The organism is Streptomyces coeruleofuscus, assembly GCF_039532725.1.
GTDB classification, from domain to species: domain Bacteria; phylum Actinomycetota; class Actinomycetes; order Streptomycetales; family Streptomycetaceae; genus Streptomyces; species Streptomyces coeruleofuscus.
The window spans coordinates 232,757-289,305 of record NZ_BAAASE010000007.1 but is presented as its reverse complement, the minus strand read 5'-3'; the positions used below and the strand labels follow the sequence as shown (position 1 = coordinate 289,305).

Below are 56,549 nucleotides of genomic sequence, written 5' to 3'. Positions count from 1 at the left end.
CGGCGTGAGGAAGAGCAGGACGACGGAGGCCGTCATCGCGTTCTCCAGCAGCTCCGTGAAGTCGAAGCCGCCCTCGATGAAGGTGTAGACCCCGAGGGACGCGACCGCCCCGGCGATGACCCGGAATTTCTTCAGCCGCTCCACGGACGGATCGAGCGGCTGCGGTATCCACGCGGGGTGGAACACCGCCCGCGCCACGTCCTGGGGCTTCAGGACGGACCGGACCGTCAGCGCGCCGCCTGTCCAACTACCGCGTGTGCGTGCCACTTCGCGCTCCCCCGAGCACTCGCCATGATGATCGTCCGGGAGTCTACGGGAAGCGGAGGGCGGGCCGCCGGGGTGGGCGGAATCAGCACGCCGCCGGGCGGTGGGCGGACAGCACGCTGCCGTCCGCCTCCCGCCCGGTGCTCGTCACTGCCGGCCGCGCAGCTCCCGGTACGTGGCGACCAGGGCCCTGGTCGAGGCATCCAGACCCTCGACCTCGGCGCCCTCGGTCAGCGCGGGCTCGACGCGCCTGGCGAGGACCTTGCCCAGCTCCACGCCCCACTGGTCGAAAGAGTCGATGTCCCACACCGCGCCCTGCACGAACACCTTGTGCTCGTAGAGGGCGACCAACTGGCCGAGGACCGACGGCGTCAGCTCGGGCGCCAGGATCGTGGTCGTCGGGTGATTGCCCTTGAACGTCTTGTGCGGGACCAGCTCCTCCGGCACACCCTCGGCCCGCACCTCCTCCGGGGTCTTGCCGAAGGCGAGCGCCTGCGTCTGGGCGAAGAAGTTGGCCATCAGCAGGTCGTGCTGCGCCTTCAGTTCGCCGCTCAGCTCGGCGACCGGCCGCGCGAAGCCGATGAAGTCCGCCGGAATGAGCTTCGTGCCCTGGTGGATGAGCTGGTAGTAGGCGTGCTGCCCGTTGGTGCCGGGCGTGCCCCACACCACCGGCCCGGTCTGCCACTCCACCTCACGCCCGTCCCGGCCGACGTACTTGCCGTTGGACTCCATGTCGAGCTGCTGGAGGTAGGCGGTGAACTTGGACAGGTAGTGGCTGTAGGGCAGCACCGCGTGCGACTGGGCGTCGTGGAAGTTGCCGTACCAGATGCCCAGCAGGCCCAGCAGCAGCGGCACGTTGGACTCGGCGGGCGCGGTCCGGAAGTGCTCGTCGACGATCCGGAAGCCGTCGAGCATCTCCCGGAAATTGTCCGGTCCGATGGCGATCATCAGGGCCAGACCGATCGCGGAGTCGTACGAGTAGCGGCCGCCGACCCAGTCCCAGAACTCGAACATGTTGGCCGTGTCGATACCGAACTCGGCGACCTTCTCGGCGTTCGTGGACAGGGCGACGAAGTGCTTGGCGACGGCGGCCTCGTCACCGAGCGCGTCCAGCAGCCAGCCGCGCGCGGACGTGGCGTTGGTGACCGTCTCGATGGTGGTGAAGGTCTTGGAGGCGATGACGAACAGCGTCTGGGCCGGGTCCAGGTCCCGCACCGCCTCGTGCAGGTCGGCGCCGTCCACGTTCGACACGAAGCGGACCGTCAGGTCGCGGTCGGTGAAGGCGCGCAGCACCTCGTACGCCATCGCGGGACCCAGGTCGGAGCCGCCGATGCCGACGTTGACCACGTTCCTGATGCGCTCGCCGGTGTGGCCGGTCCACGCGCCGGAGCGGACACGCTCGGCGAAGTCGGCCATCTTGTCGAGCACCGCGTGCACACCCGGCACCACGTTCTCACCGTCGACCTCGACCACCGCGTCCCGCGGCGCCCGCAGCGCGGTGTGCAGCACGGCCCGGTTCTCGGTGCTGTTGATCTTCTCGCCGCGGAACATGGCGTCCCGCAGCCCGAACACATCGGTGGCGGCGGCCAGTTCACGCAGCAGCCGCAGGGTGTCGTCGGTGACGAGGTGCTTGGAGTAGTCGACGTACAGGTCGCCGACCCGGAGGGTGTACGCGGTGCCGCGGCCGGAGTCGGCGGCGAACAGCTCGCGCATCTGGACGTCGCCCAGTTCCTCGCGGTGCTTGGCCAGTGCCGTCCACTCGGGCGTCTGGTTGAGCCTGGTACGGCCGTCTGCGTTCATCTCGGAGTTCAGCCTTCTTTCCTGTCCTGCCTGCGTACCTTGCCCCGCTGCCGGTCCCAACTTAATTGATCAGCGCGTGACATCGGATGCCGTGGCGCCGTCGCCCGGCTCGACAACTTCTACGTTCACGTTGAGCGCGGGTATCAGCGCGATGACGGAGAGGACGAAGAAGGCGGCCGTGAGCAGGGGCGGGGTGTTCGGCCCCCAGGCGGTGGCGACGGCCCCGCCCAGCAGGGCGCCGAGGGGCACCCCGGCGAAGGCCAGGGTCCGGAAGGCCGAGCTGACCCGGCCCAGGAGTGCGGCGGGGCTGCGCTCCTGCATCAGTGTCGTCGTGTTGACGTTCCACACCATGCCCATGAGCCCGAAGACGGCCAGCGCGCCCACCAGCACGGCGAAGCTGCGCACGGTGCCCATGACGACGAGGGCGGCGGTCTGCACCGAGCCGGCGAGCAGCACGGACCGCAGCCGGCCGAGACGCGCGACCACCCGGCCGTTCACCACTCCCCCGGCCAGGCTGCCCAGGGTGAAGGCCGCGCCCGCCGCCGCGTATCCCGCGGGGCCCGCGTCGAGCCAGTCGGTGACGAGGACGACCAGCATGGCGAGCTGGGTGCCCATGCCGATGTTGCACAGGGCGGTCGCGGCGCACAGACCGCGCAGGGCGCCGTCGCGCCACAAGGTGCGCAGCCCCTGAGCGATCTCGCGGCGCAGGGTGCTCCCCGACGACCTGGGCTTCCGGTCGGACTCGGCGGCCGGCAGTGAGGCGATCAGCGCGGCGGCCACCAGGAAGGTCACGGCGTCGGCCGCGAAGGGGACAGCGGCCCCGGCGGCCAGCAGCAGCGGGACTACGGGCCCGCCCAGCAGGCCGCCCGCGATGCGCTGGCCGGTCATCAGCCGGGCATTGGCACTGCCGAGGGCGTCCCGGTCGACCAGGGCGGGCAGCAGCGCCGTGGCGGCGTTGTCGAAGAGGGTCTGGAGGGTGGTCAGAGCGAAGGCCAGCACGATGAGCAGGCCGATCGACGCGTGACCGAGGGCGACGGCCACCGCGAAGGCGGCGACCAGCAGCCCGCGTAAGGCGTCGACCGTCCACATGGCGCGCCGCTGGTCCACGCGGTCGGCGACGGCCCCGCCGAGCAGGCCGAAGACGATCCAGGGCAGGTAGCCGCAGGCCGTGACGGAGGCGATGAGCAGCGGCTCGTCGGTCAGCGTGACGGCGAGCAGAGGCAGTCCGGCCGTGCGCAGCGCGTCACCGAAACTGGACAGCACGGCGGCGCTCCACAGCCGCCCGAAGCCCCCGCGCCACGCGGGCGCGCGCCTGCTCGCCACCTCGACCGTCGCCACTGCTCCCCCTCACGGTTCGCCCGATGCAACAAACCGTAGAGGGCACCACTGACAATCGGTCCGCGAGCGGCCGTCCGCCGGTGCGGAAAGCAGCTCCGGCCGGGCACCTGCTGGTGCCCGGCCGGTCTCGACTCCTAGATCTCGCCCCGCAGTTTGGCGAGCGCCTCGGCGAGGATCGCCTCGCCGTCCGCGTCGCTGCGCCGCTCCCGCACATACGCCAGGTGCGTCTTGTAGGGCTCGGTGCGCGGCGGGTCCGGCGGGTTGTCCCGGTCCTGGCCGGCCGGGAATCCGCAGCGGGGACAGTCCCAGGTTTCGGGCACCTGCGCGTCGCTGGCGAAGCTCGGCTGGGTCTCGTGTCCGTTGGAGCACCAGAAGGAGATGCGCAGCCGCGGCGCGGACTCGCCGCGCTCGGCCTCGCCCATCGGCCCCGCCCCGACCCGGCTTCCCCGGATCGCGTTGCCACTTGCCACGGTCGTAACTCCCTGCGTGATGGTGCCGCGAAGCGAGTCGGCGTTCCGCTTCGCTGCGAGCGCCTCAGTCTACGTAAGGCCCAACGCGCGTCCAGTGATTGGAGTTACAACCCTCACACCTAGACGCAAGCCCCATGATAGGCCGCGCTTTGCCGCGCGTACCGAACATGGGGCCTTACGTACGTATCGCGTGGTTACGTCTTGCGTGCGTACGTATTGCGTGCGGAATGCGGGCCGGTCAGTTGTTCACCTTCATCAGGATGCCGAGCACGATAATGCACGCGAACCAGAGCAGACCGACCACGACGGTGATCCGGTCGAGGTTGCGTTCGGCGACCGAGGAGCCGCCGACGGAGGACTGCATGCCGCCACCGAACATGTCGGAGAGGCCGCCGCCCTTGCCCTTGTGCATCAGCACCAGCAGCATCATCAGCAGGCTGAAGACGATCAGGGCGATCGAGAACCCCAAAACCACGGCTGGACCAACTTCCTCGGATTCGGATGGACGACGCGGGGCCCAGCACAGTGCTGGACCCCGCAAGGGTACGACGGATCGCGCCTACCGCATACTCACTGGTCGCGGAAGCGCACGATCTTGACGAACTCGTCGGCGTCCAGCGAGGCGCCGCCGACCAGGGCGCCGTCGATGTCGGCCTGCGCCATGATCTCGGCGACGTTGCCGGACTTCACGGAGCCGCCGTACTGGATGCGGACCTTGTCGGCCACGTCCTGCGAGTACAGCTCGGCGATCTTGCCGCGGATCGCCGCGCAGACCTCCTGGGCGTCCTCGGCACCGCAGACCTTGCCGGTGCCGATGGCCCAGACCGGCTCGTAGGCGATCACGACGGTCTCGGCCTGCTCGGCGGGGAGGTCCTTCAGACCGCCCTCGACCTGGGCGAGGGTGTGGGAGACGTGGTTGCCCGCCTCGCGGACCTCCAGCTCCTCGCCGACGCACAGGATGGGGGTCAGGCCGTGCTTGTAGGCGGCCTTGACCTTGGCGTTCACCAGCTCGTCGGTCTCGGCGTGGTACTGGCGGCGCTCGCTGTGGCCGATGGCGACGAACGTGCACTTCAGTTTGGCCAGCATGGGGCCGGAGATCTCACCGGTGAAGGCACCGCCGTCGTGGGCCGAGATGTCCTGGGCACCGTACTTGATCTTGAGCTTGTCGCCGTCGACCAGGGTCTGCACGGAGCGCAGGTCGGTGAAGGGCGGCAGGACGGCGACCTCGACGGCCTCGTAGTCCTTGTCGGCCAGGGCGAAGGCGAGCTTCTGGACGTGGGCGATGGCCTCGAGGTGGTTGAGGTTCATCTTCCAGTTGCCCGCCATCAGCGGCGTGCGCGTGCTCATAAGGGTCAGTCCTCCAGTGCGGCGAGGCCGGGGAGCGTCTTGCCCTCGAGGTATTCGAGGGAGGCGCCGCCACCGGTCGAGATGTGGCCGAATGCCGTCTCGTCGAAGCCGAGGGTGCGCACGGCGGCGGCGGAGTCGCCGCCGCCGACCACGGTGAAGCCCTTGGATTCGACGAGGGCCTGGGCGACCGCCTTGGTGCCCTCGGCGTAGTCGGGGTGCTCGAAGACGCCCATGGGCCCGTTCCAGAAGACGGTGGCGGCGTCGGCGAGCTTGGACGCGTACAGCTTGCAGGTCTCGGGCCCGATGTCGAGGCCCATCTGGTCGGCCGGGATGGCGTCCGCGGCGACGGTCGTGGGGTGGGCGGGAGCCTTGGTCTTCAGGTCCGGGAACTCGGTCGCGGTCAGGGCGTCGACGGGCACGACCAGCTCGACGCCGGTCTTCTCGGCCCGCTCGAGGTACTCCTGGACGGCCGGGATCTGGTCCTCCTGGAGGAGGGACTTGCCGACCTCGTAGCCCTTGGCCTTGAGGAAGGTGTAGGCCATGCCGCCGCCGATGAGGATGCGGTCGGCCTTGCCGAGCAGCTGGTCGATGACGGCGAGCTTGTCGGAGACCTTGGCGCCGCCGAGGGCGACGACGTAGGGCCGCTGGAGGTCCTCCGTCAGCTTCTTCAGGACGGCGACCTCCTTGGCGATGAGGTAGCCGGCGGCGTGCGGCAGCCGGGCCGGGAGGTCGTAGACGGAGGCGTGCTTGCGGTGCACGGCCCCGAACCCGTCGCCGATGTAGAGGTCCGCGAGGGCGGCGAGCTGGTCGGCGAAGGCGCCGCGCTCGGCGTCGTCCTTGCTGGTCTCACCGGCGTTGAAGCGCAGGTTCTCGACGACCGCGACCTGGCCGTCGGCGAGGGCGGCGACGGTGGACCGGGCGGACTCGCCGACCGTGTCGGTGGCGAACGGTACGTCCGTGCCGAGGAGTTCACCGAGGCGCGTGGCGGCCGGGGCGAGGGAGAAGGCCGGGTCCGGGGCGCCCTTGGGGCGGCCCAGGTGCGAGGCGACGATCACCCGGGCGCCCGCGTCGGCGAGGGCCTTGACCGTGGGCAGCACGGCGCGGATCCGGCCGTCGTCGGTGATGGTCGTACCGTCCAGCGGCACGTTCAGGTCGGCGCGGACGAAGACCCGCTTGCCGGATACCCCTTCGGAGAGGAGTTCGTCGATCGTCTTCATGAGGGGACTCCTGGAAGAGCTCGTGATCGCTCGAAAGCGCTCGTGATCGAACAGCTCTGATCTGTACGTGAGTCAGGGCTCGGACAGCGCATTCTCGCGCTGCCCGAGCCCTGTTCTCACATGGACGTGCCTGCTCCGGGGATCAGAGCTGGTTGCCGACGAAGACCGTCAGGTCGACGAGGCGGTTGGAGTAGCCCCACTCGTTGTCGTACCAGCCGATGACCTTCACGTTCTTGCCCTCCTGGACCATGGTCAGGGAGGAGTCGAAGGTGCAGGACGCCGGGGCGTTGACGATGTCGGACGAGACGATCGCGTCCTCGGTGTATTCGAGGATGCCCTTCAGCTCGCCCTCGGCGGCCTTCTGGAAGGCGGCGTTGACCTCTTCCTTCGTGACCTCGCGGCTCAGCTCGATGACCAGGTCGGTGACCGAACCGGTCGGGACCGGAACGCGCATGGCCATGCCGTCCAGCTTGCCCTTGAGCTGCGGGAGGACCAGCGCGGTGGCCTTGGCGGCACCCGTGGTGGTCGGGATGATGTTCTCGGCGGCGGCACGGGCGCGGCGCAGGTCCTTGTGCGGGAAGTCCAGGATGCGCTGGTCGTTCGTGTACGCGTGCACCGTCGTCATCAGGCCCTTGACGATGCCGAAGTTCTCGTCGAGGACCTTGGCCATCGGCGCCACGCAGTTGGTGGTGCAGGAGGCGTTGGAGATGACGTGGTGGTTCGCCGGGTCGTACGTGTCCTGGTTGACGCCCATCACGATGGTGACGTCCTCGTCCTTGGCCGGAGCCGAGATGAGGACCTTCTTGGCGCCGCCGGCGATGTGCTTCTCGGCGTCGGCCTTCTTGGTGAAGATGCCGGTCGACTCGATGACGATGTCGACGCCCAGCTCGCCCCAGGGGATGTCGGCGGGGTTGCGCTCGGCGAGGACCTTGATGGTCTTGTCGCCGACGGTGATGGTGTCCTCGGTGTGCGAGACCTCCTGCTTGAGGCGGCCGAGGATGGTGTCGTACTTCAGCAGGTGAGCGGTGGTCGCGGTGTCACCCAGGTCGTTGACAGCCACGATCTCGATGTCTGCACCCTGCTCCAGCAGCGCGCGGAAGTAGTTACGACCGATGCGGCCGAAGCCGTTGATGCCTACGCGGATCGTCACGAACCGATCTCCTCGTTGGTACGCCGGCCATGAAGAGCCGGCGAGCTCTGTTTGGGATGTCCCCGACCGCCTACGACCCTACCTCCCTGAGGCTGCGGTGGTGACATCCAGATGCCCCATACACGGCAGGGCGGTCCGTACCGGCCAGTAGGGGTACGGACCGCCCGACGCCGAGAGCGAGATCACTCGATTTCGCTACTCGGTGTGGTGCCAGTTGACGGGGAGTTCCCGGCTCCCGCGGGGTCACACGTCGAGGGAGGCGAGTGCCTTTCTCATCAGGGCCACCCGGTCGGCCGCGGTGGCGACGTGCTCCAGGCCGAAGCCCAGCAGCACGGTGTCGTCCGTGGTGACCGCTCCATACGTCTGGAACAGGGCCCCGGTGCGGGTCCAGTCCTTCAGGACGGCCGGGCTGCCCGCGGGCGGTCCGGCCGCCTTCCAGGCGCCGAGCGAGGTCTCGAAGCCCTCGGTCTCCTTCGCCGTGCCGCCGACGACGAGCGACGCGTCGTCGGCGAGGACGCCGCGCCCGCCGGTGCCCGGGTCGGTGACATAGCTGATCGAGACCTCGACCGTCTTGCCGGCGTACGCGCTCAGGTCGAATTCCAGCTGGCGCCAGCCGCCGGAGGTGCCGGTGAGGCTGTTCCACGACCCGGTGCCGCCGGTCGCGGTGCAGCCGTCGCCCGACAGGGTCAGGTAGTGCTTCAGCCAGGGATGCTCACGGAGGTAGAAGCCGCCGCCGCACTCGGCCGGGACGGTGGCCTTGGTGGCGCCTCCCTTCTCGGGCAGGGTCGTCCAGTCGTCGGCGCCCGTGGTGTGGGCCTCGACGAGGACGTTGTCGTAGCCGGGCTCGGTGTCCCACATCAGCTGGGTGCGCAGGGTGGGCTTGTCGGCCGCGGCGACGCCGGTGAGGTCCACGGTGCGGGTGAGGCGCTTGTAGGCGTCGTCGGTGTGGACGGCGGCGGCCATCGAGGAGCCCGCGTACGGGCCGTACGGGTTGACCGCGCCGGCGAACTGTCCGGCGCCCCTGCTCGCGAACTGCGGGAACTCGTCGGCGGGCAGTTCGTCGGAGGTGACGCCGTACCGGCCCGCCTTGTCCAGGGGGTTGCCGGGCGCCGCCGTGAGCGGGCCCGTGAAGCCGCCCAGCTCTCCGGAGCCGGTGAAGCCGGTGGCTCCGTCGGCCGAGGCACGGCTGTAGGCGCCCAGGTAGTACTGGCTGAAGTCGTTCGACAGGGTGCCGCCGCCGAGGTCGACGCTGCCGCCGGCCTGCTCGCCGGCCTCGATCAGCCTGCCGCCCTCGTTGAGGTAGGCGCGCAGCTGGAGCTGGGTGGCGTTGCCCGGGACACTCGCTCCCGTGTAGTGGACGACGGTGTCGAAGTGGCTCAGCACGCCCAGTGCGTCCGGCGCGCCGCGCTCGGCGACGTCCCAGACGAGCGCCTTGCGGCCGTTGGCCTTGAGGGCGTCCACGTACTTCTGTGCCTGCGTGGCGGTCGCGCCCTCCTCGGCGACGACGAGGGTGTTCGCCTTGGGCCGTTCGGCGACGGTGTAGGTGAAGCGCTCGCTGGAGACCTTCTTCCCGTTCCTCGTCTCCGCGGTGAACCACACCTCGACCTTGTCGCCGGGATCGCCGTCCTTGACCTTCGCCCGGTACTCGTCGAAGTAGAGGTTGTCCTCACCGCCGTAGGTCTCGCCGCCCTTCCAGGGCTTGAGCGCCATGTCCTCGGTGCGGCCGCCGTTGACGCGGTACTTCAGCTCCTTGTCGCGCAGCGACTTGCGTGCGACGACGGAGACCTCCTGGTCGGCGCCGCGGGAGTGCGACACAGGGAACGCGGCCGGGGTGAAGTCGGCGGCGCTCAGTCCGACCGCCGAGGACGGCCGGTCGGGGTGGGAGGCGGACTCGGCGACGGAGAGCGCGAACGGGACGTTCTTGGCGAACTCCTGCTGGATCAGCTTCTCGTCGTCCGGGAAGGTGAAGATCGACCGGCAGTCGGACGCCTTCCACTCGTCGTTCGGGTCGGCGTTGGAGGCCGACTGACAGGTCGACATCTCCGGGGTGAACATCGCCAGGCCGTTGACGTTCGCCGCGTGGCCGTCGGCCTCGCCGTTGGTGGTGTACAGCTCGGAGGAGACCTGCGGGTGGTAGCCGGGGATCGCGGGGTTCTCGGGCGTACCGGCGAGCGCTTCGTACACGACGTCGTCGGGGGTGTGCGTGGCCACCTGCCAGCCGACTCCGTAGAGGATCAGTTCGGCGGCGGAGTGGTAGTTGACGCCGTACGTGAAGCCGATCCGCTTCTGGAAGGCGTCCAGCGCCTGGGTCTCCGGTTCGGAGTTCGGGCCCGCGCCGCGGTAGGTTTCGCTGGTGGGGTTGGGGGACGAGCCCTCGTCGTCGTAGCCCCACTTGTAGGCGAAGTTGCGGTTGAGGTCGACGCCGTCGCCGGTGCCGATGACGCCGTCGCCGTTGACGTCCCGCAGGTTCTTGCGCCACAGGCGGTTGTCGTCACCGGCGTGGGTGTGGTCGTAGCCGTCGGGGTTGGCCGAGATGACGAACCACAGTTCGGTGGAGTCGACGATCTTCTTGACGCGCCGGTCCTTCTTGTAGTTGTCCAGGTAGTGGTGCATCAGGCGCCGGGTCATCTCCGGCGTGATCCACTCTCGGGCGTGCTGGTTGGACAGGTAGAGGACCGAAGGCCTGGAGCCGTCCTTCGTCTTCTTCGCGCCCTTGGTGAGCTTCAGCGCGAGGATGTCCTGGCCCTTGACCGTCTTGCCGATGGAGACGACCTTGGTGAGGCCGGGGTTCTCCTGCGCGGTCCTGAGGATCTCCTCCTTGATGCCGCCCTTGCCGCCGTACGGGCGGAACACGCCCTCGGCGGCGTTCCCGACGCGGGCCTTCGCCCTGTGGGAGAGGTCGTGCTCGGTGAGGTCGACGCCCTGCTGCCCCAGCTTCTTCGCCTGCTGGTCGGTCAGGAAGACCTCGATGGTGGCCGTGCCCTTCTCGGGCACCTGCTCGCTGAGTTCGTGGCCGTCCTGGCCGGCCGCGAGCAGCAGGGGTACCTGCTCGCGGGTGACGTCGGCGCGGAAGACCTTGACTTCGTCCGGGTCGGACGGGCGTGAACTGTCCGGTTGTGCCTGGGCGATGGGTGCGATGCTCGCTCCGCCGATCAGGAGCGCGCCGACAGCGAGGATCGATCTCGCTCTTCGTCTCATGAACCCCCCTAGCGTGGGTCCGCCACAGCAGCGAACAGATGCCAGGCTCATGACAGTCCATGATCCAGTCAAGGGCGCCTCAGCGACACGCAAAAGCCGGTGCCGGTCACCCAAGTGGGTTCCCGTACCGGCTTTTGACGCTGTGTGGGATCAGCCCACGAGGTTGTCGGCCAGCTCCTCGCTGAGGTTGGCCTCCGTGCCCGGGATGCCCAGGTCGGAGGCGCGCTTGTCGGCCATGGCCAGCAGGCGGCGGATCCGGCCGGCGACGGCGTCCTTGGTCAGCGGCGGGTCGGCGAGCGCGCCCAGCTCCTCCAGGGAGGCCTGCTTGTGCTCCATGCGCAGCCGGCCGGCCGCGGCGAGGTGCTCGGGCACGTCCTCGCCGAGGATCTCCAGCGCGCGCTGCACACGGGCGCCGGCGGCGACGGCCGCGCGGGCCGAGCGGCGCAGGTTGGCGTCGTCGAAGTTGGCGAGCCGGTTCGCCGTGGCCCGCACCTCGCGGCGCATCCGGCGCTCCTCCCAGGCCAGCACCGACTCGTGGGCGCCGAGCCGGGTGAGCAGGGCGCCGATCGCGTCGCCGTCGCGGACGACGACCCGGTCCACGCCGCGCACCTCGCGGGCCTTGGCGGCGATCGACAGGCGGCGGGCGGCGCCGACCAGGGCGAGCGCCGCCTCGGGGCCCGGGCAGGTCACCTCCAGGGAGGAGGAGCGGCCGGGCTCGGTGAGCGAGCCGTGCGCCAGGAAGGCGCCCCGCCAGGCGGCCTCGGCGTCGCAGGTGGCCCCCGAGACCACCTGCGGGGGCAGGCCGCGGATCGGGCGGCCCCGCCCGTCGACCAGGCCGGTCTGGCGGGCCAGCTGGTCACCGCCCGCGACGACGCGCACCACGTAGCGCGAGCCGCGGCGCAGTCCGCCCGGAGCCATCACGATCAGCTCCGAGCTGTGGCCGAAGATCTCCAGGATGTCCCGCTTGAGGCGGCGGGCCGCCATCGCCGTGTCCAGCTCCGCCTCGATCACGATCCGACCGCTCACCAGGTGAAGGCCGCCGGCGAACCGCAGAATGGCGGAGACCTCCGCCTTTCTGCAGCAGGTCCGGGTGACGGGGAGCCGGGAGATCTCGTCCTTCACCGCTGCCGTCATCGCCATGGGCCGATCCTTCCATGCATCCGAAAAATACGGTCGTACGCGGCGGCCAACAGCTCCGGGTCATGCCTCGGGGTCCCGTCGGGCCGGGCCACCGGCGCCAGCTCGACCGCGGCCCCGAACCGTTTGGCGGCATCGGTCAGGGAGGCGCGGTCGGGCACGGCGGCCTCGTCGGCCAGCACCACGTCCAGGGCGAGTTTAGGGGCGTGTCGTCCCAAAACCTCCAAATGACGCTGCGGGGAGAAGCCCTCGGTTTCTCCGGGCTGCGGGGCGAGGTTCAGGGAGAGTACCCGGCGGGCCTTGGTCTGCGTGAGCGCGTCCAGCAGGTCGGGCACCAGCAGGTGCGGGATGACCGAGGAGAACCAGGAGCCGGGGCCGAGCACCACCCAGTCCGCGTCCAGGACGGCCTCGACCGCCTCGGGCACGGCCGGCGGGTCGTGCGGTACGACGTGGACGGACTGCACCTCGCCGGGGGTGAGGGCGACGGTGGCCTGGCCGCGGACCGTGTCCACCTCGTCCGGGCGCGCCGGGTCGTGGCCCTTGACCAGGGCCTGGAGCTCCAGCGGGACGGCGGACATGGGCAGCACGCGCCCCTGCGCGCCGAGCAGCCGCCCGACCAGGTCGAGGGCCTGGACGTGGTCGCCCAGCTGTTCCCACAGGGCGACGATCAGCAGGTTGCCGACCGCGTGTTCGTGCAGGTCACCCTTGGACTGGAAGCGGTGCTGGATGACGCGCGCCCAGGTCTGGCCCCAGTCGTCGTCACCGCACAGCGCGGCCAGTGCCTTGCGCAGGTCGCCGGGCGGCAGCACACCCAGTTCGTCGCGCAGCCGGCCGCTGGAGCCGCCGTCGTCGGCCACGGTGACGACGGCGGTGAGGTCGCCGGTGATCCGGCGCAGCGCGGCGAGCGAGGCGGACAGGCCCATGCCGCCGCCGAGGGCGACGACCTTGGGCTGGGTGCCCCGGCGGCGGGGTCTGCCGCCGCGGGCCTCGGCGGGCCGGCCGCCCCTTGCTTCGGTGCTGCCGTCGGGCACCACCCGGCGCAGCCGGCTCAGCCGCGGAGTACGTCGTGTCATTCGCGTCCCATGTCCCGGTGTACGACCACCGTCTCCACACCCTCGGCGGCGAGCCGGGCGGCGAGCTTCTCCGACATGGCGACCGAGCGGTGCTTGCCGCCCGTGCAGCCCACGGCGATGGTCACGTAGCGCTTGCCCTCCCGGCGGTAGCCGGTGGCGACGAGCTGGAGGAGCTCCGTGTAGCGGTCGAGGAACTCCTTGGCGCCGGGCTGGTTGAAGACGTACCCGGACACCTCCTCGTTGAGGCCCGTGTACGGGCGCAGCTCCGGGACCCAGTGCGGGTTCGGCAGGAAGCGGCAGTCGACGACCAGGTCGGCGTCGACCGGCAGGCCGTACTTGTAGCCGAAGGACATGACCGTGGCCCGCAGCTCCGGCTCCTCCTCGCCGGCGAACTGGGCGTCCATCTTGGCGCGCAGCTCGTGCACGTTGAGGCTGGAGGTGTCGATCACCAGGTCGGCGTCGCCGCGCAGCTCGCGCAGCAGCTCTCGCTCGGCGGCGATGCCGTCGACGATCCGCCCGTCGCCCTGGAGGGGGTGCGGGCGGCGCACCGACTCGAAGCGGCGCACCAGGGCATCGTCGGAGGACTCCAGGAAAACGATCCTCCGGGTGACGTTCTTCGCCTCCAGGTCGGCCAGCGACTCGCGGAGGTTGTCGAAGAAGCGGCGGCCGCGGACGTCGACGACGACGGCGATCCGGGCCACGTTGCCCTGGGAGCGGGCGCCGAGCTCCACCATGGTGGGGATCAGCGCGGGCGGCAGGTTGTCGACGACGAACCAGCCGAGGTCCTCCAGACACTTCGCGGCCGTCGAGCGGCCCGCCCCGGACATACCGGAGATGATCACCAGCTCGGGGATGGCCGCGTCCGGGACTGCGGCCTTGTCGTTGGGCGTGCCCGTACTCACCTGTGCTCCGTCTCCGGCTTGCTCTTCTTGCCCGTGGTGCTCGTTCACATTCATGACTCCTGCCCCCGTCGTTCGTCCGGGGCGCCCGTCCGCACGGGCTCCCCACCGGTACCCATGGTGCCCGGTTCCTCTTCCATGATCTCTCCAGTCGCCGTGTTGACGGCGGGTGCGGCCGGGGCCGCCTGGGCGAGGGCCGCCGCGATCGTCTCGGCGGTCTTGCGGCCTATGCCGGGAACCTCGCAGATCTGGTCGATGGTGGCGGATCGCAGTTTCTTCAACGAACCGAAGTGCTTCAGGAGTGCCTGCTTGCGCGTGTCCCCGAGCCCCGGGACGTCGTCCAGGGGGCTGGACCGGAAGCGCTTGGACCGCTTGGTGCGCTGGTAGGTGATCGCGAAGCGGTGGGCCTCGTCACGGACCCGCTGGAGGAGGTACAGGCCCTCGCTGGTGCGGGGCAGGACCACCGGGTCGTCGTCGCCGGGCAGCCAGACCTCCTCCAGGCGCTTGGCGAGGCCGCACACGGCGATGTCGTCGATCCCGAGGTCGTCCAGGGCCCGCCGGGCGGCCGCGACCTGCGGGGCGCCGCCGTCGACGACCACGAGCTGCGGCGGGTAGGCGAACTTCTTGGGGCGGCCGTCGTCCTCGGTGAGGCTCGTTCCGATGATCTCGCCGGTCTCAGCGGTCTCGCTGCCAGCGACCACGCCGTTCCCAGCGGTCACGCCGTCCTCGGTGGTCGCGCCGTCCTCAGTTGTCGCGCCGTCCGCCCACTCGCCCGTCTTCTCCTTCTCGGCCAGGTAGCGGCGGAAGCGGCGGGTGATCACCTCGTGCATGGAGCGGACGTCGTCCTGTCCGGCGAAGCCCTTGATCTGGAAGCGCCGGTACTCGCTCTTGCGGGCCAGGCCGTCCTCGAAGACGACCATGGAGGCCACCACGTCGTCGCCCTGGAGGTGGGAGATGTCGTAGCACTCGATCCGCAGCGGGGCGCTGTCCAGGTCGAGCGCGTCGGCGATCTCCTCCAGGGCGCGCGAGCGCGTGGTCAGGTCGGAGGCGCGCTTGGTCTTGTGCAGGACGAGCGCCTGCTGGGCGTTGCGCTGCACCGTCTCCATGAGGGCCTTCTTGTCGCCGCGCTGCGGGATGCGCAGGGAGACACCCGAGCCGCGCCGGCCGGTGAGCCACTCCTGGACGGGCTCCACCGGGTCGGGCAGGGCGGGGACGAGGACCTCCTTGGGGACGGCGTCGCCCGTCTCCTCGCCGTACAGCTGCTGGAGGGCGTGCTCCACGAGGGCGCCGGTGGTGATCTCCTCCACCTTGTCGGTGACCCAGCCGCGCTGGCCGCGCACGCGTCCGCCACGTACGTGGAAGATCTGGACGGCCGCCTCCAGTTCGTCCTCGGCGACCGCGATCAGATCGGCGTCGGTCGCGTCGGCGAGCACGACCGCGTTCTTCTCCATGGCCTTCTTCAGGGCCCCGATGTCGTCGCGCAGCCGGGCCGCCCGCTCGTACTCCATCTCCTCGGCCGCCTCGCCCATCTGCTTCTCCAGGCGGCGGATGTACGTGTTCGTGCGGCCGGTCATGAAGTCGCAGAACTCGTCGGCCAGTTCGCGGTGCTCCTCGGCGGAGACCCGGTCCACGCAAGGAGCCGAGCACTTCTCGATGTAACCGAGGAGGCAGGGGCGGCCCGTGCGGGCGGCGTTCTTGAAGACGCCGGCCGAGCAGGTGCGCACGGGGAAGACGCGCAGCAGGAGGTCGACGGTGTCGCGGATCGCCCACGCGTGCGCGTACGGCCCGAAGTAGCGGACGCCCTTTTTTTTGTGACCGCGCATCACCTGCACGCGCGGGAACTCCTCGTTCATCGTCACCGCGAGGTACGGGTAGCTCTTGTCGTCGCGGTACTTGACGTTGAACCGGGGGTCGTACTCCTTGATCCAGGAGTACTCCAGCTGGAGCGCCTCGACCTCCGTGGACACCACCGTCCATTCCACGGACGCGGCCGTGGTGACCATGGAGCGGGTGCGCGGGTGGAGGCCCGCCAGGTCCTGGAAGTAGTTCGCCAGGCGCTGGCGCAGGCTTTTCGCCTTTCCGACGTAGATCACCCGGCGGTGCTCGTCGCGGAACCTGTAGACCCCCGGCGAGTCGGGGATCTCACCCGGTTTGGGGCGGTAGCTGGAGGGGTCGGCCATGTCTCACACCCTACTGGCGAGCACCGACAGTCCGGCGGGGCGGCGGGGCACGATCAGGCTCCGGCGGCGGGCGATTTCCCGTGGCATGTCCCGCACCGTGGTTACGGCAGGCCGGGAGCGGGAATGCAGGCTTCCCATGGAGACACGGCGACGTCCGGCGGACGGAGGCCGTGTGGGTGCAGACACACGTTGTCAGGCGGACCGGCCGCTCCCGGAGCGGAACGGGCCACGGGTCGGAGGGCTGCGCAGATGAAGCGGATGCGGATCGAGAAGAGCCGGCGGGCCGACCGAGCCCGCCGGTACGCGGACGAGCCGTTCGCGCTGCGCGACGCGCTGGACCCCCGCGACCCCGACATAGTGCGGGCCAAGCGCCTGGCCCTGAAGGAGCCGGGCGGAGGCGAACGCTCCTAGAAGCTCACCCTCTGTCGTGAACGCCCGGGGCACGCGCCCCGGGCGTTCGCATGTCCGGACCGGCCCGGCCGGGAGTACGTCACTGTCCGGCATCAGGTGTTGTCGGGACCAGGTCAACACGCTTCAATGCGGGGGAACTCGGGGCCCTGAACGACGGCGTACGGATGTGAAGACCTCCCCTGCGCCGGCGGCACGGTCCCGGGCGGCCCGCGCGCACGGTCTGACCAGCCGTCGCCGACTCACAGAGAGGCCCCTGCATGCCGCACGCCCCACAGCACGCGGACGTCGCCACCGCGGAACTGGACTCGGTTCTGCGAGGCGGCCCCTTCCACGTCGCCCTGCGTGCCGCGATAGCCGCCCGCGGGCTGCCGCTGCAACGCGTGCAGCACCACCTCTCCCGCCACGGGGTGAAGGTCGGCGTGACCAGCCTGAGTTACTGGCAGCAGGGAGCCAGGCGTCCGCAGCGCCCCGAGTCGCTGCGGGCCGTGCGCGCGCTGGAGGAGATCCTGGAGCTTCCCGAGGAGTCGCTGATCCGGCTGCTCGCCGAATCCGGCGACGGCACGTCGGGGCAGCGGTCCGAGGCCCGCTCCTACCGCTCCCTCGTCGAGGCCTCCGGGGTCCTGGACCAACTGCTGGCCGAGCTGGACTGCCCGCGGGACGGCGGTCTGCACACCCTCGGGCACCACGAGCGGCTGCGGATGGGAGCCCGGCGCGAGCTGGCCGAGCGGGAGTCGCACCACATCGTGCGCGCCCACCGGGACGGTGTCGACCGCTTCGTGGCCGTCCACCACGGCGACCGGGGGGCCGTGCCGGAGCGCATGCGGGTGCACGCGCTGGAGAACTGCCGTACAGGACGCCTCCGTTGGCACGACGACACGGGGTTGCTCGCGGCCGAGTTGCTCTTCGACACCCGGCTGCGGGCCGGCGACACGTTCCTGTTCCGCTTCGGCGTCGAGGACGGCACGGCGGGCGTGTCGCACGAGTACCTCCGCGGCTTCGACTCCCCCGGCGGCCAGTACGCGCTCCAGGTGTGCTTCGACGCGGCGGCCCTGCCCGTGCGCTGCCACCGTTTCGCCCAGCAATCGGCGGTGGCCCCCCGTACCGGCTGCCAGGACCTGGCACTGAGCGGACGGCACCGGTCGGTGCACCTGGTCGAGCCGCGGGTGCGCACCGGGTTCCTGGGGATCGGCTGGGACTGGGAGTAGCGCGACCATCTCCTCGCCCACCGCCGGACCGACGGCGGGACCGTTTCCGGCTCGTGGCGGTGATCGGACGTAAACGCTTGCGCAAGCGTTTACGTCCGGCATCGGATGCGATACCGTCCCGGCCGTGGGGCGTCGGACGACGCACCGGGAGACGGACGGGAAGGCGGAGGGAACGCCATGGCGACCATGGCCGACGTCGCACGGAGCGCGGGTGTCTCCGTGGCGACCGTCTCGCACGTCCTGAACGGCACCCGGCCGGTGCTGCCGCACACCCGCCAGGCGGTTCTGGACGCCGTGGAGGAGCTGGGCTACACCACGAACACGCTGGCGCGTTCCCTGGTGACCGCCCGCACCCGGTCCATCGGGCTGGCGGTGTCGGCGATCAGCAACCCGTACTTCACGGAGATCCTCCAGGGCGTCGAGGCCGGTGCTCTGGAGCACGGCTACAGCCTCCTGATCGCAGATCCGCACGACGACCCGGAGCACGAGCGCAAGGTCGTCCAGCTGCTGCACGAACGCCGGGTGGACGGCATGATCGTCGCCCCCTCCGCGGATCCGCGCGGACTGCTCGCCTACCTGGGGCGGCACGAGGTGCCGGCCGTGTTCCTCGACCGGCTGGTGGACGTGCCGGACGGCGGACCGCACTTCGACCAGGTCTGCGCCGACAACGCCGAACCGATGTCCCGGCTGGTCACCCATCTCGCCGGTCTCGGCCACCGGCGGATCGGGCTGGTGGCCGGACGGCCGGGGCTCAGCACCACGAGCGAGCGGATCACCGGCTACCGGACCGGCCTCGCGTTCGCGGGGCTGCCGTACGACGAACGGCTCCTGGTGCACGGCGACTCGGAGTCGGCCGGCGCCGAACAGGCCACCGGCGCCCTGCTGTCCCTCGCCGTGCCGCCCACCGCGCTGGTCACCGGCAACAACGCCATGACCATCGGGGCGCTGCGGGCCCTGCGCGCGCACGGCCTGTCGGTGCCCTGTGACATGGCGCTGTGCTGCTTCGACGACTTCGCCTGGGCGGACCTGTTCTCGCCCCGGCTCACCGCCGTCGCCCAGCCCAGCAGGGACATCGGCGCCCGGGCCGTACGCGTGCTCCTGGAGCGTCTCGCCGAGCCGGACCGGCCCGCCCGGACCGTGCGGCTCCCCTGCGCCTTCGTCCACCGCACGTCGTGCGGCTGCCCCGAGGAGCCGGGGCCGTCCGTGCGACTTGAGCAGTCTGAGCAGCCCGCGCAGTCCGAGAGAGGAACCGTCGCATGATCGTCGTCGCCGGTGAGGCACTGATCGACCTGGTACCGCGGGGCACGGGTGCCCTGGCGGCACTCCAGCCGGCGCTCGGCGGCGGCCCGTACAACACGGCGGTGGCGCTGGGCCGTCTCGGCTCGCCGGCCGCCTTCTGTTCCCGGGTGTCGTACGACGCCTTCGGGGAGGCCCTGCTGGACCGGCTGCGGGAGACCGGGGTGGACGTGTCGTCGGTGCAGCGCGGCGCCGAGCCCACGACCCTCGCCGTCGCCACGGTCGGCGCGGACGGCTCGGCGGCCTACTCCTTCTATGTCGACGGGACGGCGGACCGGCTGTTCACGGCGCCCTCAGCGCTGCCCCCCGGCACCCGGGCCGTCTCCTTCGGGACCTGCTCGCTGGTGCTGGAGCCGGGGGCGAGCGCCTACGAGGAGCTGATGCGTGCGGCGGCCGCACAGGGCGTGTTCACCGCGCTGGACCCGAACATCAGGGCCGGGCTGATCCCGGACGCGGACGCCTACCGGGCGCGGTTCAAGAGCTGGCTGCCGTCGGTGTCACTGCTGAAGCTGTCCGAGGAGGACGCCCAGTGGCTCGGCGGCACGCCCCAGGAGTGGCTGGCGGCCGGCCCAGCGGCGGTCGTGATCACGCGGGGCGGCGACGGGCTGACGGCGTTCACCGCCGGCGGCGAGTACGCGGTGCCGGGCGAGCGGGTGGAGGTCGTGGACACGATCGGCGCGGGCGACACGGTGAACGCGGCGCTGCTGCACGGGCTCGCGGCACGCGGCGCGCTCAGCACGCAGGCGCTGGCCGCGCTGGGGCCGGAAGGCTGGACGGGGCTGCTGGGCTTCGCGGCCCGTGCGGCGGCGGTCACCTGCTCCCGGGCCGGTGCGGAACCGCCGTACGCGCACGAGCTGGAGGGCTGACGCCTCCCGCGATCAGGGCGGACGGCGTGGAACGGGTCCCGGGCGCGTCGCTCAGCCGGCCGCCACGGCCCGCAGCGCGCCGGGACGACGACCGTTGAGACGGTCCAGGGCGGTGGCCGTGGCCTCGTCCGCGGGCAGGTGGACGATCACGCGCTGGCCTTCGTCGGGCAGTGCCAACGTCTCGTGGAGCAGTCGCAGCGATCCCGCCTCGGGGTGCTCGATGTGCTGGGAGCCCGTCCGCCGCGGTGCCGCGGCCAGGTCGGCGAACCGGTCGGCGAAGTCCGCCCCGGCCGTCACCGTCAGCTCGTCGGCCAGCTCGGCGAGGTGCGGGTCCCGCAGGGGGACCCCGTGCCGGAGCCGGGCGACGAGGTCGTCGGCCACCCGGTCCCAGTCACGGTAGGCGCTGCGGGCCCGCTCGTCGGTGAACAGGTACCGCAGCAGGTTGGGGCGCTCGTCGTCGAGCAGGCCGATGGGGCCGACCAGGCGTTCGTAACCGGCTGTGTGGGCGAGGATGTCGCCGATCCAGTTGACGACGATGGCGGGAGCCGGCTCCAGGTGGTCCAGCACGGCCCGTACGGTGGGGCGCGCCGTGTGGCTGAGCGAGGGGGCCGCCGCGCAGACCAGCGGGTCGCCGCCGTCGGCCTCCTTGGTGAGGCGGCGCAGCAGCATCCGGTCGGTGAGGGAGAGGTTGAGAGCGTCGGCGAGGGCGCCGAGCACCTGGGCCGAGGGGTTGCGGTCACGTCCCTGTTCCAGCCGGGTGAGGTACTCGACGCTGATGCCCGCGAGGGTGGCCAGCTCGGCGCGCCGCAGGCCCGGGGTGCGGCGCCGGGGGCCGGCGGGCAAGCCCGCCTCGGCCGGGGTGACGGCTTCGCGCCAGTTGCGCAGGAACGTGCCCAACTCGTTGTCGCTCACCCGCCGAACGTACAGCGCCCGCGGGCGCGGAGGGTGGCCCCGTCACTACCAGGATCGGGCCGGTCTCCCTCAGGGCGCGCGCAGCCTTCAGGGTGGAGGGCATGACGAATGACACCGCCACCACCGCCCTGCCGCTGGCCCCGGGACACTGGGCCCTCGATCCGTTCCACTCCTCCGTGGGCTTCACCGTCCGTCACCTGGGCATCGCCAAGGTGCGGGGGCGCTTCGAGCGGTTGGAGGCCGAACTGTTCGTCGGGGAACGCGTCGAGGACGTGCGGGTCTCCGCGACCGTCGACCTGGCCTCGATCGACACCGGCAACGCCGACCGGGACGCGCACGTACGCGCCTCCGACCTGCTCGACGTCGAGAAGCGCCCGACGATGACGTACCGCTCGACGCGTGTGTCGGGTGCGGGTGAGGACTGGACGATGGAGGGCGAGCTGACCATCGGCGAGGTGACCCGTCCCTTGACGCTCGCCGTGGAGTTCGGCGGGCTGGTCGATGTGCCCATGGACGGCAGCCGGCATGCCGGGTTCGAGGCGACGGGCGAGATCCGGCGCAGCGAGTTCGGGCTCGACTTCGCCCCCGGTCTGCTCGGGGAAGTGGTGAAGATCCAGCTCGACATGCAGTTCGTGGAACCGAGGAACGCCTGACCGCACGCCGACGCGCCGTGGCCCACAGGGAGTGCCTGTGGGCCACGGCGCGTCGGCGGGATGGAGCCGTCGGCCCTTGGCCGGTCAGCCCTTGGTCGTCCGCGTCGTCTTCTTCGCGGCGGCCTTCGTGGACTTCGCGGCTGTCTTCTTGGCCGCGGTGCTGTTGACCGTCCTGGTCGCCCTGGTCTGCGCCGGGACCGTCTTCTTCGCCGCCGTCTTGCGCGGGGCCTTCACCGAGGACGCGTCGCTGATCCGGTCGGCGCCGAGGACCTCGCGCAGGAACTTGCCGGTGTGGCTGGCCGGGACCGCGGCGACCTCCTCGGGCGTGCCCTCGGCGACGACCAGGCCGCCGCCGGCGCCGCCTTCGGGGCCCATGTCGACGACCCAGTCGGCGGTCTTGATCACGTCGAGGTTGTGCTCGATGACGATGACCGTGTTGCCCTTGTCGACCAGTCCGGACAGGACCGTCAGCAGCTTGCTGATGTCCTCGAAGTGCAGACCGGTGGTCGGCTCGTCCAGGACGTAGACCGTGCGGCCGGTGGAGCGGCGCTGGAGCTCGCTGGCGAGCTTGACGCGCTGGGCCTCACCGCCGGACAGGGTGGTCGCGGACTGGCCGAGCCGGACGTAGCCGAGGCCGACGTCCTTGAGGGTCTTCATGTGGCGGGAGATCGCGGGGACCGCCTCGAAGAACTCCGTGGCCTCCTCGATCGGCATGTTCAGGACGTCGGCGATGGACTTGCCCTTGTAGTGGACCTCCAGGGTCTCCCGGTTGTACCGGGCGCCGTGGCAGACCTCGCACGGGACGTAGACGTCCGGGAGGAAGTTCATCTCGATCTTGATGGTGCCGTCGCCCGAGCAGTTCTCGCAGCGGCCGCCCTTGACGTTGAAGGAGAAGCGGCCCGGCATGTAGCCGCGGACCTTCGCCTCGGTGGTCTCGGCGAACAGCTTGCGGATGTGGTCGAAGACGCCGGTGTACGTGGCCGGGTTGGAGCGCGGGGTGCGGCCGATGGGCGACTGGTCGACGTGCACGACCTTGTCGACGAGGTCGTCGCCGTCCACGCGCGTGTGCCGCCCGGGTACGTTCCTCGCGCCGTTCAGCTCGCGGGCCAGGTGCGTGTACAGGATGTCGTTGACCAGGGTCGACTTGCCGGAGCCGGACACGCCGGTGACGGCGGTGAACACGCCCAGCGGGAACGAGACGTCGATGTCCTGGAGGTTGTTCTCCCGGGCGCCGTGCACCGTGAGCTGCCGGGAAGGGTCGACCGGGCGCCGGATGCCGGGCAGGGGGATGGCCTTCTTGCCGGACAGGTACTGGCCGGTCTGCGACTCGTCGTTGGCGAGCAGTTCCTTCAGGGAGCCGCTGTGCACGACCTTGCCGCCGTGCTCACCGGCGCCGGGGCCGATGTCGACGACCCAGTCGGCGGTCTTGATGGTGTCCTCGTCGTGCTCGACGACGATGAGCGTGTTGCCCATGTCGCGCAGCCGGACCAGGGTCTCGATCAGCCGGTGGTTGTCGCGCTGGTGCAGGCCGATGGACGGTTCGTCGAGGACGTACAGCACGCCGACGAGGCCGGAGCCGATCTGGGTGGCCAGGCGGATGCGCTGGGCCTCGCCGCCGGACAGCGTGCCGGCCGCGCGGTTCAGGGAGAGGTAGTCCAGACCGACGTCGACGAGGAACCGCAGCCGCTCGTTGACCTCCTTCAGGACGCGCTCGGCGATCTTCTTGTCGCGGGCGCTGAGCTTCAGCTCCCTCAGGAAGTCCGCGCAGTCGCTGATCGACATCGCGGAGACCTCCGCGATGGACTTGTCCATGATCGTGACCGCGAGGACGATCGGCTTCAGCCGCGTGCCCTCACAGGTCGGGCAGGGCACCTCGCGCATGTAGCCCTCGAAGCGCTCACGGCTGGCGTCGCTCTCGGCCTCGCTGTGCCGGCGCTTGACGAACGGGACGGCGCCCTCGAAGGCCGTGGTGTACCGGCGCTCGCGCCCGTAGCGGTTGCGGTAGCGGACCTCGACCTGGGTCTTGTGGCCGTGGAGGAGGGCCTTCTTGGCGCGCTGCGGGAGGCCCGCGAAGGGGATGTCCGTGCGGAAGCCCAGGGCGTCGGCGAGTGCGCCGATCAGGCGGCCGAAGTAGTCCTTGGTGTGGCCGTGCGACCAGGGGTGGATGGCACCCTCGTCGAGGCTCTTGTCCGGGTCCGGGACGATGAGCTCCGCGTCGACCTCCATGCGCGTGCCGATGCCGGAGCAGTCCGGGCAGGCGCCGAAGGGCGAGTTGAAGGAGAAGGAGCGGGGCTCCAGCTCCTCGAAGGACAGGTCGTCGTACGCGCAGTACAGGTGCTCCGAGTACATGCGCTCGCGCTCGGGGTCGTCCTCGGGGAGGTCGACGAAGTCGAGCACGACCATGCCGCCGGACAGGCCGAGGGCGGTCTCGACGGAGTCGGTGAGACGGCGCTTGGCGCCTTCCTTCACCGTGAGGCGGTCGACGACCACCTCGATGGTGTGCTTCTCCTGCTTCTTCAGCGTGGGCGGGTTCGACAGCTGGATGGTCTCGCCGTCCACCCGCGCGCGGGAGTAGCCCTTGGTCTGGAGGTCGGCGAAGAGGTCGACGAACTCTCCCTTGCGCTCGCGCACCAGCGGCGACAGCACCTGGAAGCGGCTGCCCTCCGGCAGCTCCAGGACCTTGTCGACGATGGCCTGCGGCGACTGGCGCGAGATGGGGCGGCCGCACTCGGGGCAGTGCGGCTTGCCGATGCGCGCGAAGAGCAGACGCAGGTAGTCGTAGACCTCGGTGATGGTGCCGACCGTGGAGCGCGGGTTGCGGGAGGTCGACTTCTGGTCGATGGAGACGGCCGGGGACAGGCCCTCGATGAAGTCGACGTCCGGCTTGTCCATCTGGCCGAGGAACTGCCGGGCGTACGAGGAGAGCGACTCCACGTAGCGCCGCTGTCCCTCGGCGAAGATGGTGTCGAAGGCCAGCGAGGACTTGCCCGACCCCGACAGGCCCGTGAAGACGATGAGCGAGTCGCGCGGGAGGTCGAGCGAGACGTTCTTGAGATTGTGCTCGCGCGCTCCACGAACGATGAGACGGTCGGCCACGCCGGTCCGCACCTTTCTTGAGAGAAGTGACAGGGGCGGGGCCCCCGTGCTTTCTCAGACTAGAGGGAGCCACTGACAGCGCCGGTCGGATTCACGGGTTGCCAACAAACCCCGGCTTTCCAGCATGCCCGACGCCACGACCGACCATATAGCACGTGCTTTCGATTACCGGCACTGGTTCACCACCTTCACCCGAAGGTGTGGCGGGATTAGGGTCAGCACCATGATTGATCACGGTCATGACCTGGCATGTGTACATGCCGCTACGGAACGGCTGCTCATCGCAGTCGGCAAACTGGACAACGCCTCTGTGACGCAGCCGTCACGGCTTCCCGGCTGGACACGGGGCCACGTGCTGGCCCACCTCGCCCGCAACGCCGACGCCCTCGTGAACGTCCTCGAGGGCCGGCCCATGTACGTCTCCGGCGAGGCCCGGGACGCCGACATCGAGCGGGACGCCCCGCGACCCCTCGACGTCCAGCTCGCCGACCTGCGCGAGAGCGCGGCCCGCTTCCAGGAGACCGGGGCTGCTCCCGCCGACTGGTCGCGCACGGTGGAGCTGCGCAACGGGGTCACCGACTCCGCGTCGCGGGTGCCGTTCCGGCGGTGGGTGGAGGTGGAGCTGCACCACGTGGACCTGGGGATCGGGTACGAGCTGGAGGATCTGCCGGCGGAGTTCACCGAGCGGGAGATCGCCTTCCTGGCCGACCGGTTCGCCGGCCGTCCCGACGTACCGCCCACACGCCTCACGGACGGCACGCGCGCGTGGAGCACGGGACGGGAGACGGACGACGGGCCCGAGGTGACCGTCACCGGTTCCCCCGCGGACCTGCTGGGCTGGCTCGCCGGCCGCCGCACCGGAGCCGCACTGACGGTGGACGGCGGCCCGCTTCCGGAGCTGCCCCCGCTGTAGGGCCCGGGCCACTCCCCCGCTATAGGCTGGCGGACATGACGTACAGCGGACAGGTGACGGTCGGCGGACCTGCCGACGTGCATGAACTCAAGGACCTGATGATCACCAAGATCGCGGTCGGTCCGATGAACAACAACGCCTATCTGCTGCGCTGCCGGGCCACGGACGAGCAGTTGCTGATCGACGCCGCGAACGAGGCGCAGACACTGCTCGGCATGATCGGTGACGACGGCATCGCGTCCGTCGTCACGACCCACCAGCACGGCGATCACTGGCAGGCGCTCGCCGAGGTCGTGGCCGCCACCGGCGCCCGCACGTACGCGGGCCGGGACGACGCCGACGGCATCCCGGTACGGACCGACGTGCTGGTCGACGACGGCGACACCATCCAGGTGGGGCGCGTGGAGCTCACCGCGCGCCACCTGGTCGGGCACACGCCCGGTTCGATCGCCCTCGTCTACGACGACCCGCACGGGCATCCCCATGTGTTCACCGGGGACTGCCTCTTCCCCGGCGGCGTGGGCAACACCCGCAAGGACCCCAAGGCGTTCGCCAGTCTCATCCACGATGTGGAGACCAAGATCTTCGACGTCCTCCCGGACGAGACGTGGGTCTACCCGGGACACGGCGACGACACGTCGCTGGGCGCGGAGCGCCCGCATCTGCCGGAGTGGCACGCGCGCGGGTGGTGAGGGGCCGCGTAGGGGTGCCGAGGAGCCGCGCGGGCGCACGCGTGTGGAGCGGTGAGCCGCGCGGGCGCACGCGTGTGGAGCGGTGAGCCGCGCACGCGCCCCGTGTGAATCGTTCGCACACACCCGTGTCGCACACACACTCCCCCTGCATGTAGTTGCGCAGTCAACTGGTAGGAGCCCCGCGCAGGATGACGGCTCCTGGGCGGATGGGCCGCCGGCCTGTCGATCCCCGCCCTCGGCCGGCGGCCCCGGCGACCGCCGAACTCGGCGCGCGCCAGGGAGTGTTCACGAGAACGCAACACCCGCTCCCACGATGTGAGCACGTTCCGTCGTGACCTCGACAAGCGGGACCGGCTGCTGCCAATCTCGCGCCATGCATCCTGCCCCGCGTGCCCTGCGCCGCGCTGCCGCCGCCGTCACCGTCGCCCTGCTCGCCGCCGCCGTCGGCTGTGCGCCGCAGCCGGAGGAGCCCGCGGCCGGCACGTCCTCGGCCGGAAACACGTGCGAGAAGGGCGAGTTGGCCACACGGACCGCGGGCGAACTGACGATCGCCACCGACGAACCCGCCTACGAGCCGTGGTTCAAGGACGACGACCCCGCCGGCGGCAAGGGCTTCGAGTCGGCGGTCGCGTACGCCGTCGCCCGGCACCTCGGCTACGGCAAGGACAAGGTCGTCTGGCAGACCGTCCCGTTCACCAAGGCCTTCGCGCCCGGCGAGAAGACGTTCGACTTCGACATCAACCAGGTGTCCATCAGCGACGAGCGCAAGAAGGCCGTGGACTTCTCGTCCGGCTACTACGACGTGCGCCAGGCCGTCGTCGCCCTGAAGGGCTCAAAGGCGGCCAAGGCGAAGAGCGTCGCGGACCTGAAGGACGTGAAACTGGGCGCACAGGTCGGCACCACCAGCCTCGACTACATCGACGACGTGGTGCGGCCCACGCGGGCGGCCGCCGTGTTCGCCAAGAACGACCAGGCCAAGTCAGCGCTGAAGAACGGCCAGGTCGACGCCATCGTCGTGGATCTGCCGACCGCCTTCTACATCACCGGTGCCGAGGTCACGGACGCGACGATCGTCGGCCAGTTCGAGAACCAGGGCGGTACGCCGGAACGGTTCGGTCTCGTCCTCGACAAGGGCAGCGCGCTCACCTCCTGCGTCTCACGGGCCGTGGACGCGCTGCGCGAGGACGGCACGCTGGCGAGGATCGAGAAGCAGTGGCTGTCGGACGCCGTCGACGCTCCGGTGCTCAAGTGACGGTGGACAAGGAGGAGCCCGCGGTGGGCTCCGGCGAGCACGACGCGCGGGACGGCTACGTGCCGTCGCAGCGGCGTCTGGACCGTGAGCGCCACAAGCGCGCCCGCGCCCGGCGCGCCACGGCGATCGGCGCGCTCTCGACCCTCGTCACCGGAGCCGTCCTCTACCTGGTCGTGGTCAACGCCCCGGGGTGGCCGCGCACCAAGGAGACCTTCTTCGACTGGGGGTACGCGCGCGAGGCGCTCCCGAAGGTCCTCGAAGGGCTGTGGCTGAACGTCCGGCTGCTGCTGGTGTGCGGGGCCGCGGTGCTCGTCCTCGGCATGCTGATCGCCGTGGCCCGTACGCTCCGCGGCCCGGTGTTCTTCCCCCTGCGCGTCCTGGCCGCCGCGTACACCGACTTCTTCCGGGGCCTGCCGCTCATCATCAACCTGATGATCGTGGTCCTCGGCGTCCCCGCACTGCGGCTCCAGGGCGTGACCGTCGACCCGGTAGTCCTCGGCGGCACCGCGCTCACCCTGACGTACTCGGCGTACGTCGCCGAGGTGTTCCGGGCCGGCATCGAGTCCGTGCACCCCTCGCAGCGCGCCGCGGCCCGCTCGCTCGGGCTCAGCAACCGGCAGGCGCTGCGGTACGTGGTGCTGCCCCAGGCCGTGCGCCGCCAGGTGCCGCCGCTGCTGAACGACCTGGTCTCCCTCCAGAAGGACACCGGGCTGGTCTCGATCGGCGGTGCGGTGGACGCCGTACGGGCCGCCGACATCATCGTGGGCCGCAGCCTCAACTACACGCCGTACATCGTCGCGGGTCTGGTCTTCGTCGCGCTGACCATTCCCATGACCCGCTTCACGGACTGGGTGACGGCACGAATGGACCGCCGGCGGGCCCAGGGAGGAATCACATGAGCGACGCGCCCGTGCTGCGCATGGAGTCCGTCCGCAAGACCTTCGGCGGTTCGGTGGTGCTGCGGGACGTCGACCTGGAGGTCGCCCCGCACACGGTCACCGCGCTGATCGGCGCCTCCGGCTCCGGCAAGTCCACGCTGCTGCGGTGCGCGAACCTGCTGGAGGAGATCGACGACGGGGCGATCTGGCTGGACGACGAGGAGATCACCGACCCACGCGTCGACCAGGACGCCGTACGCCGCAGGATCGGCGTGGTCTTCCAGGCCTACAACCTCTTCCCGCACCTGACGGTCCTGGAGAACATCACGCTCGCGCCGCGTCGCGTGCACGGCGTGCCGCGTGCCGAGGCCGAGGCACGCGCGCGTGAACTGCTGGAGCGGCTCGGCCTCGGCGGGAAGGCGGGCGAGTACCCGGACCGGCTGAGCGGCGGCCAGCAGCAGCGGGCGGCGATCGTCCGTGCCCTGGCCGTACGGCCCCGGCTGCTGCTGCTCGACGAGATCACCGCCGCCCTCGATCCCGAACTGGTGGGCGAGGTCCTCAGCGTCGTCCGCGACCTGAAGGGCGAGGGCATGACCATGGTGCTGGCCACGCACGAGATGGGCTTCGCGCGGGAGGTCGCCGACCAGGTGTGTTTCCTGGAGGGCGGCGTGGTGCTGGAACGCGGCACCGCAGAGCAGGTCTTCGGTGAACCACGGCAGGAGCGCACGCGGCGCTTCCTGCGGCGGATCGTGGAGGCGGGGCGGTTGTGATCGTGAGGCAGGACGGCCGCAGAAGACCTCAGGTGTCGGCGTGCCCCGCCCCGGCCAGCGCCGCGACCCGCTCCACGCCGAACACGTACCCCTGCACCCCGCAGCCCGCGATGACCCCGTCGGCGCGCAGCGAGACGTAGGAGTGGTGCCGGAACGACTCACGCTTGTGGATGTTGGAGATGTGGACCTCCAACACCGGCATGCCGTCACAGGTGTTGAGGGCGTCCAGGATGGCCACGGAGGTGTGCGAGTAGGCCCCCGGATTGATCACGATGCCGCAGTGGTTCAGCCGCGCCTCGTGGATCCAGTCCACGAGCTCGCCCTCGTGGTTGGACTGGCGGAAGTCGACCGTGCCGCCGTGCGCCGCCGCCGCCTTGGCGCACAGGGCCTCGACGTCGGCGAGGGTGTCGGAGCCGTAGATCTCCGGCTGCCGCTGGCCGAGCAGGTTCAGGTTGGGGCCGTTGAGGATCATGATCGGGGCGTTGGCCAGGGTGCGGGGCACGGTTCCTCCGGTCCGTTCGGGGTCGGGCGGCCCGTGGCGGACCGCTACTCGGACCCGGTTTATCACGGTGCGGCGACAACCCGCCGGGCCCTAGCCTCCCGGCATGACGAGCCCCTCTTACCCACCCAAGCCGGTGACCGCATCGCCGTGCTCTCGCCCTCCTCCGGCCTGCCCGGACTCCTACCGCTCCCCTACGAGCTGGGCCTGGAGCGGCTGCGCAAGGAGTACGGGCTGGAGCCGGTCGAGTACCCGGCGACCCGCAAGATGGGCTCCACACCCCAGGAGCGGGCCGACGACATCCACGCGGCCTTCGCCGACCCCGGCATCAGGGCGGTCATCGCGTCGATCGGCGGGGACGACCAGATCACCGTGCTGCCGCTGCTGGACCGGGAGTTGATCCGGGCCGACCCGAAACCGTTCTTCGGGATGAGCGACAACACGAACCTGCTCGCCTACCTCCGCAACAGCGGCATCGTCGCCTTTCACGGGGCGAGGGTGATGTGCGAGCTGGGCCGCCCGGGGGCCATGCACCCGCAGACCGCCGAGTCCCTGCGCGCCGCTCTGTTCACCTCCGGCCCGTACGAGCTGCGGCCCGCCGAGCGGTGGCGTGACGTCGACCGGGACTGGGCGGACCCGGCGACCTTCGACGCGGAACCGGAGACCCGGCCCGGGACCGGCTGGACCTGGGTCAACGCCGACCGGGTGGTCGAGGGCCGCAGTTGGGGCGGCTGCCTGGAGATCCTCGGCTGGCTGCTGATGGCAGACCGCGAGATCGCGCACGACCTGTCCGAGTACGACGGCGGTGTACTGCTCCTGGAGACCTCGGAGGAGATGCCGAGCGCCACGGAGGTCTTCCGCACCCTGCGCAACATGGGCGAACGCGGGCTGCTCCAGCGCTTCTCGGCCCTCCTCATGGGCCGCCCGAAGACCTGGTCCTTCGAGCGGCCCAACAGCCCGGAGGAGGCGGCTCGTCACGCGTCCGACCAGCGTGAGGCCGTCCTGAGCGCCGTGCGGGCCTACGCACCCGACGCCACGATCGTCTTCGACGTCGACTTCGGACACACCGATCCACAGCTGGTGATCCCGTACGGCGGAACCGTGCGCGTGGACGGACCGGCCCGGCGCATCACGGTCACGTACTGAGTGCCCCGGGGCCTCCGCGCGCCCCCTTAACCCGCCGTCACTATGGGTAGTTGACGCGGCATGCACGACGTACGCACCGTGAAGGCCCCCTCCATGCCGCGCCTCGCGGCCGCCTCCCTCGCCGGCACGGCCATCGAGTTCTACGACTTCTTCGTCTACGGCACCGCCGCGGCCCTGATCCTGGGGCCGCTGTTCTTCCCGACGTTCTCGCCGGTGGCGGGGACGCTGGCCGCCTTCGCCACCTTCGGCGTGGGCTTCATCGCGCGACCGCTGGGGTCGGTGCTGTTCGGGCACATCGGGGACCGGCGCGGGCGGCGCCCGGTCCTCGTCGCCTCCCTCCTGCTGACCGGTGCCTCCACGGTCGCGGTCGGCTGTGTGCCGACGTACGAGGCGATCGGCGTAGCCGCTCCCCTGCTGCTCCTGGTGCTGCGTTTCCTCCAAGGGCTGGGGCTCGGCGGGGAGTGGGGCGGGGCGGTGCTGCTGACGGTGGAGCACGCGCCCGCCGCGCGGCGCGGGCTGTGGTCGAGCTTTCCGCAGGTCGGGCCCGCGCTGGGCTTCCTGCTCGCCAACGGTGTGGTGCTGGGGCTGTCGGCGACACTGTCCGAGACGCAGTTCGCCTCGTGGGGGTGGCGGGTGCCGTTCTGGGCGGCGGGGGTGCTGGCCGTGGTCGGGCTGTGGCTGCGTTCGTCGCTCACCGAGAGCCCCAGTTTCCTCCAGATCGACGACCACGCGCGTGTGCCGCTCGTCGAGGTACTGCGCGACCACTGGCGCCTGCTCCTGCTGACCGGTGGGGCGCTCGCGATCGGCTACGCGATCTTCTACGCCGTGACGACCTGGTCGCTCGCCTACGGAACGGAACGGCTCGGGGTGAGCCGCAGCGTCATGCTGACCTGCATCATGGCCGCGGTGGTCGTGAAGGGCGCGCTCACACCGCTGGTGGCGCTGCTCGGGGACCGGTACGGCCGGCGTCCCCTGTGCCTGGCCGGGTGTGCGGCCGCCGCCCTGTGGATGTTCCCGATGGTCGCGCTCCTCTCCACCGGCGCGCCACTGCCGATGTTCCTCGGCTTCCTGGGGGCGATGCTCGCGTTCATCACGATGTTCGCCGTGATCGCCGCGTACCTGCCGGAGCTGTACGAGCCTCGGGTGCGCTGTACGGGGGCCGCGGTCGGGTACAACCTCGGCGGCGTCCTCGGGGGCGCGCTCACGCCGATCGTGGCGACGGCGCTGGCCGAGCAGAGCGGGCGGGTGCCCTGGGGCGTGGCCGCGTATCTGACGGCGATCGCGCTGTTCAGTCTGGGGTGCTTCGCGCTGTTGCCGGAGACGCGTCCGGCGCCGGTGGCGGCGGCTGCGGAGCCTGCGTCGGGCTGACCTTGGCGGTGGTGCGCGTAAGCGCTTGCGCGAGCGTTTACGCGCACCACGGCGAGCGACTACGGATTGATCGCCAGCTCCAGATACGCCGCGAACAGCACCAGATGGACACCGCCCTGGAGTGGCGTGGCCCGGCCCGGCACCACGGTCAGCGATGCCACCACCACGGTCAGAGCGAGCAGCACCATGTGCGTGGCACCCAGGCCGAGCACCAGCGGGCCGGACAGCCAGACGGACGCGAGCGCTACCGCTGGGATGGTCAGGCCGATGCTGGCCATGGCCGAGCCGAGGGCGAGGTTCAGGCTGGTCTGCACCCGGTCGCGGCGCGCGGAGCGCAGCGCGGCGATGGTCTCCGGGAGCAGCACCAGCAGCGCGATGATCACACCGACGACGGCCTGGTGCAGCCCGGCGGCCTCCACCCCTGACTCGATGGTGGGCGACACCCCTTTGGCCAGACCGACCACGCCGACCAGCGCCAGGCCGAGCAGCCCCAGGCTGATCAGGGCCGTACGGGCGGTCGGCGCCGCCATGTGTTCCTCCGCCGTGATCACCTCGCCGTGCCGGGTGATCGGCAGGAAGTAGTCCCGGTGCCGCACGGTCTGCGTCGCGACGAACAGTCCGTACAGGACCAGTGAGGAGAGCGCGGCGAAGGTCAGCTGGACGGTGGAGAACTCCGGGCCGGGCTTGCTCGTGGTGAACGTCGGCAGGACCAGGCTCAGCGTGGCCAGGGTGGCGACGGTCGCGAGTGCGGCACCGGTGCCCTCGGGGTTGAAGACGGCCGTGCCGTGCCGCAGGGAGCCGACCAGAAGACAGAGGCCGACGATGCCGTTGCAGGTGATCATCACGGCTGCGAAGACCGTGTCCCGGGCCAGTGTCGAGCTCTTGTCCCCGCCGTCGACCATCAGGGTGACGATGAGGGCGACCTCGATGATCGTGACAGCGATGGCGAGGACGAGGGAGCCGAACGGTTCGCCGACCCGGTGGGCCACCACCTCGGCGTGGTGCACGGCGGCCAGGACGGCTCCCGCGAGGACCAGGGTCGCCAGCGCGACGACCGCGGCCGGCAGATCGCGCCCCCAGGTGAACACCAACAGCACGGCCGCGAGCAGGGGCACCAGGGTCGTCCACTGTGCCGCGAGCGGCCCACGCCGAGCGATCATGCAGTGATCGTCGCAGACGTGAAGGGGCCCCGCACTCCGGTCGTGCGGGGCCCCTTCACTCGTGCCGCAGGGCCAGGCGAGTACACCTGCGGGGCTAGGCGAGTTCGCGCTGGTTCACGAGGTCGCAGTTGGTGTACCCCCGCTCGCCGATGCAGAGCTCGCCCAGTTGCTCCGCCATCCTGCCGGTCTCGGGGTCGTTGCTGTTGCGCATGGCCTCCTCATAGGAGTCGAACTCGATCAGCGCCAGATAGCGGCGCGGATTGTCACGGTCCTTCAGAAGCATGCGCTGCTTGGGGCCGCCCGGTCGCCCGGCGAAGCGCCTCTCCGCCTCCTCGAAGATCCGTTCCATCTCGTCCAAGCGCTCGGTCTCGAAGTCGATGATCTGTACGAACTTCATGGCACCTCCAGCCGGCCACGGCGTCCCCGGGCCGGGGAACGCGCTCAGGAACAAGCAAGCACCAGGACCGGCGGTCGGCAATTCGCCGACCGCCGGTCCGGGTAGTGGTTGTTCCTGCGCCCGACGTGGTCAGACGTCGATGCTGTCCTTCGGAGCGCCTCCGCTCTGCGCCTGCGCCGCCTCGGCCGCCGCCTGCTTCTTCGAAGCCCGCAGGCTGGTGATCGTGGTGACGATCAGGACGGCGCAGATCACGCCGAGCGAGACCGGAATGCTGATCTCGGGGACGTGCACCCCGGACTCGTGGAGCGCGTGCAGCACCAGCTTCACGCCGATGAAGCCCAGGATGATCGACAGGCCGTAGCTGAGGTGGACCAGCCTCTTCAGCAGGCCGCCGATGAGGAAGTACAGCTGGCGCAGACCCATCAGGGCGAACGCGTTGGCCGTGAAGACGATGTACGGGTCCTGCGTCAGGCCGAAGATCGCCGGGATCGAGTCGAGCGCGAACAGCACGTCCGTGGAGCCGATCGCGAGCATCACGACCAGCATCGGGGTCATGACCCGCTTGCCGTTCTCCTGGATCCACAGCTTGGTGCCGTGGTAGCGGTCGGCCACACCGAAGCGGCGCTCGACGGCCTTGAGCAGCTTGTTCTCCTCGAACTCCTCGTCCTGCTCTTCCGCCCGGGCCTCCTGGATCAGCTTCCAGGCGGTCCAGATCAGGAAGGCGCCGAAGAGGTAGAAGACCCACGAGAAGCTGGCGAGGATCGCGGCGCCCGCGGCGATGAAGATGGCCCGCAGGACCAGGGCTATGAGGACACCGATCAGGAGTACGCGCTGCTGGTACTGCGAGGGCACCGCGAACTTCGCCATGATCAGGACGAAGACGAAGAGGTTGTCGACGCTCAGCGACTTCTCGGTGATGAAGCCCGCGAAGAACTCGCCGGCGGGCTGGCCGCCGCCGAACATGAACAGGCCGAGCCCGAAGAGCGCGGCCAGAACGATCCAGACGACCGTCCAGATCCCGGCTTCCTTGATCGATACGTCGTGCGGCTTGCGGCCGATGAAGAAGTCGACCGCGATCAGGGCTGCGAGCCCCACGATCGTCAGGACCCATAGGGTCACGGAAACATCCACTGCGCCTCCGGCAGTCGTAACGGCAAATGTCAGCGTCGTCGCTGCCGGAGGTCTCTTCCACCCAACGATGGGCCGACGCCCCGGGATCTGGCCTGATCCGTATTGACGGGTACGCCGCAGCAGACAGGGAGTACTCCCCTCCGTGCCGATAACAGTACCGCAATCACCAAGAGCAGGTAAAGCACTTGGCAAAAGAAAGACCAAAACCCCTGGTCAGGCGACTTTACACATACTTGGTGCGGGCGGCCGCGACCTGGGCGAGCACCTGCTGGAGGACCTGACTGCCCGGCGGCACGAGCGAGGGCTCGTACGTCCAGGCATGACCGACCCACGGGTCGGCGAGATGATCGTCGGGCACCGGTGCCAGTCGCAGCAGCGAACGCCACAGCGGGTCGAGCAAAGGCCCGTACCCGGAGGACTCCTCGCGGTCGGCCACCATCATCAGGTGGACGCCGAAGGCGGGACCCTCGTCGGCGAGATAGCGCAGCTGGTTCACGGCCCGGTCGTCGAAGCCGTGCGGGAAGTCGTTGACGATCAGCAGTTGCTGTGAGGTGTCGAAACCGGGCGGCAGGGAGTCGGCGGCGCCTCCCCGCACCGCCATCTGCACCAGGTCCACCCTCTGCGTGAGCCGGGCCAGCACGTCCGCCACCCCTGCGGCGCCGAGCGCGGGCGGGGCCGCGAGGACACCGGTCCGCACGAGGGGTGCGAGCGGCTGCGCGCCGGAGCCGGCCGGGTCGATGACGTGGACGGTGAACTCCCCCGCCGGGTAGACGGCGAGCAGCCGCGCCGCGTGCGCGACCGCCGTCTCCATGGCGAGACGCCCCAGGGCGTGCGAGTCCTCGAACGAGGCGTCGGACGATCCGGTCCGGCTGCTGTCGATCCACAGGCCGCGCTCCAGCGGCAACCGGACCAGCATCGGGATGCGGATGCCGTCGGCCTCGGGGAGATGGAGGTCGCCCAGGCGCAGGGCCATGGGGATCTCCATCGGCACCCGGTAGTCGTGCCAGACGGGGCTGTCCCAGCGGGCGTACGCCGGCGGGAGGGCCGGTTCGACGACCTCGGCCTCGGCCGTGAGCTGGGCGAGGTCCCGGTCGAGGGCCTCGGCGGCCTGGGCGACGAGCTGGGCGTGCCGGGCGCGGGCCGCCTCGCGGGCGGCGTCCCCCTGTCCGCCGATCCGGCTGCGCGGGTCGGACAGGACCTGTTCGAGCTCCTTGTCCATGCGGGACTCGGCGAAGTCGACGGCGCTGCGGTAGGCGGCGGTGCTGCGGGCCAGGTCCTCGAACATGCCCCACACCTGGTTGTAGAGCCGCTCGTCCATGGACCAACCGGTCGCGTCGCCCGCGACGGGCCGGGCGGGCTGCCCGGGTGCGGCCGGGGGTGCGGTGGGCGGCGGCGGGGGCGGAGCGGCGTTCTGGCGGCGCGGGTGGCTGTAGTCGACCGGGCCGCCCGCGGTGGGCGTGGACGACTGGGTGACGGCGTCGGGGTCCGGCGCCGGGCCGGGATACGACGGCGTCTGCGGCGCGGGCTGCCCCGGCCCGCCGGGCGCCTGCCCGCCGTACGGGGACGTCGGTGGTGCCTGGCCCGGCTGAGGAGCGCTGCCGCCCTGGTCCGGGCCGAGGGCCGGGGCCGCCGCCTGCCGGGAGCGGTCGCCGTCCGCCGTGCGCGGCGGAGGCGCCTGCACCGAGCGGGCCAGTCCCTTTGCCACCGCGTCGTCGATGCCGCCGGCGAGCTGGTGGGCCTGGGGCAGCCCCTGGTCGGTGAGGAGTTCGGCGAGGCCGCCAGCGTAGCCCTGGCCGACAGCGCGCACCTTCCAGGCGCCCTGCCGGCGGTAGAGCTCCAGGGCGACGACCGCCAACTCGGCTTCCAGGCCGGTGATGGTGTAGCTGGCGATCTCGGCCCCGTCGAGGCCGGTCACGGCGACGAACGGGGCGGCCACGGCACCGAAGCGGACAGGGCCCGCCCCGGCGGCGGGCAGGGCGAGCAGCACGCCGACACGGTGGACGGCCTCCGGCACGGCGTCCAGATCGACCGCCAGACGATGGTCGGCGGCGGCCTGCCGGGAGACCTCGAGGCCCGGCTGGGTGGGTGCGCCCGGATGGGCGACCCACTCCACGCCGTGGATCCGGCCGTTCTCGTCACTGAGCGCGGCCGCGGCCACGATCGGCGTACCGGCCGAGACCCGGATCTCGAGACGGGCCTGGGAGAGCGGGTGGTTCTGCCCCCGCACCAGCTCGGCCGTCATCGCCTTCTCCCCCCGTGTCGCTGTGTGGTGTCGTGTGCCGCTACCGGCCCGCCCCGGCCGGTACGCCCCAAAGCCTCAGAGGACCGGCAGGATCGCCGGCATCAGGTCCTGGAAGGTACGGCCGTTGGCCGGGTTGCCGAGGGCCGTCAGCGTCCAGCCCGGGCCCGAACGGTGCACCTTGGCCATGATCTGGGCCGTGTACTGGCCGCCGCCGGCCAGCGTGTAGCGGGCGAGCTCCTGGCCGTTGGTCTCGTCGACCAGGCGGCAGAACGCGTTCTGCACCTCCTGGAACGTCTGGCCCGTGAAGGAGTTCACGGTGAAGACGATCTGGTCGATGTGGACCGGGACGCGCGACAGGTCGACGAGGATCGCCTCGTCGTCGCCGCCCTGGCCGACACCGCCGACGAGGTTGTCGCCGGTGTGGCGCACCGAGCCGTCGTCGCTCACCAGGTGGCGGAAGAAGACGACGTCGACCGGCTGCTTGTCGGCGAACAGAACGGCCGACGCGTCGAGGTCGACCTCTCGCGTACGCGAGCCGAACAGGCCGCGCCGGGGAGCCGCCTGCCAGCCGAGACCCATGCGCACCGCGGTCAGGCTGCCGCCGTCGTTCTTCTGCAGACTGATGGCCTGACCCTTGGTCATGTTGACGGTCACGCGCTGATCCCCTCTCGGACGTCCCCTGTTGCCGCGCAGTCGCGGTTGATCCGAACACTACGCAGGAGCACTGACAGTGACGTACCCCGGTCCGCACTTTGTGTCGGTCTTGCAACACTGCGCGTACGCGGTCCGCTGTCAGGCCAGGCCTGCCTCCTTCATCTGGCGCAGTTCCTTCTTCATCTCCGAGACCTCGTCGCGCAGCCGGGCGGCGATCTCGAACTGGAGATCCGCGGCGGCGGCCCGCATGCGTGCGGTGAGTTCCTCGATCTGCTCGCTGAGTTCGGCCGCGGGGCGGTCGGTCGGCACCGTCTCCTTGGCCTTGCCCCTGCCCTTGCCCGGCTTGGCGCTCTCGGCCGCCCTGCTCAGGGAGGGCACGGGCGCCTTGGTTGCCCCGCCGTCCTTCTTCGCCTTGCGGAAGCCCGAGCCGAGCAGCTGCTCGGTGTCGATGTCCTCACGGGCGATCTGGGCGACGATGTCGTTGATCTTCTTGCGGAGGGGCTGGGGGTCCAGGCCCCGCTCCTGGTTGTACGCGACCTGCTTCTCCCGGCGCCGGTTGGTCTCGTCGATGGCCTTCGCCATCGCCGGGGTGGTCTTGTCCGCGTACATGTGGACCTGACCGGAGACGTTGCGCGCGGCGCGGCCGATGGTCTGGATCAGGGAGGTGCCGGAGCGCAGGAAGCCCTCCTTGTCGGCGTCCAGGATCGCCACCAGGGACACCTCGGGCAGGTCGAGGCCCTCCCGCAGGAGGTTGATGCCGACCAGCACGTCGTACTCGCCGGCGCGCAGCTCACGCAGGAGTTCGACACGGCGCAGGGTGTCGACGTCGCTGTGCAGGTAGCGCACCTGGATGCCCAGCTCCAGGAAGTAGTCCGTGAGGTCCTCGGCCATCTTCTTGGTGAGCGTGGTGACCAGGACGCGCTCGTCCTTCTCGGTGCGCTGCCGGATCTCGTGCACCAGGTCGTCGATCTGGCCCTCGGTGGGCTTGACGACGACTTCCGGATCGACGAGGCCGGTGGGCCGGATGATCTGCTCGACGACTCCGTCCGAGCGGGAGAGCTCGTAGGCGCCCGGGGTCGCCGACAGGTAGACCGTCTGGCCGATGCGCTCCTGGAACTCCTCCCACTTCAGCGGGCGGTTGTCCAGGGCGGAGGGCAGCCGGAAGCCGTGGTCGACGAGAGTGCGCTTGCGGGAGGCGTCGCCCTCGTACATGGCGCCGATCTGCGGGACCGTGACGTGCGACTCGTCGATGACGAGGAGGAAGTCGTCCGGGAAGTAGTCCAGCAGGGTGTTGGGCGGGGAGCCGGGCAGGCGGCCGTCGAAGTGCATCGAGTAGTTCTCCACGCCGGAGCAGGAGCCGATCTGGCGGAGCATCTCGATGTCGTAGGTCGTGCGCATCCGGAGGCGCTGGGCCTCCAGGAGCTTGCCCTGCTTCTCCAGCTCGGCGAGGCGCTCGCCCAGCTCCTTCTCGATGTCGTTGATGGCCCGCTCCAGGCGCTCGGGCCCTGCGACGTAGTGGGAGGCCGGGAAGACGTACAGCTGCTGGTCGTCGCTGATGATCTCGCCGGTGACCGGGTGCAGCGTGGACAGCGCCTCGATCTCGTCGCCGAACATCTCGATGCGGACGGCCAGCTCCTCGTAGACCGGGAAGATCTCGATGGTGTCGCCCCGGACGCGGAAGGTGCCGCGGCTGAAGGCCATGTCGTTGCGCGTGTACTGGATGTCCACGAAGCGGCGCAGCAGCTCGTCGCGGTCGTGCTCCTCGCCGACGCGGAGGGGGACCATGCGGTCCACGTACTCCTGTGGCGTACCGAGGCCGTAGATGCAGGAGACCGAGGCGACCACGACGACGTCGCGGCGGGTGAGCAGCGAGTTGGTCGCGGAGTGGCGCAGGCGCTCGACCTCCTCGTTGATCGAGGAGTCCTTCTCGATGTAGGTGTCCGACTGCGGGACGTAGGCCTCGGGCTGGTAGTAGTCGTAGTACGAGACGAAGTACTCGACCGCGTTGTTCGGGAGCAGCTCTCGGAACTCGTTCGCCAGCTGGGCGGCCAGCGTCTTGTTCGGTGCCATCACGAGCGTGGGGCGCTGGAGCTTCTCGATCATCCACGCGGTGGTGGCGGACTTGCCGGTGCCGGTCGCGCCCAGCAGGACGACGTCCTTCTCGCCTGCCTGGATGCGCTGGGCGAGTTCGGCGATGGCCGTCGGCTGGTCGCCGCTCGGCTGGTAGGGGCTGACGACCTCGAAGGGCGCCACCGTGCGTTCGATGTGGGAAACGGGCCGCATGGGATCCACCGTACGACCCCGCACTGACAACGGGCTCCGATCAGCGGTTCTGCGGGGTTCGGGGGCCGCGGTGGTCCACGGTGCGGCGGGCGCGGAGCCGCAGGCGCTGCGGGTTGTGGGCGGTGTGGGTGTGGGCCGGGATGCCGGGCCTCTGCTCGACGGCGACGACCGAGGGCTTCCCCATGACCATCAGCGGGTCGAACATCACCACGACGCCCGCGAGGAGGAGGAAGGCGAGCGGGCCGATCAGCATGGGCGCGAGCAGGGCCGCCGGCGACTCCCCCGCGGTGGGTTCGGCCGTGCCGTGCAGGTGGACGCTGAGGGCGGCCATCCCGGTGTAGTGCATGCCGCTGACGGCGAGTCCCATGACGAGGCTGGCGCCCACGCTCCACAGGAGGCCCCTGACCTGGCCGGCCGCCCACAGTGCGGCGGTGGCGGCGGCCATGGCGATCGCCACGGAGATGCCGACGGTGAGCGTGTTGTACTCCAGCTTCCCGTCCAGGCTCATGCTGGCCATGCCGAGGTAGTGCATCGACGCGATGCCCAGGCCGGTGATGGTGCCGCCGGTGAACAGGGCCGTTCCCCGGGCTCCCTTGTAGCCGACGATGAAGATCCCGATACCCACCATCACGATCGCGACGGCCAGGCTCGCGAAGGTCATCGGCAGGTCGTAGTGGATCGGGGTCCCGCGGATCGTGAACCCCATCATCGCGATGAAGTGCATGGTCCATATGCCGGAGCCGATGGCGGCCGAGCCGAGGGCGAGCCAGCCGGGGCGCCAGGACTGGGCGACGAGCATGGACCTGGTGGTGCAGCGCAGGCCCAGGGCGCCGCCGAGGCAGGCCATGAGGTAGGCCACCAGGGGTGTGACCAGGCCGTAGCTGAATCCGTCGACCGTGCCCTGCATGCGCGGCTGTCCTTCCCGCCCTTTGCGTCCCGGAATTCCTGATGTACGCCCCCTCACAGGACCGCAGGCAGCGGTCAGGGTGGACGCAGAGAGTATGACCCCCACCGGAATGGTCGAACGACTTTCCGGCAAAGAAACACGCCCTTGCCGCAGTTGTGCGGTACCCGTGAGCAGAGTTGGGTCCCCTCCATTCAACCTGTGGTCATCCTGCACCCCTCTCGCGTTGACCCTCTGCTGTCACAGTTGAGCTGTCTGTGACGCCGTGATCGCTCGACGCGAGGAGTACGTATGCACGCGCGCGCTGTTGCCGCCTCGACCACCGCGCTCCTGGGGACCGCCGCTCTCCTCTTCCCCGCCTCCCCGGCGCGGGCCGGCGGCGGCGGTGGGCCGCTGGTCATCGCGCACCGGGGGGCCTCCGCGTACGCGCCCGAGAACACCCTCGCCGCCGTGGACAAGGCGGCCGAACTGGGCATCCGCTGGGTGGAGAACGACGTGCAGCGGACCAGGGACGGTGAGCTCGTCGTCCTCCACGACGACAACCTGCGGCGCACCACCGACGTCGAGGAGGTCTACCCCGACCGGGCTCCCTGGAAGGTGAGGGACTTCACCGCCGCCGAGATCGCCCGCCTCGACGCGGGCAGCTGGTTCGGCCCCGCGTACGCGGGCGCGCGCGTGCCGACGCTGGAGCAGTTCGTGGACCGCGTCGAGCGCCATCACCAGAAGCTGCTCCTGGAGATCAAGAACCCGGAGCTGTATCCGGGCATCGAGCGGCAGACGCTCAAGGTCCTCAGCAACGAGGGCTGGCTGGACCGGTCGCATCTGGCGGGCCGGCTGATCGTGCAGAGCTTCAGCGCGGACAGCGTGCGGACGGTGCACGAGCTGAAGCCCGCCGTGAAGACCGGCTTCCTGGGCACTCCGCCCGTGTCGGACCTGCCGGGCTACGCCGGTTTCGCCGATCAGATCAATCCGTCGTACGGCTCGCTCTCCACGGCGTACGTGGCCTCCGTCCAGGCGTTCACCGGACCGCACGGCAGGCCGCTGGAGGTCTTCACCTGGACGGTCGACGACGCGGCGACGGCCCAGCGGGTCGCCGGGTACGGGGTCGACGGGATCATCACGAACAAGCCGGATGTGGTGCGGGAGGCCGTGGACGGGTGAGGCGGGCGGTCCGTCCGGCTGGGGCGGCGTTGTCAGTGGTGGGTCGTACGGTGGGCGCATGGACAGCCATGGGCAGGGTGAGCAGCGGGTCGTGTGGGGCGTCGTCGACAGCGACATCGGCCCGCTGCTGCTGGCGGCGACCCGCGAGGGCCTGGTCAGCGTGGTGTTCCACGCCACGGACGCGGTGCGGGACCGGGCGGTCGAGCGGCTGGCGTCACGGCTCGGCACTGAGCCCGTCGAGGCGCCCGGCTCCCCGCTGCTGACCGAGGCGATACGTCAGGTGGAGGCCTACTTCGCGGGTGAGCGCCGGGACTTCGACCTGCCGCTGGACTGGTCGCTGATCTCCGGCTTCAACCGGGAGGTCCTGCGCGAGCTGGCATCCGGTGTGCCGTACGGCACGGTCGTCGGGTACGGCGATCTGGCCGGGCGGGTCGGCCAGCCGGGCGCCGCCCAGGCCGTGGGCATGGCGATGGGCGCAAACCCGCTGCCGGTGGTGGTGCCCTGTCACCGGGTCGTCGAGAGCGGCGGCGGCATCGGCGGCTTCGGGGGCGGGCTGGAGACCAAACGGAAGCTGCTCGCCCTCGAAGGGGTGCTGCCGGAGCCGCTGTTCTGAAGCCGGCCTGGTCAGTCGTAGTGCCGCGCCTCGAAGACGTTGCCGTCCGGGTCGCGGAAGTAGAAGCTGCGCGTGGCCTTGCCCCGGGCTCCGAAGGAGTCGTACGAGAGGTCCGACACCGGTACGGAGCGTTCCTCCAGGCGGCTGAGAAGGGTGTCGAAGTCGCCCCGGGGCAGTGACAGGCAGACGTGGTTGACGGGGTGCCCCGCGCTGTCGGCGGCGCCGGGCAGCATCGTCATGCGTTCCGCGAAGGTCAGCGGCATGAGGTCGAGGATGGTCTCGTCGTTGACGCGTACGGAGGGGAACGACACCTCACCGGCGGTGAACTCGGTGAGCCTGATCGTCTCCAGGCCGACGGCCTTCTCGTAGAAGTCGGCGGCGGCGACCGGGTCGCGCACCCAGAGGACGACGTGGTCGAGTCGTGGTGTGTTGTCCGTCATGCATCCCAGGCTGGTGACGTCGCCGACAGCCCGCAAGGGTTTGGCCCGGCGCGCCGCCCGCCAGAGATGAGGGAAGACCGACCGACAGGAGGCAGGCGCGTGGTGCTGGTGGTGTCAGAAGAAGTGCGGGAGGCGATCGACGCGCGTCGTCCCGTGGTGGCCCTGGAGTCCACGATCATCGCCCACGGGCTGCCGCGGCCGCGCAACCTCCAGGTGGCGCTGGAGCTGGAGACGGCCGTGCGGCAGGAGGGCGCGGTGCCCGCGACGATCGCCGTGCTGGACGGGCGGCCCCATGTCGGGCTGGACAAGGAACAGCTGGAGCGGGTCGCGAACGAGGACGGCATCCGCAAGCTGGGCCACCGCGACCTGCCGCTCGCGACGGCCTCCGGGGCCAGCGGGGCGACCACGGTGTCGGCGACGGCGCTGCTGGCGGCGCTGGCGGGCGTACGCGTGTTCGCGACGGGTGGGCTCGGCGGGGTGCACCGGGAGTGGACGGTGACGCAGGACGAGTCGGCCGACCTGGGGCTGCTGGCGCGGACGCGGATCACCGTGGTGTGTGCCGGGGTGAAGTCGATCCTGGACGTCCCGGCGACCTTGCAGCGGCTGGAGACGCTGGGTGTCGCGGTCGCCGGGTACGGCACCGACCGGTTCCCCGGCTTCTATCTGTCCGACTCGGGGCATCCGGTGGACTGGACGCTGCGGACGCCGGAGCAGGTGGCGGGCGTCATGCGGGCCCAGGACGCCCTCGCCGGGCCGGAGTCGGCACTGATCGTCGCCAACCCCGTGCCCGAGGATGAGCAGCTCGATCCGGAGCTGCACGCGCGCGTGCTCGCGGACGCGCTGCACGCGTGCGAGGAGGAGGGGATCACCGGCCAGGCGGTCACACCGTTCCTGCTCGACTACCTGGTGCGGCACACCGACGGCGCCTCCCTGAGCGCCAATCTGGCGGCGGTCCGCGGCAACGTACGCCTGGCGGCACGGATCGCGGCGGCCTGGGCACGGGGATGACCGGCACCGGGGGCGACCGCGGTGCGGTGGGCAGAGCCTGCTCGGCGGAGGGCGCAGCCGGGCCAACTGAGGGGGCGGTGGGCTCGGCGGAGAGCGGAGCCCGACCGACGGACATGGCAGCCGGCTCGGCGGAGAGCGGGGCAGGCTCTGCGAACGGCGCAGTCGGGCCATCCGAGGTGGCGGCGGTCTCGGCAGAAAGCGGGCCGCGCTCTGCGGGGGGTGGAACCGGCCCGGCGGAGGTCACGCCGGGCTCGGCGGCGGGTGGAACCGGCCCGGCGAAGAGCGCAGCGGCCTCGGCGAAGAGCAGAACCGCGCCGGCAGAGGTCACGCCGGCCTCGACAGAGAGCAAAAGCACCCCAGCAGAGGTCACGCCGAGCTCGACAGAGAGCAGGACCGCCCCAGCGGAAGTCACCCCGCGCTCGGTGGACGGCGGCGCGCTCCTGGTCGTCGGGGACGTCATCACGGACGTCGTCGCGCGGCACGAGGGACCGCTCGCGGCAGGTACGGACACGGCTGCCTCGATCCGGACGGTGCCGGGCGGGGCGGGCGCCAACGTGGCGTGCTGGGCCGCGCACGGGGGCGCGGCGGAGGTGCGGCTGCTCGGGCGGGTGGGGGCGGAGGCCGCTGCCTGGCACGAGCGTGAGCTGGTGGCCCACGGCGTGCGTCCGCGACTCGTCGTCGACCCGCAGGCGCCGACCGGCACGGTGATCTGCCTGGTGGACGGGGGCGCTTCGGCGGAGCGGACGTTCCTCACCGACAGCGGCGCGTCGCTGCGGCTCGAACCCGCCGACTGGTCCGACAACCTGCTCGACGGCGTGGCCCGGCTGCACCTGTCGGGCTACCTCCTGTTCTCCGAACCGAGTCGCGCCCTGGTGACGGTGGCTCTCGAAGCCGCACGCGCGCGTGGCGTGCCGGTGAGTCTGGACCCCGCGTCGGCCGGTTTTCTCGGGGAGCTGGGCGCCGGGCGGTTCCTCGCGCTCGTCGAGGGCGTGGACGTGCTGCTGCCCAGCCGGGACGAGGCGTGTCTGCTGACGGGGCTGACCGACGCGGCCGACGCGGCGGCGGAGCTGAGCCTGCGTGTCCCGCTGGTGGTCGCCAAGCAGGGGCACGAGGGGGCGCTCGTGGCCCGCTCGGGCAAGGTGTGCGCCCGCGTCCCCGTCGTACCGGCGACGCCGCGGGACACCACGGGCGCCGGTGACGCCTTCACCGGCGCGTTCCTCGCCGCCCTGCTCGCGGGTGCCGGGCCGGAGGAGGCGGCGGCGGAGGGCTGCCGGGCTGGTGCGAGGGCGGTGGAACGGGTGGGCGGCAGGCCGCCCCTGCCCGGTTGATGCCCGATGGCCGGCGCGCCCTGGCTACGGCTTGCGCCCCCACGCCGAGATCATGGGAGCCGTCGTCAGGTCCAGGACACCGGACGTGACGTTGGCGAGATGCCGGTCGATGTCCTGGTCCGTGGCGAGGCCCGCGGTGACCAGCTGGTCGCGGATCTGACGGATCGTGACGGACTCCAGGGCGGCGCAGGCCGGCGAGCCGACGGGGAAGTAGGCGTCGGCGTGCACGCGGGTCAGGCCGGCCTCCCGGAGCAGCCGCGGGAGGATGCGGCCGCAGGGGAGGTCGGTCCCGCGGTCGGCGAGGAGCCTGCGGAAGCCGTGCCGCAGCCGGTTCGCGAGCTGCTGCTCGGGGCCGTACTCGTCGGGGCAGAGCAGCGGCTGAAGGGTGGGGTCGGCGTCCTCGACCAGGATGCGCCCGCCGGGGCGCAGCGCCTGGACCATGGACCGCAACGCCTGTGCCCGGTCGGGCACGTGGACGAGGGCGAGACGGGCGTGCACCAGGTCGAAGCCCTCTCCCGGCGGCTCCTGGACGCCGAGGTCGTGCACGCGCACCTCGACGGGCTGCCGGGCAGCGGGGGCGATCCGTGAGGTGTCGGTGGCGGTCGCGACGACGCGTCCGGTCGGACCGACCTTCTTCGCCAGCCAGGACACCACGGAGGTGCCGCCGGCTCCGACCTCCCAGCACCGCCAGCCTGATCCGATGCCGAGCGCTTCGAGATGCCGGAACGTCGTGGGGTCGAAGAGAGCGGCGAAGGCGCTGAAGTGCTCTGCCGCCTCGGTCTGCCGGTTGTCGAGGAGGTACCCATCGGTTCGCGTCATGCCGCGATCATCCCAGTTGTCCGACTTGTCCGCGACGGTCGACGCTCCGGCACGGAGAGTCGACGCTCACGTACGGAGAACCGCATGGCTCCAGCACACGTCGATGTCTCAGGGCGACGGACTCCGCGGGAGTCCGCTGTTCCGGCCGGGAACAACCTCGTCCACAGCCGGGAACAAAGCGGAACCAGCCGTTTCCACAGGCTTACTCGCAGCTCACGTCGGCCTGGCAGACTGACGAATCAAGGCGCGGGACGGCGCGCGGAGCTCCACGCAAGGAGATGCAGATGTCCATGGCAGGGAATCTGCGGAAGGTCACGAGCCTCGGCGGGGTCGGCGGCCTCCGCAAGGTGGCTCGGCTGGCTCGGCGGCGCCCGCGCGTCGACCTGAGTCACCCGGCCCGCTCCCCGCTGGGCTCCTCGGTGGTGAACTGCGTGACGTACCGGGACGGTGTCCGCACCGCTGCGCGCGGCGATCTGGTGGACGCCGTGCAGTCGGTGCGCAAGAAGGGCGAGGGCTTCGTCTGGCTCGGCCTGCACGAGCCGACCGACCGGGAGTTCGCGGGCATCGCCGAGCTCTTCGACCTGCACCCCCTGGCCGTGGAGGACGCCGTCGAGGCCCACCAGCGCCCCAAGCTGGAGCGCTACGACGAGACGCTCTTCGCGGTGTTCAAAACGGTCTGCTACGTCGAACACGAAGAACTCACGGCCACCAGCGAGGTGGTGAACACCGGCGAGATCATGGTCTTCGTCGGCAAGGACTTCGTGATCACCGTGCGGCACGGCCGGCACGGCTCGCTGGGCCCGCTGCGCGAGGAACTGGAGTCCGATCCCCACCAACTGGCGAAAGGCCCGTCCGCGGTGCTGCACGCGATCGCGGACCATGTGGTGGACGACTACCTGACCGTCACGGACTCGGTGCACGCGGACATCGACCAGGTCGAGACGGAGGTGTTCGCGGAGACCGGCGCGCGGGTGGACCCGGGGCGCATCTACCAGCTCAAGCGTGAACTCCTCGAACTGAAGCGGGCGGTGGCCCCGCTCAGCCGGCCGCTGGAGGATCTCGCCACGCGTCCCATCCGGGCGGTCGACCCGGAGATACAGGCCTACTTCCGCGACGTCTCGGACCACCTGCTGCGGGCGAAGGAGCAGATCGCCGCCTTCGACGAACTGCTCAACTCGATCCTCCAGGCTCACCTCGCGCAGGTCACGGTCGCGCAGAACGAGGACATGCGGAAGATCACGGCGTGGGCCGCGATCATCGCCGTGCCGACGATGGTCTGCGGCGTGTACGGCATGAACTTCGACCACATGCCGGAGCTGCACTGGCGGTACGGCTACGGCATGGTCATCGGCGTCATATCCGTCGCGTGCCTGACGCTGTACCGGGGGTTCCGGCGCAGCGGCTGGCTCTGACGAGGGCCGTGCCCCGCGCGATCGGGGCGGGGTGATGCGCGGTCAGCGCGGGGTGGTCCTGGCGTAGACGCTCTCGGCCCAGGAGGCGATCTGGTCGCCCGCCAGGTGCCGGGCCAGGTCGGCTTCGCTGATCATGCCGACCAGGCGCTTGTCCCGGATGACGGGCAGGCGGCGGATCTGGTGCTCCTGCATCTCGTGGAGCACCTCGCGGACATCGGCGTCCGCGTCGATCCAGCGAGGGGTTCCCTTGGCCATCTCGCCCGCGGTGACCTGGGCGGGGTCGTGGCCCAGGGCGACGCAGCCGACGACGATGTCGCGGTCGGTGAGGATGCCGCACAGCCGCTCGTTCTCGTCGCTGATGGGCAGGGCGCCGACGTTCAGTTCGCGCATGAGCTGGGCCGCGCGGTCGAGGGTTTCGTGGGCGGGGATCCACTGGGCGCCGCGGTGCATGATGTCTCCGGCGGTGGTCATGAAGTACCTCCCGGTGCCGGACGGCCGGCGCGGCGCGGGAGGCACCGCGAGTCCCGGCGCCCTTCATTCTCGCCGCGTCACCCGGCGCCCGCACACGGACAGCGCCCCGGGCCCGCGGGCAGCCGTACCGGCACCGGGCCCGCGGGCAGCCGGACCAGCATCGGGCCCGCGGGCAGCCGGACCAGCATCGGGATGCGACCCGGCAGCGGCTCAGCCGCCCCACGCCGGATGGCGCGGATCATCGGCCCGTACCAGGACGTCGGCCGTGCCCGCCGGGTCGGTCTCCTGCCCGTAGCGCTCGAAGGCCGGCAGGGTCCAGTGCTCGGCCTCGGGCGTGCGGCGGCGCAGGGCGCCCGGGGAGAGCAGGACATGAACGCTCAGATCGAAGGGGAACCAGTGCCGAAGGAGGAAGGGCCCGTGCAGCAACAGCACACCGCCAGGCGGGAGTTGAGCATAGGGGCTGCGGGTGGCCCGGTCGGCGGCGGGGTCCCACAGGTCCGGCAGGACGCGGCCGTCGCCGCCGGCTTCGAGGGGGCCGAACACCTCGCGCCACAGGGCGTTGGTGTCGTACCAGCCGCTGTAGTAGGACTCCACGTCCCGGTGACCGTACTCCAGTCGCACGGAGGCGGGGCGCAGGAAGTCCTCCGTGCCCACGACGAGCGAGGAACGGCCGCGTATGCGCAGCGCCTCGGAGACACGCCGGGCGAGGTCTCCCGGGCGGGCGGCCGGGGCGCCGTCGAAGGCGACGCGCGGCCAGGGACTGCCATCGGCGGGCTTCAGTTCGAGCAGGCGCTCGGCGAGCAGGTCGCCGAGCCGGTCCCAGGTGATCGCTTCGAGTCGCACACGGCCCATGATGCGCCAGGCCGCGGCAGGACGTGTCAGGCCGGCGAGCGCCGCGGACACCGGGGAGGACACGGCAGAACGAGAGGCGCCGGCATCGCCGGGGTCTCCCCCGACGGATGCGGTGCGCGCCGCCACGGTGGGAATGAACTCTCCATGGTCCATGAACCCCCTGTGGTCCCGGAACCCCGTACGGTCCCGCGCGCGACGCTCCCGTCCCACACCGGACTTCTCGTCTTCCAGCCCCTCAAGCGGCGGCACTGCGCCGAGTGCCGGCGAGGGCCGCTGCCGCTGCTGGTCCTGGAGGACGGTGTCCCGCGCTGCCTCGACTGCGCCGACCTGGGGCACCTGGTGTTCCTGCCGAGCGGCGACACCGCGCTGACGCGCAGATCGCGGGAGGAGAGCGCGCTGTCGGCGGTGGTCGTGCGGTTCAATCGGCGCAAGAGCCGTTACGAGCGGCAGGGCGTTCTGGTCGAGGAGGCGGCACTCGCGAGGGCCGAGCAGCGGTGCCTGGCGGACGCCGAGGCGCGACGGCGGCGCCGCGTGCGGGACGCGACGCGGCGGTCGGCTCAGGACGCCCTGTTCGCTCAGGCGTTCGCGGCGGAGATACGGCGGCTGTTCCCCGGATGCCCGGCCGACCGTGCGCGGGCCATCGCCGCGCACGCCTCGGAGCGGGGCAGCGGGCGGGTGGGCCGCAGCGCGGCCGGGCGGGCGCTGACGGAGGGGGCGGTGACCTCGGCGGTCGTGGCGTCCGTACGGCATCTGGACACGCCGTACGACCGGCTGCTGATGAGCGGGGTGCCGCGGCACGAGACGCGGCGGCGGATCGCGGCGGCGGTGGAGACGGTGCTGAGGGGGTGGACCGAGGCGGGGCTCGGTTCCACCGGGTGACCCGGTCCGGGGCCGGCTGCGGCACCGCGGGGCCGGAGGTGCGGCCGCTGTTCGCCCGCACGGCGATCGCCACGACATGCGGCCAGAGGTTCGCCCCCCCTCGGCAGTCGCCACGACATGCGGCCAGAGGTTCGCTCCTCTCAGCAGGTCGCCACGACATGCGGCCAGAGGTTCGCTCCTCTCAGCAGGTCGCCACGACATGCGGCCAGAGGTTCGCTCCTCTCAGCAGGTCGCCACGACATGCGGCCAGAGGTTCGCTCCTCTCGGCAGGTCGCCGCGGCGGCGCGGCCGGTCGGCCGTACGGTGGCGCTCGCGTGCCAGGCGGCCGCCGAGTCCTGGCCGGCCCCTCGGTGGGCCGTGGCCGTACACGTACGGTTCCGCGCCGCTCGGCCAGGTCACTGCTCGTACGGGATTTCGCTTGTGGTGAGGCAGGGTGCCGGGGCAGGATCCCGGCTCAACGGGTGGGAGAGGCTGACATGATCGACGGACCGTACTTCGTGCTGACGGTGCTGGGTGTGCTCGGGACCGGCCTGGTGGCGGGGGTGTTCTGTGGCTTCTCGACCTTCGTCATGCGGGGCCTCGCCACGCTGCCGCCCGCGCAGGGGGCCGCCGCGATGAACGCGATCAACGTGGCCGCCGTGACACCGCCCTTCATGGTCGTGTTCCTCGGGTCGGCCGTGCTGTGCGCGGTGATCGCCGTGGTGACGTTCGTGCTGTGGCCGGACGAGGGGACGGTGGAGCTGCTGGTGGGCAGCGCTCTGTACTTGTTCGGCTCGTTCGGGCTCACCATGGTCGCGAATGTGCCGCGCAACGACGCGCTGGCCGGGCTGGAGCCGGGCTCGCCGGAGGCGGCCGCGTACTGGCCGGTTTATGTGCGCGAGTGGACGATGTGGAACCACGTCCGCACGGCCGCGTCGGCCGGTGCGGCTGTGGCGTACGTGCTGGCACTCACCTGAGCACGACGGCAGACGCTGTCCCGCCCTTCCGCGCGCGTGACCGCCTCTGCGGGTGGGCCGCCGCGGACGTATCGTGGCCGGAAGGAGTGCCGCCCGACGACGCACGGCCTGTCACACGCGCACGCAAGGAAGACGGCCATGGCCGACCCCAAGGGTTTCATGACCACCCCCCGCCAGGAGTGGCCGCGCAGGCCGGTCGAGGAGCGGGTCCGGGACTGGGACGAGGTCTATGTCCCCGGGGCGCTGCTGCCGATCATCAGCAAGCAGGCCGACCGCTGCATGGACTGCGGCATCCCCTTCTGCCACGAGGCCTGCCCGCTGGGCAACCTCATCCCCGAGTGGAACGACCTGGTGTCCAGGGAGGACTGGCGGGCGGCCGCCGACCGGTTGCACGCCACCAACAACTTCCCGGAGTTCACCGGCCGGTTGTGCCCGGCGCCGTGCGAGGCGGGGTGTGTGCTGGCGATCAACCAGCCGGCCGTCACCATCAAGAACGTCGAATGCGCGATCGCCGACCGGGCGTGGGAGGAGGGCTTCGCGCCGTCGAGGCCGCCGGATCGGCTGTCCGGCAAGACGGTCGCGGTGATCGGTTCGGGGCCCACCGGGCTGGCCGCGGCCCAGCAGCTGACCCGGGCGGGGCACACGGTCGCCGTGTACGAGAGGGACGACCGGCTCGGCGGGCTGATGCGGTACGGCATCCCCGCGTTCAAGATGGAGAAGCACCATCTGGAGCGACGGCTGGAGCAGATGCGGGCCGAGGGGACCAAGTTCCGTACGTCGACGGCGGTCGGGCGGGACATCAAGGCCGATGACCTGCGGACTCGCTACGACGCCGTGGTGCTCGCCACGGGGGCGACCGCGTGGCGTGAACTCGGCGTGCCGGGGCGGGAGCTGACGGGCATTCACCAGGCGATGGAGTACCTCCCGCTGGCCAACCGGGTGTGCGAGGGCGATCTGGAGACGTCCCCGCTGTCGGCCGCCGGGAAGCACGTCGTCATCGTCGGCGGCGGCGACACCGGGGCCGACTGTCTGGGCACGGCCGTCCGGGACGGTGCCGCGTCCGTGACCCAGTTGGACATCTACGCGCTGCCGGACACCGAGCGCGACGAGGACACCGAGCCCTGGCCGACGTATCCGGTGCGGATCTACCGGCTGTCCGGCGCGCACGAAGAGGCCCGTGACCTGCGGACCGCCCCGGTGGCCGACGCGGACGCGCGGCTGTTCGCGGCGTCCACGCTGCGCTTCGACGGTGACGCGGCCGGCCATGTGCGGTCACTGCACCTGGTCGAGGTGGACGCGCGGCGCCGCCCGGTGGAAGGCACCGGGCGGACGCTCCCCGCCGACCTCGTGCTGCTGGCCCTCGGCTTCTCCGGGCCCGACCGGAAGGACGGGCTCGTGGACCAGCTGGGGCTGGACCTGGAGCCCCGCGGCACGATCGCGCGTGACGCCGGTTTCGCCACGAACGTGCCCGGCGTGTTCGCCGCGGGGGACGCCGCCCGGGGCCAGTCGCTCATCGTCTGGGCGATCGCCGAGGGGCGCGCGGTGGCGGCGGCGGTCGACCGGTATCTGACGGGCAGTTCGAGGCTGCCGTCACCGATCGGACCGTACGACCGGCCCATGGCGGTCTAGGCATACGGCCGCTCCGGGGGTGATCACCGCTCGTCCGTCCCCGCCACCTTCCCCGTCGACAGCGCCACCCGGTTCCAGGTGTTGATCGTGCAGATCAGGGCGAGGATCTGGGCCAGTTCGCGCTCGTCGAACAACCCGGCGGCCTCTGCGTAGACCTCGTCCGGGACACCGGCGTCGGCGACGAGGGTCATCGCCTCCGTGAGGGCGAGCGCCGCCTGCTCGCGCTCGGTGAAGAAGTGCCGGGCCTCGCGCCACACGGCGACCATGTGCAGCCGGTCCTCGCTCTCGCCGGCCTTGCGGGCGTCGCTGGTGTGCATGTGCAGGCAGTACGCGCAGTGGTTGAGGTGCGAGGCGCGGATCTGGATCAGTTCGACGAGGGCCGGGTCGAGGCCCTCGCGGGCGGCGGCGTCGAAGGCGACGAGGGCCCGGAAGGCCTTCGGGGCGGACTTGGCGAACTCCAGCCGGGGCGCCTTCACCTGCGTGCTGTTCGTGCTCGTGGGCGTCGTCATGTCCGTCAAGTTCGTGCTCGTGTGCGTCGTCATGTCCCTCAACCTACGAGCCGGAAAGACCCGCTGTAGGGTGCATTTCCATGGCGACTTCGTGGGTCAATTCCGCGGAACGGATCGGGTCCGACCTGCATCTGGAGCTGACCGGGCCGGGCGGCCGGCGCGCGGCGCTGACCCGCGCCCTGCGGGAGGCCGTACGCAGCGGGCGGCTCGCTCCGGGCACCCGGCTGCCGCCGTACCGCTCGCTCGCGGCCGATCTCGGCGTCGCCCGCAACACGGTGGCCGACGCCTACGCGGAACTCGTCGCAGAGGGCTGGCTCACCGCCCGGCAGGGCTCGGGCACCCGGGTCGCGATGGGGGTACCACCCATGCCCTTCAGGCAATGGGGGAGGGCCGAGCCGCTGCGGCCCGCCGCCCGCGTGCCCCGGAAGGCGCCTCCACGCGCGCGTGGGCCCCGGCACGATCTGACGCAGGGCACGCCGGACGCGTCGTCGTTCCCGCGCACGGCTTGGCTGGCCTCCTACCGGAGGGCTCTTCAGCAGGCGCCCAACGAGGTGTTCGGCCCGGGTGATCCGGCCGGCCGCATCGAACTGCGGGAGGCGCTCACGGAGTACCTGGCACGCGCGCGTGGGGTGCGCACCGAGCCGGGCAGGATCGTGATCTGCTCCGGCTTCGCGCACGCGCTGCGGCTGCTGTTCGGAGGGGGCGTCCTGCGCGGTCCCCTGGCGGTGGAGGCGTACGGGCTCGGATTCCACCGGGAGGTCCTCGCGGCGGCCGGTGTACGGACCGTGCCGCTCCCCCTCGACGAACACGGCGCCCGGGTCGACCGGTTGGGGCGCGAGCGTGCCGTGCTGCTCACGCCGGCGCACCAGTTCCCGACCGGCGGCCCCCTGCACGCCGCGCGCCGGGCCGCCGTGATCGACTGGGCACGCGCGCGTGGCGGGCTGGTCCTGGAGGACGACTACGACGGGGAGTTCCGCTACGACCGCAAGCCGGTCGGCGCCGTCCAGGGCCTCGACCCCGAGCGCGTGGTCCACATCGGCTCGGTCAGCAAGAGCCTGTCGCCGGCGGTGCGGCTGGGCTGGATGGTGCTCCCGGAGCGGTACGTCGACGCCGTCCTGGCCGCCAAGGGGGACCGGGAGGCGTGGGCGAGCGTCCTCGACCAGCTCAGCCTCGCGGACTTCTTCGTCTCCGGGGCGTACGACCGTCACGTACGGCGTATGCGGCAGCGGTACCGCGGCCGCCGGGACCGGCTCGTCGCGGCGCTCGCCGAGCACGCGCCGCACATCGAGGCCACCGGTGTCGCGGCCGGGCTGCACGCGGTGCTGCGGCTGCCGCCCGGCACCGAGGCGTCCGCGGTCAAGGCCGCCGTCTGGCAGGGCGTCGCCCTCGACGGCCTCGCCGCGTTCCGCCACCCGGACACGGACATGGCGGCGGGCGACGGCCTCGTCGTGGGATACGCGACTCCCTCCGAGCATGCGTACGGGCCGGCCCTGGAGGCGCTGTGCCGTGCACTGCCGCCGCCGTGACCGGCCCGTCAGGCGCGTGGAACTACGGCTTGCGCGCGACCGCCCCGTATCCCGGAATCACCCCGTCGTCCTGCCCGGGTACGGGCTCGCCCAGTTCGGGGTGCCAGCGGTGGGGCACCTCGACGCCGGGCTCGACGAGGTCGAGGCCGTCGAAGAAGCGGGTGAACTCCGCGCGGGAGCGCAGGGCCAGGGTGACACCGGCGGCGCGGAGCTTCTCGGTGGCCGCCTCGGACTCCTCCGGTGTGAAGTCGGCCGTGGCGTGGGTGATGACCAGATAGCTGCCGGAGGGCAGTTCGGCGAGCAGCCGGCGGACCAGGTCGTGCGCGCCGTCCTCGTCGGGGACGAAGTGCAGCAGTGCGATGAGCGACAGCGCGACGGGCCGGGTGAAGTCCAGGACCTTCCTCGCGCCCTCCAGGATGGCGTCCGGGTCGCGCACATCGGCCTGGAGGTACTCGGTCGCACCCTCGTCCGTCCCGCGCAGCAGGGCCGCCGCGTGGGCCAGCACGATGGGGTCGTTGTCGCAGTAGACGACCCGGGCGTCGGGGGCGGTCTCCTGGGCGACCTGGTGGAGGTTGGGCTCGGTCGGGATGCCGGTGCCGATGTCCAGGAACTGCCGTACGCCGTTGCCCGCCAGCCAGCGTGTGGCCCGGTGCATGAACGCGCGGTTGACGCGCGCCATGACCGGCACCCTCGGGTCGAGGGTGAGCATCTGCCGGCCCATCTCCTCGTCGACCGGGTAGTTGTCCTTGCCGCCGAGGTACCAGTCGTACATCCGCGCCGGATGCGGTCTGCTCGTGTCGATCGCGACGGCCGAGGTGGGGTCCTGCCCGGTCATGAGGCACTCCATAAGACGCAAGGGGTGATCAATTCAGCACCAGAGTAGAGAAGTTGAGCCACAGATAGCGGCAGAGAGCAGCAGAACGGGCGATCACATCAGGACAGCAGGAAGTCCGCGTCTCCCGCCTTCGCCCCTTCGATGAAGGCCGTCATCTCGTCCGTGGTGTAGATCAGCGCCGGACCGTCCGGATCGGTGGACTGCCGCACGGCGATCCGGCCGTCGGCGAGCTTCATCGCCTCCAGGCAGTTCCCGCCGTTCCCGCCGCTCCACGGCTTGTGCCAGCCTTCGCTGCCCAAGTCGCGCGCGGGCATGCCGTTGTAGACGTGTTTGCGCGGCTTGATGCGATCCATTTACAGCTCCTTGCGGAGATCCCTGAGGATCTCCTTCGTGCGATGTGCCGTAGCGGCCTGCGCCGCCATGCGGTCCATGACCTCGAGGTGGGTCGCCACCTCGGCGCGCGCGTCGAGATAGACCGCGCCGGTCAGGTACTCGCTGTAGACCATGTCCGGCAGTTCGGGCATGGCAAATCGGAACAGCACGAACGGCCCGTACGTGCCCGGGTGCGGCCCACTGGCGAACGGGGCGACCTGCAACGTCACGTTGGGCAGCTTCGTGGCCTCGAGCAGCCTGTCGATCTGGGCACGCATCACCTCCGGGCCGCCGACGGGGCGCCGCAGCACGGTCTCGTCCATCACGACCCACAGCCGGGGCGCGTCCTCACGGGTGAGCAGTTCCTGGCGCTGCATTCGCAGGGCGACATGGCCCTCGATGTCGTCGGGCCGGGTCTGGCCGATGGCGCCCGACCGGAGCACTCCGCGCGCGTAGTCCTCGGTCTGCAACAGCCCGGGGACGAAATGCGGTTCGTAGCTGCGGATGACTGCGGCCGCGCCCTCCAGGCTCACGTACATCGAGAACCAGCCGGGCAGGATGTCGTGGAAACGCTGCCACCAGCCGGGCTTGTTCGCTTCCTCGGCCAGCAGGACGAAGGCGTCGGCCTCCTCGTCGGAGATCCCGTAGGCCTTCAGGAGCAGTTGCAGATACGGGATTTTGAGCGCGACCTCGGCCATCTCCATGCGGCGGACCGTGGCGGGGGCGACGCGGAGGATGCGGGCGGCCTCCTCGCGCTTCATCCCGGCGCGTTCCCGCAGGTCCAGCAGGCGCCGGCCGAGCACGACCTGGCCCACCGTCGGCGCGGACCGCGGTTCGCTCACGCTCCACCTCCACGAAGAGTTCTGACGAGCCGGCCACAAAAGAACGCTGACAGCCCGGCGGCGCCATTCGAAGACCTTTTGAAGAGCTGGGTATCC

General features: G+C 71.0%; 51 protein-coding genes and 1 pseudogene (1 of these 52 cut by a window edge). 21 read left to right on the top strand and 31 right to left on the bottom strand.

From position 1 onward, the window contains the following. The 13 genes from ABFX81_RS27595 to uvrC all read right to left on the bottom strand — a co-directional run. Positions 1–267, bottom strand: partial view of a hypothetical protein gene (locus tag ABFX81_RS27595; protein WP_086850271.1) — the 5' portion only. Its footprint begins 654 nt before the window's first position; only the first 267 of its 921 coding nucleotides appear in the window; its start codon is at positions 265–267; the stop codon falls past the left edge of the window. Between the two features lie 144 nt (positions 268–411). Beyond that, a complete protein-coding gene (gene pgi, locus ABFX81_RS27590) occupies positions 412–2,064 on the bottom strand; it encodes a glucose-6-phosphate isomerase (protein WP_086850272.1) in 1,653 nt (550 codons plus the stop codon). Positions 2,065–2,133: 69 nt separating this feature from the next. After that, on the bottom strand, positions 2,134–3,402 hold the full coding sequence (locus tag ABFX81_RS27585; RefSeq protein ID WP_086850273.1) for an MFS transporter: 1,269 nt from the start codon (positions 3,400–3,402) through the stop codon (positions 2,134–2,136). Positions 3,403–3,536: 134 nt separating this feature from the next. Further along, positions 3,537–3,872, bottom strand: a complete 336-nt coding sequence (locus ABFX81_RS27580; protein ID WP_003976875.1) for an RNA polymerase-binding protein RbpA — start codon at positions 3,870–3,872, stop codon at positions 3,537–3,539. A 238-nt stretch (positions 3,873–4,110) separates the two neighbouring features. Continuing rightward, on the bottom strand, positions 4,111–4,347 hold the full coding sequence (secG, locus tag ABFX81_RS27575; protein ID WP_208641567.1) for a preprotein translocase subunit SecG: 237 nt from the start codon (positions 4,345–4,347) through the stop codon (positions 4,111–4,113). 95 nt (positions 4,348–4,442) lie between these two features. Further along, positions 4,443–5,219, bottom strand: coding sequence for a triose-phosphate isomerase (gene tpiA, locus ABFX81_RS27570; protein ID WP_059418257.1), 777 nt, complete (start codon positions 5,217–5,219; stop codon positions 4,443–4,445). Positions 5,220–5,224: 5 nt separating this feature from the next. Beyond that, the gene (locus tag ABFX81_RS27565) at positions 5,225–6,436 is read right to left on the bottom strand and encodes a phosphoglycerate kinase (RefSeq protein ID WP_086850274.1); all 1,212 of its coding nucleotides are present in this window, start codon (positions 6,434–6,436) and stop codon (positions 5,225–5,227) included. A 142-nt stretch (positions 6,437–6,578) separates the two neighbouring features. Beyond that, the gene (gene gap, locus ABFX81_RS27560) at positions 6,579–7,586 is read right to left on the bottom strand and encodes a type I glyceraldehyde-3-phosphate dehydrogenase (RefSeq protein WP_086599366.1); all 1,008 of its coding nucleotides are present in this window, start codon (positions 7,584–7,586) and stop codon (positions 6,579–6,581) included. 243 nt (positions 7,587–7,829) lie between these two features. Next, positions 7,830–10,784 (bottom strand): M14 family zinc carboxypeptidase, encoded by a 2,955-nt coding sequence (locus ABFX81_RS27555; RefSeq protein WP_086850275.1) that lies wholly within the window; start codon positions 10,782–10,784, stop codon positions 7,830–7,832. 150 nt (positions 10,785–10,934) lie between these two features. Next, positions 10,935–11,924, bottom strand: a complete 990-nt coding sequence (whiA, locus tag ABFX81_RS27550) for a DNA-binding protein WhiA (protein WP_010039680.1) — start codon at positions 11,922–11,924, stop codon at positions 10,935–10,937. Further along, entirely contained in the window at positions 11,915–12,994 is a 1,080-nt protein-coding gene (locus ABFX81_RS27545; RefSeq protein WP_086850276.1) for a uridine diphosphate-N-acetylglucosamine-binding protein YvcK, read from the bottom strand. Before ABFX81_RS27545 ends, whiA begins: the two co-directional genes overlap by 10 nt. Next, the gene (gene rapZ, locus ABFX81_RS27540; RefSeq protein WP_346138819.1) at positions 12,991–13,950 is read right to left on the bottom strand and encodes an RNase adapter RapZ; all 960 of its coding nucleotides are present in this window, start codon (positions 13,948–13,950) and stop codon (positions 12,991–12,993) included. The genes ABFX81_RS27545 and rapZ overlap by 4 nt, the downstream gene beginning before the upstream one ends. Further along, on the bottom strand, positions 13,947–16,073 hold the full coding sequence (uvrC, locus tag ABFX81_RS27535) for an excinuclease ABC subunit UvrC (protein WP_086850290.1): 2,127 nt from the start codon (positions 16,071–16,073) through the stop codon (positions 13,947–13,949). The genes rapZ and uvrC overlap by 4 nt, the downstream gene beginning before the upstream one ends. A gap of 249 nt (positions 16,074–16,322) precedes the next feature. Here uvrC and ABFX81_RS27530 point away from each other — a divergent pair, with 249 nt between their 5' ends. The 4 genes from ABFX81_RS27530 to ABFX81_RS27515 all read left to right on the top strand — a co-directional run bounded on the left by ABFX81_RS27530 (position 16,323) and on the right by ABFX81_RS27515 (position 19,851). Further along, the gene (locus ABFX81_RS27530; protein WP_346138818.1) at positions 16,323–16,484 is read left to right on the top strand and encodes a hypothetical protein; all 162 of its coding nucleotides are present in this window, start codon (positions 16,323–16,325) and stop codon (positions 16,482–16,484) included. A 257-nt stretch (positions 16,485–16,741) separates the two neighbouring features. After that, complete coding sequence (locus ABFX81_RS27525) at positions 16,742–17,689, top strand: hypothetical protein (protein ID WP_086850289.1); 948 nt, start codon at positions 16,742–16,744, stop codon at positions 17,687–17,689. A gap of 177 nt (positions 17,690–17,866) precedes the next feature. Next, positions 17,867–18,949 carry a substrate-binding domain-containing protein gene (locus tag ABFX81_RS27520; protein WP_086850288.1) on the top strand — a complete coding sequence of 361 codons (1,083 nt, stop codon included), beginning with the start codon at positions 17,867–17,869 and terminating at the stop codon, positions 18,947–18,949. Beyond that, on the top strand, positions 18,946–19,851 hold the full coding sequence (locus ABFX81_RS27515) for a PfkB family carbohydrate kinase (protein ID WP_086850287.1): 906 nt from the start codon (positions 18,946–18,948) through the stop codon (positions 19,849–19,851). The genes ABFX81_RS27520 and ABFX81_RS27515 overlap by 4 nt, the downstream gene beginning before the upstream one ends. 51 nt (positions 19,852–19,902) lie before the next feature. On the opposite strand, the gene ABFX81_RS27510 is transcribed toward ABFX81_RS27515, so the two are convergent. Then, positions 19,903–20,763 carry an MmyB family transcriptional regulator gene (locus ABFX81_RS27510; protein WP_086850286.1) on the bottom strand — a complete coding sequence of 287 codons (861 nt, stop codon included), beginning with the start codon at positions 20,761–20,763 and terminating at the stop codon, positions 19,903–19,905. A 101-nt stretch (positions 20,764–20,864) separates the two neighbouring features. Here ABFX81_RS27510 and ABFX81_RS27505 point away from each other — a divergent pair, with 101 nt between their 5' ends. Further along, the gene (locus tag ABFX81_RS27505; RefSeq protein WP_086850285.1) at positions 20,865–21,416 is read left to right on the top strand and encodes a YceI family protein; all 552 of its coding nucleotides are present in this window, start codon (positions 20,865–20,867) and stop codon (positions 21,414–21,416) included. Positions 21,417–21,500: 84 nt separating this feature from the next. On the opposite strand, the gene uvrA is transcribed toward ABFX81_RS27505, so the two are convergent. After that, positions 21,501–24,512, bottom strand: coding sequence for an excinuclease ABC subunit UvrA (uvrA, locus tag ABFX81_RS27500; protein WP_086850284.1), 3,012 nt, complete (start codon positions 24,510–24,512; stop codon positions 21,501–21,503). A 223-nt stretch (positions 24,513–24,735) separates the two neighbouring features. Between uvrA and ABFX81_RS27495 the strand changes: the two genes are divergently transcribed. From ABFX81_RS27495 to ABFX81_RS27475, 5 genes are all read left to right on the top strand, one after another. Then, positions 24,736–25,425 carry a maleylpyruvate isomerase family mycothiol-dependent enzyme gene (locus ABFX81_RS27495; RefSeq protein WP_086850283.1) on the top strand — a complete coding sequence of 230 codons (690 nt, stop codon included), beginning with the start codon at positions 24,736–24,738 and terminating at the stop codon, positions 25,423–25,425. Between the two features lie 35 nt (positions 25,426–25,460). Further along, positions 25,461–26,117 carry an MBL fold metallo-hydrolase gene (locus ABFX81_RS27490; protein ID WP_086850282.1) on the top strand — a complete coding sequence of 219 codons (657 nt, stop codon included), beginning with the start codon at positions 25,461–25,463 and terminating at the stop codon, positions 26,115–26,117. A 373-nt stretch (positions 26,118–26,490) separates the two neighbouring features. Further along, complete coding sequence (locus ABFX81_RS27485) at positions 26,491–27,369, top strand: transporter substrate-binding domain-containing protein (RefSeq protein ID WP_086850281.1); 879 nt, start codon at positions 26,491–26,493, stop codon at positions 27,367–27,369. After that, positions 27,366–28,268: an ABC transporter permease subunit gene (locus ABFX81_RS27480; protein WP_086850280.1), complete on the top strand. Its 903-nt coding sequence runs from the start codon at positions 27,366–27,368 to the stop codon at positions 28,266–28,268. The genes ABFX81_RS27485 and ABFX81_RS27480 overlap by 4 nt, the downstream gene beginning before the upstream one ends. Continuing rightward, entirely contained in the window at positions 28,265–29,017 is a 753-nt protein-coding gene (locus tag ABFX81_RS27475) for an ATP-binding cassette domain-containing protein (protein WP_086850279.1), read from the top strand. The genes ABFX81_RS27480 and ABFX81_RS27475 overlap by 4 nt, the downstream gene beginning before the upstream one ends. Before the next feature lie 28 nt (positions 29,018–29,045). On the opposite strand, the gene aroQ is transcribed toward ABFX81_RS27475, so the two are convergent. After that, positions 29,046–29,519 carry a type II 3-dehydroquinate dehydratase gene (aroQ, locus tag ABFX81_RS27470; RefSeq protein WP_086850278.1) on the bottom strand — a complete coding sequence of 158 codons (474 nt, stop codon included), beginning with the start codon at positions 29,517–29,519 and terminating at the stop codon, positions 29,046–29,048. A 103-nt stretch (positions 29,520–29,622) separates the two neighbouring features. On the opposite strand from aroQ, the pseudogene ABFX81_RS27465 reads away from it, so the two are divergent. Continuing rightward, positions 29,623–30,662, top strand: a pseudogene (locus ABFX81_RS27465) (S66 family peptidase). A 60-nt stretch (positions 30,663–30,722) separates the two neighbouring features. Beyond that, complete coding sequence (locus ABFX81_RS27460; protein WP_346138817.1) at positions 30,723–32,030, top strand: MFS transporter; 1,308 nt, start codon at positions 30,723–30,725, stop codon at positions 32,028–32,030. Positions 32,031–32,089: 59 nt separating this feature from the next. Here ABFX81_RS27460 and ABFX81_RS27455 read toward each other — a convergent pair whose 3' ends face one another. From ABFX81_RS27455 to ABFX81_RS27425, 7 genes are all read right to left on the bottom strand, one after another. Continuing rightward, positions 32,090–33,190, bottom strand: coding sequence for a calcium:cation antiporter (locus tag ABFX81_RS27455; RefSeq protein ID WP_086854964.1), 1,101 nt, complete (start codon positions 33,188–33,190; stop codon positions 32,090–32,092). 94 nt (positions 33,191–33,284) lie between these two features. After that, complete coding sequence (locus tag ABFX81_RS27450) at positions 33,285–33,587, bottom strand: hypothetical protein (RefSeq protein WP_086854965.1); 303 nt, start codon at positions 33,585–33,587, stop codon at positions 33,285–33,287. A gap of 129 nt (positions 33,588–33,716) precedes the next feature. Continuing rightward, entirely contained in the window at positions 33,717–34,718 is a 1,002-nt protein-coding gene (locus tag ABFX81_RS27445; protein WP_086854966.1) for a TerC/Alx family metal homeostasis membrane protein, read from the bottom strand. Between the two features lie 223 nt (positions 34,719–34,941). Further along, entirely contained in the window at positions 34,942–36,960 is a 2,019-nt protein-coding gene (locus tag ABFX81_RS27440; RefSeq protein WP_346138816.1) for a TerD family protein, read from the bottom strand. Positions 36,961–37,035: 75 nt separating this feature from the next. Further along, a complete protein-coding gene (locus tag ABFX81_RS27435) occupies positions 37,036–37,614 on the bottom strand; it encodes a TerD family protein (RefSeq protein ID WP_059422155.1) in 579 nt (192 codons plus the stop codon). Positions 37,615–37,752: 138 nt separating this feature from the next. Next, a complete protein-coding gene (uvrB, locus tag ABFX81_RS27430) occupies positions 37,753–39,897 on the bottom strand; it encodes an excinuclease ABC subunit UvrB (RefSeq protein ID WP_086854869.1) in 2,145 nt (714 codons plus the stop codon). Between the two features lie 40 nt (positions 39,898–39,937). Next, positions 39,938–40,804 (bottom strand): MHYT domain-containing protein, encoded by an 867-nt coding sequence (locus tag ABFX81_RS27425; protein WP_086854870.1) that lies wholly within the window; start codon positions 40,802–40,804, stop codon positions 39,938–39,940. Positions 40,805–41,092: 288 nt separating this feature from the next. Between ABFX81_RS27425 and ABFX81_RS27420 the strand changes: the two genes are divergently transcribed. Beyond that, positions 41,093–41,962: a glycerophosphodiester phosphodiesterase family protein gene (locus tag ABFX81_RS27420; RefSeq protein WP_086854871.1), complete on the top strand. Its 870-nt coding sequence runs from the start codon at positions 41,093–41,095 to the stop codon at positions 41,960–41,962. A gap of 58 nt (positions 41,963–42,020) precedes the next feature. Then, positions 42,021–42,575 (top strand): methylated-DNA--[protein]-cysteine S-methyltransferase, encoded by a 555-nt coding sequence (locus tag ABFX81_RS27415; RefSeq protein ID WP_086854872.1) that lies wholly within the window; start codon positions 42,021–42,023, stop codon positions 42,573–42,575. A gap of 11 nt (positions 42,576–42,586) precedes the next feature. Here ABFX81_RS27415 and ABFX81_RS27410 read toward each other — a convergent pair whose 3' ends face one another. Then, positions 42,587–43,015, bottom strand: a complete 429-nt coding sequence (locus ABFX81_RS27410; RefSeq protein WP_086854873.1) for a VOC family protein — start codon at positions 43,013–43,015, stop codon at positions 42,587–42,589. A gap of 102 nt (positions 43,016–43,117) precedes the next feature. Here ABFX81_RS27410 and ABFX81_RS27405 point away from each other — a divergent pair, with 102 nt between their 5' ends. Both ABFX81_RS27405 and ABFX81_RS27400 read left to right on the top strand, forming a co-directional pair. Further along, entirely contained in the window at positions 43,118–44,023 is a 906-nt protein-coding gene (locus tag ABFX81_RS27405) for a pseudouridine-5'-phosphate glycosidase (protein WP_086854874.1), read from the top strand. 422 nt (positions 44,024–44,445) lie between these two features. Further along, complete coding sequence (locus ABFX81_RS27400) at positions 44,446–45,351, top strand: carbohydrate kinase family protein (protein ID WP_346138814.1); 906 nt, start codon at positions 44,446–44,448, stop codon at positions 45,349–45,351. Positions 45,352–45,375: 24 nt separating this feature from the next. Here the strand turns inward: ABFX81_RS27400 and ABFX81_RS27395 are convergent, their stop codons facing one another. Further along, positions 45,376–46,170, bottom strand: coding sequence for a methyltransferase domain-containing protein (locus ABFX81_RS27395; protein ID WP_086847375.1), 795 nt, complete (start codon positions 46,168–46,170; stop codon positions 45,376–45,378). A 284-nt stretch (positions 46,171–46,454) separates the two neighbouring features. Here ABFX81_RS27395 and ABFX81_RS27390 point away from each other — a divergent pair, with 284 nt between their 5' ends. Continuing rightward, entirely contained in the window at positions 46,455–47,582 is a 1,128-nt protein-coding gene (locus ABFX81_RS27390; RefSeq protein WP_086847372.1) for a CorA family divalent cation transporter, read from the top strand. A gap of 42 nt (positions 47,583–47,624) precedes the next feature. Here ABFX81_RS27390 and ABFX81_RS27385 read toward each other — a convergent pair whose 3' ends face one another. Both ABFX81_RS27385 and ABFX81_RS27380 read right to left on the bottom strand, forming a co-directional pair. Continuing rightward, positions 47,625–48,053 carry a CBS domain-containing protein gene (locus ABFX81_RS27385; protein WP_086847370.1) on the bottom strand — a complete coding sequence of 143 codons (429 nt, stop codon included), beginning with the start codon at positions 48,051–48,053 and terminating at the stop codon, positions 47,625–47,627. 210 nt (positions 48,054–48,263) lie between these two features. Next, the gene (locus ABFX81_RS27380; protein ID WP_346138860.1) at positions 48,264–48,905 is read right to left on the bottom strand and encodes a nucleoside/nucleotide kinase family protein; all 642 of its coding nucleotides are present in this window, start codon (positions 48,903–48,905) and stop codon (positions 48,264–48,266) included. Positions 48,906–49,049: 144 nt separating this feature from the next. On the opposite strand from ABFX81_RS27380, the gene ABFX81_RS27375 reads away from it, so the two are divergent. The 3 genes from ABFX81_RS27375 to ABFX81_RS27365 all read left to right on the top strand — a co-directional run bounded on the left by ABFX81_RS27375 (position 49,050) and on the right by ABFX81_RS27365 (position 52,369). Next, positions 49,050–49,784, top strand: a complete 735-nt coding sequence (locus ABFX81_RS27375; protein WP_086847368.1) for a DUF2293 domain-containing protein — start codon at positions 49,050–49,052, stop codon at positions 49,782–49,784. 476 nt (positions 49,785–50,260) lie between these two features. Beyond that, the gene (locus tag ABFX81_RS27370; RefSeq protein WP_086847366.1) at positions 50,261–50,740 is read left to right on the top strand and encodes an anthrone oxygenase family protein; all 480 of its coding nucleotides are present in this window, start codon (positions 50,261–50,263) and stop codon (positions 50,738–50,740) included. Positions 50,741–50,878: 138 nt separating this feature from the next. Then, a complete protein-coding gene (locus ABFX81_RS27365; RefSeq protein ID WP_086847364.1) occupies positions 50,879–52,369 on the top strand; it encodes a glutamate synthase small subunit in 1,491 nt (496 codons plus the stop codon). A 23-nt stretch (positions 52,370–52,392) separates the two neighbouring features. Here ABFX81_RS27365 and ABFX81_RS27360 read toward each other — a convergent pair whose 3' ends face one another. Continuing rightward, positions 52,393–52,878 carry a carboxymuconolactone decarboxylase family protein gene (locus ABFX81_RS27360; protein ID WP_086847379.1) on the bottom strand — a complete coding sequence of 162 codons (486 nt, stop codon included), beginning with the start codon at positions 52,876–52,878 and terminating at the stop codon, positions 52,393–52,395. Positions 52,879–52,958: 80 nt separating this feature from the next. Between ABFX81_RS27360 and pdxR the strand changes: the two genes are divergently transcribed. After that, positions 52,959–54,404 (top strand): MocR-like pyridoxine biosynthesis transcription factor PdxR, encoded by a 1,446-nt coding sequence (pdxR, locus tag ABFX81_RS27355; RefSeq protein WP_086847362.1) that lies wholly within the window; start codon positions 52,959–52,961, stop codon positions 54,402–54,404. Between the two features lie 22 nt (positions 54,405–54,426). Here the strand turns inward: pdxR and ABFX81_RS27350 are convergent, their stop codons facing one another. From ABFX81_RS27350 to ABFX81_RS27340, 3 genes are all read right to left on the bottom strand, one after another. Further along, positions 54,427–55,239, bottom strand: a complete 813-nt coding sequence (locus tag ABFX81_RS27350; RefSeq protein ID WP_086847360.1) for an SAM-dependent methyltransferase — start codon at positions 55,237–55,239, stop codon at positions 54,427–54,429. 98 nt (positions 55,240–55,337) lie between these two features. Beyond that, positions 55,338–55,592, bottom strand: coding sequence for a DUF397 domain-containing protein (locus tag ABFX81_RS27345; RefSeq protein ID WP_086847358.1), 255 nt, complete (start codon positions 55,590–55,592; stop codon positions 55,338–55,340). Next, entirely contained in the window at positions 55,593–56,453 is an 861-nt protein-coding gene (locus ABFX81_RS27340; RefSeq protein ID WP_086847356.1) for a Scr1 family TA system antitoxin-like transcriptional regulator, read from the bottom strand. It lies immediately after the preceding gene. Between the last annotated feature and the right edge of the window lie 96 nt (positions 56,454–56,549).

Excerpts from the sequence above, each read along its gene's own strand:
- ABFX81_RS27555 (WP_086850275.1), bottom strand. The coding sequence starts at position 10,784 with ATGAGACGAAGAGCGAGATCGATCCTCGCTGTCGGCGCGCTCCTGATC.
- ABFX81_RS27390 (WP_086847372.1), top strand. The coding sequence starts at position 46,455 with ATGTCCATGGCAGGGAATCTGCGGAAGGTCACGAGCCTCGGCGGGGTC.
- ABFX81_RS27395 (WP_086847375.1), bottom strand. The coding sequence starts at position 46,170 with ATGACGCGAACCGATGGGTACCTCCTCGACAACCGGCAGACCGAGGCG.
- ABFX81_RS27415 (WP_086854872.1), top strand. The coding sequence starts at position 42,021 with ATGGACAGCCATGGGCAGGGTGAGCAGCGGGTCGTGTGGGGCGTCGTC.
- ABFX81_RS27505 (WP_086850285.1), top strand. The coding sequence starts at position 20,865 with ATGACGAATGACACCGCCACCACCGCCCTGCCGCTGGCCCCGGGACAC.
- ABFX81_RS27440 (WP_346138816.1), bottom strand. The coding sequence starts at position 36,960 with ATGACGGCCGAGCTGGTGCGGGGGCAGAACCACCCGCTCTCCCAGGCC.
- ABFX81_RS27455 (WP_086854964.1), bottom strand. The coding sequence starts at position 33,190 with ATGATCGCTCGGCGTGGGCCGCTCGCGGCACAGTGGACGACCCTGGTG.
- ABFX81_RS27360 (WP_086847379.1), bottom strand. The coding sequence starts at position 52,878 with ATGACGACGCCCACGAGCACGAACAGCACGCAGGTGAAGGCGCCCCGG.
- ABFX81_RS27485 (WP_086850281.1), top strand. The coding sequence starts at position 26,491 with ATGCATCCTGCCCCGCGTGCCCTGCGCCGCGCTGCCGCCGCCGTCACC.
- ABFX81_RS27490 (WP_086850282.1), top strand. The coding sequence starts at position 25,461 with ATGACGTACAGCGGACAGGTGACGGTCGGCGGACCTGCCGACGTGCAT.
- ABFX81_RS27545 (WP_086850276.1), bottom strand. The coding sequence starts at position 12,994 with ATGACACGACGTACTCCGCGGCTGAGCCGGCTGCGCCGGGTGGTGCCC.
- ABFX81_RS27525 (WP_086850289.1), top strand. The coding sequence starts at position 16,742 with ATGCCGCACGCCCCACAGCACGCGGACGTCGCCACCGCGGAACTGGAC.
- ABFX81_RS27495 (WP_086850283.1), top strand. The coding sequence starts at position 24,736 with ATGATTGATCACGGTCATGACCTGGCATGTGTACATGCCGCTACGGAA.
- pdxR (WP_086847362.1), top strand. The coding sequence starts at position 52,959 with ATGGCGACTTCGTGGGTCAATTCCGCGGAACGGATCGGGTCCGACCTG.
- ABFX81_RS27385 (WP_086847370.1), bottom strand. The coding sequence starts at position 48,053 with ATGACCACCGCCGGAGACATCATGCACCGCGGCGCCCAGTGGATCCCC.
- ABFX81_RS27365 (WP_086847364.1), top strand. The coding sequence starts at position 50,879 with ATGGCCGACCCCAAGGGTTTCATGACCACCCCCCGCCAGGAGTGGCCG.
- ABFX81_RS27475 (WP_086850279.1), top strand. The coding sequence starts at position 28,265 with ATGAGCGACGCGCCCGTGCTGCGCATGGAGTCCGTCCGCAAGACCTTC.
- ABFX81_RS27420 (WP_086854871.1), top strand. The coding sequence starts at position 41,093 with ATGCACGCGCGCGCTGTTGCCGCCTCGACCACCGCGCTCCTGGGGACC.
- uvrB (WP_086854869.1), bottom strand. The coding sequence starts at position 39,897 with ATGCGGCCCGTTTCCCACATCGAACGCACGGTGGCGCCCTTCGAGGTC.
- ABFX81_RS27350 (WP_086847360.1), bottom strand. The coding sequence starts at position 55,239 with ATGACCGGGCAGGACCCCACCTCGGCCGTCGCGATCGACACGAGCAGA.
- ABFX81_RS27530 (WP_346138818.1), top strand. The coding sequence starts at position 16,323 with ATGAAGCGGATGCGGATCGAGAAGAGCCGGCGGGCCGACCGAGCCCGC.
- ABFX81_RS27380 (WP_346138860.1), bottom strand. The coding sequence starts at position 48,905 with ATGGGCCGTGTGCGACTCGAAGCGATCACCTGGGACCGGCTCGGCGAC.
- ABFX81_RS27410 (WP_086854873.1), bottom strand. The coding sequence starts at position 43,015 with ATGACGGACAACACACCACGACTCGACCACGTCGTCCTCTGGGTGCGC.
- ABFX81_RS27520 (WP_086850288.1), top strand. The coding sequence starts at position 17,867 with ATGGCGACCATGGCCGACGTCGCACGGAGCGCGGGTGTCTCCGTGGCG.
- ABFX81_RS27450 (WP_086854965.1), bottom strand. The coding sequence starts at position 33,587 with ATGAAGTTCGTACAGATCATCGACTTCGAGACCGAGCGCTTGGACGAG.
- ABFX81_RS27345 (WP_086847358.1), bottom strand. The coding sequence starts at position 55,592 with ATGGATCGCATCAAGCCGCGCAAACACGTCTACAACGGCATGCCCGCG.
- ABFX81_RS27375 (WP_086847368.1), top strand. The coding sequence starts at position 49,050 with ATGGTCCATGAACCCCCTGTGGTCCCGGAACCCCGTACGGTCCCGCGC.
- uvrC (WP_086850290.1), bottom strand. The coding sequence starts at position 16,073 with ATGGCCGACCCCTCCAGCTACCGCCCCAAACCGGGTGAGATCCCCGAC.
- rapZ (WP_346138819.1), bottom strand. The coding sequence starts at position 13,950 with ATGAATGTGAACGAGCACCACGGGCAAGAAGAGCAAGCCGGAGACGGA.
- ABFX81_RS27565 (WP_086850274.1), bottom strand. The coding sequence starts at position 6,436 with ATGAAGACGATCGACGAACTCCTCTCCGAAGGGGTATCCGGCAAGCGG.
- ABFX81_RS27370 (WP_086847366.1), top strand. The coding sequence starts at position 50,261 with ATGATCGACGGACCGTACTTCGTGCTGACGGTGCTGGGTGTGCTCGGG.
- ABFX81_RS27425 (WP_086854870.1), bottom strand. The coding sequence starts at position 40,804 with ATGCAGGGCACGGTCGACGGATTCAGCTACGGCCTGGTCACACCCCTG.
- tpiA (WP_059418257.1), bottom strand. The coding sequence starts at position 5,219 with ATGAGCACGCGCACGCCGCTGATGGCGGGCAACTGGAAGATGAACCTC.
- pgi (WP_086850272.1), bottom strand. The coding sequence starts at position 2,064 with ATGAACGCAGACGGCCGTACCAGGCTCAACCAGACGCCCGAGTGGACG.
- ABFX81_RS27515 (WP_086850287.1), top strand. The coding sequence starts at position 18,946 with ATGATCGTCGTCGCCGGTGAGGCACTGATCGACCTGGTACCGCGGGGC.
- whiA (WP_010039680.1), bottom strand. The coding sequence starts at position 11,924 with ATGGCGATGACGGCAGCGGTGAAGGACGAGATCTCCCGGCTCCCCGTC.
- ABFX81_RS27460 (WP_346138817.1), top strand. The coding sequence starts at position 30,723 with ATGCACGACGTACGCACCGTGAAGGCCCCCTCCATGCCGCGCCTCGCG.